50 protein-coding genes, 1 tRNA gene and 1 pseudogene (2 of these 52 only partly in view) are annotated in these 57,387 nt (G+C 71.0%); 22 read left to right on the top strand and 30 right to left on the bottom strand.

Going from position 1 to position 57,387, the window contains the following annotated elements; all coding sequences use genetic code 11:
* Positions 1–808, bottom strand: partial view of a dTMP kinase gene (tmk, locus tag CFW40_RS19670; RefSeq protein WP_088799134.1) — the start only. It extends 2,612 nt beyond the left edge of the window; the window shows 808 of its 3,420 coding nt (coding positions 1–808); the start codon lies at positions 806–808; its stop codon lies off the left edge, out of view.
* Between the two features lie 179 nt (positions 809–987).
* The gene (topA, locus tag CFW40_RS19665; RefSeq protein WP_088799133.1) at positions 988–3,879 is read right to left on the bottom strand and encodes a type I DNA topoisomerase; all 2,892 of its coding nucleotides are present in this window, start codon (positions 3,877–3,879) and stop codon (positions 988–990) included.
* Between the two features lie 505 nt (positions 3,880–4,384).
* Here topA and CFW40_RS19660 point away from each other — a divergent pair.
* Together CFW40_RS19660 and CFW40_RS19655 are read left to right on the top strand one after the other, a co-directional pair.
* Positions 4,385–5,083 (top strand): hypothetical protein, encoded by a 699-nt coding sequence (locus CFW40_RS19660; protein ID WP_088799132.1) that lies wholly within the window; start codon positions 4,385–4,387, stop codon positions 5,081–5,083.
* The gene (locus CFW40_RS19655; protein ID WP_088799131.1) at positions 5,080–5,520 is read left to right on the top strand and encodes a DUF2752 domain-containing protein; all 441 of its coding nucleotides are present in this window, start codon (positions 5,080–5,082) and stop codon (positions 5,518–5,520) included. Before CFW40_RS19660 ends, CFW40_RS19655 begins: the two co-directional genes overlap by 4 nt.
* Before the next feature lie 31 nt (positions 5,521–5,551).
* Here CFW40_RS19655 and CFW40_RS19650 read toward each other — a convergent pair whose 3' ends face one another.
* From CFW40_RS19650 to bldG, 7 genes are all read right to left on the bottom strand, one after another.
* On the bottom strand, positions 5,552–5,956 hold the full coding sequence (locus CFW40_RS19650) for a hypothetical protein (protein WP_088799130.1): 405 nt from the start codon (positions 5,954–5,956) through the stop codon (positions 5,552–5,554).
* 220 nt (positions 5,957–6,176) lie between these two features.
* Positions 6,177–6,374 (bottom strand): hypothetical protein, encoded by a 198-nt coding sequence (locus CFW40_RS19645; protein WP_088799129.1) that lies wholly within the window; start codon positions 6,372–6,374, stop codon positions 6,177–6,179.
* 131 nt (positions 6,375–6,505) lie between these two features.
* The gene (locus CFW40_RS19640; RefSeq protein ID WP_371127281.1) at positions 6,506–8,053 is read right to left on the bottom strand and encodes a methyltransferase; all 1,548 of its coding nucleotides are present in this window, start codon (positions 8,051–8,053) and stop codon (positions 6,506–6,508) included.
* A 124-nt stretch (positions 8,054–8,177) separates the two neighbouring features.
* Positions 8,178–8,762, bottom strand: coding sequence for a small secreted protein (locus CFW40_RS19635; RefSeq protein ID WP_088799127.1), 585 nt, complete (start codon positions 8,760–8,762; stop codon positions 8,178–8,180).
* Between the two features lie 218 nt (positions 8,763–8,980).
* Entirely contained in the window at positions 8,981–11,386 is a 2,406-nt protein-coding gene (locus CFW40_RS19630) for a sodium-translocating pyrophosphatase (RefSeq protein WP_088799126.1), read from the bottom strand.
* Positions 11,387–12,163: 777 nt separating this feature from the next.
* A complete protein-coding gene (locus tag CFW40_RS19625) occupies positions 12,164–12,616 on the bottom strand; it encodes an ATP-binding protein (protein ID WP_088799125.1) in 453 nt (150 codons plus the stop codon).
* 111 nt (positions 12,617–12,727) lie between these two features.
* Complete coding sequence (gene bldG, locus CFW40_RS19620) at positions 12,728–13,069, bottom strand: anti-sigma factor antagonist BldG (protein ID WP_004571875.1); 342 nt, start codon at positions 13,067–13,069, stop codon at positions 12,728–12,730.
* Between the two features lie 162 nt (positions 13,070–13,231).
* Here bldG and CFW40_RS36245 point away from each other — a divergent pair, with 162 nt between their 5' ends.
* Positions 13,232–15,595 (top strand): DEAD/DEAH box helicase, encoded by a 2,364-nt coding sequence (locus CFW40_RS36245; RefSeq protein ID WP_256331379.1) that lies wholly within the window; start codon positions 13,232–13,234, stop codon positions 15,593–15,595.
* A gap of 117 nt (positions 15,596–15,712) precedes the next feature.
* On the opposite strand, the pseudogene CFW40_RS38715 reads toward CFW40_RS36245, so the two are convergent.
* The 7 genes and pseudogenes from CFW40_RS38715 to ssd form a co-directional block, all read right to left on the bottom strand.
* Positions 15,713–15,904 (bottom strand): annotated as a pseudogene (locus CFW40_RS38715) (Rv3654c family TadE-like protein); the annotation flags it as partial.
* Positions 15,905–15,959: 55 nt separating this feature from the next.
* Complete coding sequence (locus tag CFW40_RS19610) at positions 15,960–16,283, bottom strand: TadE family type IV pilus minor pilin (RefSeq protein ID WP_305523237.1); 324 nt, start codon at positions 16,281–16,283, stop codon at positions 15,960–15,962.
* Positions 16,284–16,389: 106 nt separating this feature from the next.
* On the bottom strand, positions 16,390–16,596 hold the full coding sequence (locus CFW40_RS19605; RefSeq protein WP_088799123.1) for a DUF4244 domain-containing protein: 207 nt from the start codon (positions 16,594–16,596) through the stop codon (positions 16,390–16,392).
* Positions 16,597–16,718: 122 nt separating this feature from the next.
* A complete protein-coding gene (locus tag CFW40_RS37165) occupies positions 16,719–17,561 on the bottom strand; it encodes a type II secretion system F family protein (protein ID WP_306427439.1) in 843 nt (280 codons plus the stop codon).
* Between the two features lie 13 nt (positions 17,562–17,574).
* On the bottom strand, positions 17,575–18,495 hold the full coding sequence (locus CFW40_RS19595; RefSeq protein ID WP_256331380.1) for a type II secretion system F family protein: 921 nt from the start codon (positions 18,493–18,495) through the stop codon (positions 17,575–17,577).
* Positions 18,492–19,658, bottom strand: a complete 1,167-nt coding sequence (locus tag CFW40_RS19590) for a TadA family conjugal transfer-associated ATPase (RefSeq protein WP_088799122.1) — start codon at positions 19,656–19,658, stop codon at positions 18,492–18,494. The genes CFW40_RS19595 and CFW40_RS19590 overlap by 4 nt, the downstream gene beginning before the upstream one ends.
* Positions 19,655–20,941, bottom strand: coding sequence for a septum site-determining protein Ssd (ssd, locus tag CFW40_RS19585; protein ID WP_088799121.1), 1,287 nt, complete (start codon positions 20,939–20,941; stop codon positions 19,655–19,657). The genes CFW40_RS19590 and ssd overlap by 4 nt, the downstream gene beginning before the upstream one ends.
* Before the next feature lie 454 nt (positions 20,942–21,395).
* On the opposite strand from ssd, the gene CFW40_RS19580 reads away from it, so the two are divergent.
* Positions 21,396–22,304, top strand: coding sequence for an HAD family phosphatase (locus CFW40_RS19580; protein ID WP_088799120.1), 909 nt, complete (start codon positions 21,396–21,398; stop codon positions 22,302–22,304).
* A 363-nt stretch (positions 22,305–22,667) separates the two neighbouring features.
* Here CFW40_RS19580 and CFW40_RS19575 read toward each other — a convergent pair whose 3' ends face one another.
* Complete coding sequence (locus tag CFW40_RS19575) at positions 22,668–23,570, bottom strand: oxidoreductase (protein WP_088799119.1); 903 nt, start codon at positions 23,568–23,570, stop codon at positions 22,668–22,670.
* A 101-nt stretch (positions 23,571–23,671) separates the two neighbouring features.
* On the opposite strand from CFW40_RS19575, the gene CFW40_RS19570 reads away from it, so the two are divergent.
* From CFW40_RS19570 to CFW40_RS38155, 7 genes are all read left to right on the top strand, one after another.
* Positions 23,672–24,658, top strand: coding sequence for an ATP-binding protein (locus tag CFW40_RS19570; RefSeq protein ID WP_088799118.1), 987 nt, complete (start codon positions 23,672–23,674; stop codon positions 24,656–24,658).
* A gap of 367 nt (positions 24,659–25,025) precedes the next feature.
* The gene (locus CFW40_RS19565; protein ID WP_088799117.1) at positions 25,026–27,362 is read left to right on the top strand and encodes a SulP family inorganic anion transporter; all 2,337 of its coding nucleotides are present in this window, start codon (positions 25,026–25,028) and stop codon (positions 27,360–27,362) included.
* Positions 27,363–27,510: 148 nt separating this feature from the next.
* The gene (gene acs, locus CFW40_RS19560) at positions 27,511–29,478 is read left to right on the top strand and encodes an acetate--CoA ligase (RefSeq protein WP_088799116.1); all 1,968 of its coding nucleotides are present in this window, start codon (positions 27,511–27,513) and stop codon (positions 29,476–29,478) included.
* A gap of 391 nt (positions 29,479–29,869) precedes the next feature.
* Entirely contained in the window at positions 29,870–31,264 is a 1,395-nt protein-coding gene (nhaA, locus tag CFW40_RS19555; RefSeq protein ID WP_088799115.1) for a Na+/H+ antiporter NhaA, read from the top strand.
* Positions 31,265–31,308: 44 nt separating this feature from the next.
* Positions 31,309–31,767, top strand: coding sequence for a phage holin family protein (locus CFW40_RS19550; protein ID WP_088799114.1), 459 nt, complete (start codon positions 31,309–31,311; stop codon positions 31,765–31,767).
* The gene (locus CFW40_RS19545) at positions 31,764–32,702 is read left to right on the top strand and encodes an alpha/beta fold hydrolase (RefSeq protein ID WP_088799113.1); all 939 of its coding nucleotides are present in this window, start codon (positions 31,764–31,766) and stop codon (positions 32,700–32,702) included. Before CFW40_RS19550 ends, CFW40_RS19545 begins: the two co-directional genes overlap by 4 nt.
* Before the next feature lie 324 nt (positions 32,703–33,026).
* On the top strand, positions 33,027–33,224 hold the full coding sequence (locus CFW40_RS38155; RefSeq protein ID WP_088799112.1) for a hypothetical protein: 198 nt from the start codon (positions 33,027–33,029) through the stop codon (positions 33,222–33,224).
* A 314-nt stretch (positions 33,225–33,538) separates the two neighbouring features.
* Here the strand turns inward: CFW40_RS38155 and CFW40_RS19535 are convergent, their stop codons facing one another.
* From CFW40_RS19535 to nth, 3 genes are read right to left on the bottom strand one after another with little or no spacing between them, the layout of a single operon-like run.
* Positions 33,539–34,738 (bottom strand): MarP family serine protease, encoded by a 1,200-nt coding sequence (locus CFW40_RS19535; RefSeq protein WP_088802222.1) that lies wholly within the window; start codon positions 34,736–34,738, stop codon positions 33,539–33,541.
* 13 nt (positions 34,739–34,751) lie between these two features.
* Complete coding sequence (locus CFW40_RS19530; RefSeq protein ID WP_088799111.1) at positions 34,752–35,504, bottom strand: CoA pyrophosphatase; 753 nt, start codon at positions 35,502–35,504, stop codon at positions 34,752–34,754.
* A gap of 51 nt (positions 35,505–35,555) precedes the next feature.
* A complete protein-coding gene (gene nth / locus CFW40_RS19525) occupies positions 35,556–36,770 on the bottom strand; it encodes an endonuclease III (protein ID WP_256331381.1) in 1,215 nt (404 codons plus the stop codon).
* 251 nt (positions 36,771–37,021) lie between these two features.
* Here nth and CFW40_RS19520 point away from each other — a divergent pair, with 251 nt between their 5' ends.
* Positions 37,022–37,696 carry a Crp/Fnr family transcriptional regulator gene (locus CFW40_RS19520; RefSeq protein WP_006604164.1) on the top strand — a complete coding sequence of 225 codons (675 nt, stop codon included), beginning with the start codon at positions 37,022–37,024 and terminating at the stop codon, positions 37,694–37,696.
* 171 nt (positions 37,697–37,867) lie between these two features.
* Positions 37,868–38,689 (top strand): nucleotidyltransferase, encoded by an 822-nt coding sequence (locus tag CFW40_RS19515; protein WP_088799109.1) that lies wholly within the window; start codon positions 37,868–37,870, stop codon positions 38,687–38,689.
* A 115-nt stretch (positions 38,690–38,804) separates the two neighbouring features.
* Here the strand turns inward: CFW40_RS19515 and CFW40_RS19510 are convergent, their stop codons facing one another.
* The 4 genes from CFW40_RS19510 to CFW40_RS19495 form a co-directional block, all read right to left on the bottom strand.
* Positions 38,805–39,641 (bottom strand): MBL fold metallo-hydrolase, encoded by an 837-nt coding sequence (locus tag CFW40_RS19510; protein ID WP_088799108.1) that lies wholly within the window; start codon positions 39,639–39,641, stop codon positions 38,805–38,807.
* Positions 39,638–40,651 (bottom strand): NUDIX hydrolase, encoded by a 1,014-nt coding sequence (locus CFW40_RS19505; protein WP_256331382.1) that lies wholly within the window; start codon positions 40,649–40,651, stop codon positions 39,638–39,640. The genes CFW40_RS19510 and CFW40_RS19505 overlap by 4 nt, the downstream gene beginning before the upstream one ends.
* 171 nt (positions 40,652–40,822) lie before the next feature.
* Positions 40,823–41,287 carry a RidA family protein gene (locus CFW40_RS19500; RefSeq protein ID WP_088799107.1) on the bottom strand — a complete coding sequence of 155 codons (465 nt, stop codon included), beginning with the start codon at positions 41,285–41,287 and terminating at the stop codon, positions 40,823–40,825.
* Positions 41,284–41,442, bottom strand: a complete 159-nt coding sequence (locus CFW40_RS19495; protein WP_003967454.1) for a DUF4177 domain-containing protein — start codon at positions 41,440–41,442, stop codon at positions 41,284–41,286. Before CFW40_RS19495 ends, CFW40_RS19500 begins: the two co-directional genes overlap by 4 nt.
* Positions 41,443–41,652: 210 nt before the next feature.
* Between CFW40_RS19495 and CFW40_RS19490 the strand changes: the two genes are divergently transcribed.
* Both CFW40_RS19490 and CFW40_RS19485 read left to right on the top strand, forming a co-directional pair.
* Complete coding sequence (locus CFW40_RS19490) at positions 41,653–42,708, top strand: ArsA-related P-loop ATPase (protein ID WP_088799106.1); 1,056 nt, start codon at positions 41,653–41,655, stop codon at positions 42,706–42,708.
* Positions 42,705–44,156: an ArsA family ATPase gene (locus CFW40_RS19485; RefSeq protein ID WP_088799105.1), complete on the top strand. Its 1,452-nt coding sequence runs from the start codon at positions 42,705–42,707 to the stop codon at positions 44,154–44,156. Before CFW40_RS19490 ends, CFW40_RS19485 begins: the two co-directional genes overlap by 4 nt.
* A gap of 407 nt (positions 44,157–44,563) precedes the next feature.
* Here the strand turns inward: CFW40_RS19485 and CFW40_RS19480 are convergent, their stop codons facing one another.
* Entirely contained in the window at positions 44,564–44,905 is a 342-nt protein-coding gene (locus CFW40_RS19480; protein WP_088799104.1) for a WhiB family transcriptional regulator, read from the bottom strand.
* A 382-nt stretch (positions 44,906–45,287) separates the two neighbouring features.
* Here CFW40_RS19480 and CFW40_RS19470 point away from each other — a divergent pair, with 382 nt between their 5' ends.
* Entirely contained in the window at positions 45,288–47,495 is a 2,208-nt protein-coding gene (locus CFW40_RS19470) for a transglycosylase domain-containing protein (RefSeq protein WP_088799103.1), read from the top strand.
* Between the two features lie 152 nt (positions 47,496–47,647).
* Here CFW40_RS19470 and CFW40_RS19465 read toward each other — a convergent pair whose 3' ends face one another.
* Positions 47,648–48,112 (bottom strand): GatB/YqeY domain-containing protein, encoded by a 465-nt coding sequence (locus tag CFW40_RS19465; protein WP_088799102.1) that lies wholly within the window; start codon positions 48,110–48,112, stop codon positions 47,648–47,650.
* A 126-nt stretch (positions 48,113–48,238) separates the two neighbouring features.
* Between CFW40_RS19465 and CFW40_RS19460 the strand changes: the two genes are divergently transcribed.
* The 3 genes from CFW40_RS19460 (at position 48,239) to CFW40_RS19450 (ending at position 50,263) form a co-directional block, all read left to right on the top strand.
* Positions 48,239–49,165 carry a metallophosphoesterase gene (locus CFW40_RS19460; protein ID WP_088799101.1) on the top strand — a complete coding sequence of 309 codons (927 nt, stop codon included), beginning with the start codon at positions 48,239–48,241 and terminating at the stop codon, positions 49,163–49,165.
* Positions 49,166–49,451: 286 nt separating this feature from the next.
* Positions 49,452–50,177, top strand: a complete 726-nt coding sequence (locus CFW40_RS19455; protein WP_088799100.1) for an integral membrane regulator — start codon at positions 49,452–49,454, stop codon at positions 50,175–50,177.
* Between the two features lie 12 nt (positions 50,178–50,189).
* Positions 50,190–50,263 (top strand) — tRNA-Pro (locus CFW40_RS19450).
* Positions 50,264–50,435: 172 nt separating this feature from the next.
* Here the strand turns inward: CFW40_RS19450 and CFW40_RS19445 are convergent.
* The 4 genes from CFW40_RS19445 to CFW40_RS19430 all read right to left on the bottom strand — a co-directional run bounded on the left by CFW40_RS19445 (position 50,436) and on the right by CFW40_RS19430 (position 54,308).
* Positions 50,436–51,350 (bottom strand): ParB N-terminal domain-containing protein, encoded by a 915-nt coding sequence (locus CFW40_RS19445; protein WP_176956449.1) that lies wholly within the window; start codon positions 51,348–51,350, stop codon positions 50,436–50,438.
* Between the two features lie 398 nt (positions 51,351–51,748).
* Positions 51,749–53,260, bottom strand: coding sequence for a LacI family DNA-binding transcriptional regulator (locus CFW40_RS19440; protein ID WP_088799098.1), 1,512 nt, complete (start codon positions 53,258–53,260; stop codon positions 51,749–51,751).
* Positions 53,261–53,287: 27 nt separating this feature from the next.
* On the bottom strand, positions 53,288–53,662 hold the full coding sequence (locus CFW40_RS19435) for a helix-turn-helix domain-containing protein (RefSeq protein WP_176956450.1): 375 nt from the start codon (positions 53,660–53,662) through the stop codon (positions 53,288–53,290).
* Between the two features lie 130 nt (positions 53,663–53,792).
* The gene (locus CFW40_RS19430; protein WP_088799097.1) at positions 53,793–54,308 is read right to left on the bottom strand and encodes a helix-turn-helix transcriptional regulator; all 516 of its coding nucleotides are present in this window, start codon (positions 54,306–54,308) and stop codon (positions 53,793–53,795) included.
* Positions 54,309–54,602: 294 nt separating this feature from the next.
* On the opposite strand from CFW40_RS19430, the gene CFW40_RS19425 reads away from it, so the two are divergent.
* The 3 genes from CFW40_RS19425 to mobC form a co-directional block, all read left to right on the top strand.
* Entirely contained in the window at positions 54,603–55,880 is a 1,278-nt protein-coding gene (locus tag CFW40_RS19425) for a DUF3631 domain-containing protein (protein ID WP_088799096.1), read from the top strand.
* 172 nt (positions 55,881–56,052) lie between these two features.
* Entirely contained in the window at positions 56,053–56,958 is a 906-nt protein-coding gene (locus CFW40_RS19420) for a DUF2637 domain-containing protein (protein ID WP_371127282.1), read from the top strand.
* A gap of 327 nt (positions 56,959–57,285) precedes the next feature.
* Positions 57,286–57,387, top strand: the start of a protein-coding gene (mobC, locus tag CFW40_RS19415; protein WP_256331764.1) for a plasmid mobilization relaxosome protein MobC. It continues 300 nt past the right edge of the window; 102 of the gene's 402 nt are visible here — the first part of the coding sequence; its start codon is at positions 57,286–57,288; the stop codon falls past the right edge of the window.

Genomic DNA, 57,387 nt, shown 5'->3' with positions numbered 1-57,387 from the left:
TGAAGTAGAGGATCGATACGGAGGCGGCGAACAGACCGGCGGCCACATACGAGCCGAGCGCGGCCTGGTGAAGGTGGAACCAGTCGATGCCGGTGCCCAGCAGCTTGCTGATGAGCGTGACGACCACCAGGACGGCCGCCGCGATCGGCAGCGAGACGAAGCCGGTGCGCAGCGAGAGGCGGCGCAGGGCGTCCATGTTGTCGGGGAGGGGGCGTACGGCGGAGCCCTCGGGGGGCGGTGCGGGCAGCAGCCCGGGTGCGGCGCTCTCGCGCGCGACGGTCCAGAAGCGTTCGGCGACACCGGTGACGAAGACCGTGACCAGCAGCCAGGCCAGTGCGTCGTCCGGCGTCCAGTCGATCCAGAGGGGTGCGATGACCAGCAGCGCGAGCCGCAGCACATCCGCGCCGATCATGGTCCAGCGCCGGTCCAGCGGCCCGCCGGACGAGGTTCCCCCCGCGCGCGCGGCGGGTGAGGTCATCGCCGACAGCGGGCCCAGCAGGACGGCCCCGAAGAGCAGCATCGCCAGCATCCGGGCCGCGAAGACCACGGTGACCGCAAGGGCTGCTCCCCGATAGCCGCCGCCGAAGACGGGCTCGCCGCCCAACGGGACGTACAACGCCGCCTGCAGGGCGAGGAGTACGAGGACAAGCATGGACAGGGCATCGCCGATGCCCCCGACAAACTGGGCGCTCCACAATCGCTTCAGTGGGGGGAAGCGGAGCAGGGCTCGCACGGCGCGCTCGCGGGAATCCGCCGCTAGGGCGCCTGATGTGGGGGTCACGACCGTTGGCTGCTCGGCACGCGTCATCCCGCCAGCCTAGCGGGACGGGGCACGCCGCCGAGCGCCCACCCGAACAAATGGGCGGGCACAACGGAACGCATCCGTTGTACCCGCCCATGTCCTGCGCTTTTACCGGCGCGGCCGTGCCGGAAGCGGCGCGCCCGCGGCCCTCCGCTTTACCGGCGCGGCCGGAAGTGGCGCGGGCCTCAGTCCTCCGCCGGCGCCGCCGCCGTCTTCTTCGCCGCCGCCGTCTTGGCGGTGGCCTTCTTGGCGGTCGTCTTCTTCGCCGTGGCGGTCTTCGCCGCGGTGGTCTTCTTCGCCGTGGTCTTCTTGGCGGCCGTCTTCTTCGCGGCCGTCTTCTTGGCCGGCGCCTTCTTGGCCGCCTTCTTCGCGGTCTTCTTCGCCGGCCCCTTGGCGCGCTTCTCCGCCAGCAGCTCGTAGCCCCGCTCGGCGGTGACCGTCTCGACGTCGTCGTCCCGCCGCAGCGTCGCGTTGGTCTCGCCATCGGTGACATACGCACCGAAGCGGCCGTCCTTGACCACCACCGGCTTGCCGCTCACCGGGTCCGTGCCCAGCTCCTTCAGCGGCGGCTTGGCGGCGGCCCGCCCGCGCTGCTTGGGCTGTGCGTAGATCGCCAGCGCCTCGTCGGTCGTGATCGTGAAGAGCTGTTCCTCGCTCTCCAGGGAGCGCGAGTCGGTGCCCTTCTTCAGATACGGGCCGTAGCGGCCGTTCTGCGCGGTGATCTCCACGCCCTCGGGGTCCTTGCCGACGACGCGCGGCAGCGACATCAGCTTGAGCGCGTCCGCCAGGGTCACGGTGTCCAGGGACATCGACTTGAAGAGCGAGGCGGTGCGCGGCTTGACCGCGTTCTTGCCGGTCTTCGGGGTGCCCTCGGGCAGGATCTCGGTGACGTACGGGCCGTAGCGGCCGTCCTTGGCGACGATCTGGCGGCCGGACTCCGGGTCCATGCCGAGCTCGAAGTCGCCGCTCGGCTTGGCGAGCAGCTCCTCCGCGTACTCCACGGTCAGCTCGTCGGGCGCCAGGTCGTCGGGGACATCGGCGCGCTGATGTCCCTCGGCGTCCTTCTCCCCGCGCTCGACGTACGGGCCGTAGCGGCCGACCCGCAGCTTGATGTCGTCGCTGACGGGGAAGGACGAGATCTCCCGGGCGTCGATGGCGCCCAGGTCCTCGACCAGCTCCTTCAGACCGCCGAGGTGGTCGCCGTCGCCGTTCCCGGCGTCCGAGGCGGCTCCCGCGGCATCGCCCTCGCCGAAGTAGAAGCGCCGCAGCCACGGCACGGACTGCGCCTCACCACGGGCGATGCGGTCGAGGTCGTCCTCCATCTTGGCGGTGAAGCCGTAGTCGACCAGCCGGCCGAAGTGCTTCTCCAGGAGGTTGACCACCGCGAAGGAGAGGAAGGACGGGACGAGCGCGGTGCCCTTCTTGAAGACATAGCCGCGGTCGAGGATGGTGCCGATGATCGAGGCGTACGTCGAGGGGCGGCCGATCTCGCGCTCTTCCAGCTCCTTGACCAGCGTGGCCTCGGTGTAGCGGGCGGGCGGCTTGGTGGCGTGCCCGTCGGCGGTGATCTCCTGCGCGGCGAGCGCATCGCCCTCGGCGACCTGCGGCAGCCGGCGCTCGCGGTCGTCGAGCTCGGCGTTGGGGTCGTCGGCGCCTTCCACATAGGCCTTGAGGAAGCCGTGGAAGGTGATGGTCTTGCCGGACGCGCTGAACTCGGCGTCCCGGCCGTCGGCGGCCCGGCCACCGATCTTGACGGTGACGGAGTTACCGGTCGCGTCCTTCATCTGGGAAGCGACGGTCCGCTTCCAGATGAGCTCGTAGAGCTTGAACTGGTCGCCGGTCAGACCGGTCTCGGCCGGGGTGCGGAAGCGGTCGCCGGAGGGGCGGATCGCCTCGTGCGCCTCCTGGGCGTTCTTGACCTTGCCGGCGTAGGTGCGCGGCGTGTCCGGCAGGTAGTTCGCGCCGTACAGGTGCGTCACCTGCGCCCGGGCCGCGGCGACCGCGGTGTCCGAGAGCGTGGTGGAGTCCGTACGCATATAGGTGATGAAGCCGTTCTCGTACAGCTTCTGCGCCACCTGCATCGTCGCCTTGGCGCCGAAGCCGAGCTTGCGGCTGGCCTCCTGCTGGAGGGTGGTCGTCCGGAACGGGGCGTACGGCGAGCGGCGGTAGGGCTTGGACTCGACCGAGCGCACCGCGAAGTCGGTGTTCTCCAGGGCGGTGGCGAGCGCGCGGGCGTTCGCCTCGTCCAGATGGAGGACGTCGTTCTTGAGCTGCCCGTTGGGACCGAAGTCACGGCCCTGGGCAATACGGCGGCCGTCGACGGTGCTCAGGCGGGCGGTCAGCACCGACGGGTCACCGGCTCCCCCAGCCTCGGCTTCGCTCGCCCGGGGGGACCCCCATCCGGCCCGGCCGGTGGCGAAGGTGCCGGTGAGGTCCCAGTACTCGGCGGAGCGGAAGGCGATGCGCTCGCGCTCCCGCTCGACGACGAGCCGGGTCGCGACGGACTGCACCCGGCCGGCCGACAGCCGGGGCATGACCTTCTTCCACAGGACCGGCGAGACCTCGTAGCCGTAGAGGCGGTCGAGGATCCGGCGGGTCTCCTGGGCGTCGACCAGCTTCTGGTTCAGGTCGCGCGGATTGGCGACGGCCTCACGGATCGCGTCCTTGGTGATCTCGTGGAAGACCATCCGGTGGACGGGGACCTTGGGCTTCAGGATCTCTTGGAGGTGCCAGGCGATGGCCTCGCCCTCGCGGTCCTCATCTGTGGCGAGGTAGAGCTCGTCGGATTCGGCCAGCAGCTCCTTGAGCTTCTTGACCTGGTCCTTCTTGTCACTGTTGACGACGTAGATCGGCTGGAAGTCGGCGTCGACATTCACGCCGAGGCGGGCCCAGGGCTCGCCCTTGTACTTCGCCGGGACCTCTGCGGCGCCGTTGGGCAGGTCGCGGATGTGTCCGACGCTCGCCTCGACCACGTAGCCAGGGCCGAGGTAGCCCTTGATCGTCTTCGCCTTGGCAGGCGACTCGACGATGACGAGTCGGCGGCCGCCGCCGTCTGTGGTCTCGCTGGTCGGGGACAACTTCGCTCTTCTCTCCGGTCGACGCTGGAATGCCCCCCGGCCGGACGCCGGGGGCGCTATGCGGTGACGCTTGACGCTGCGGAGTGTGACGGTACCTCCCGGCCCCGTGTCAAACGGAAAAACCCCGCAACGCCACTCGAACGGTAACCCGACTACATGCCTTCATGCCGCCCGGACCGCTTCGGGCGCTCACTACGGGCCCGGGGCGCGCCTTGTGGATCACGGTGGCCCCGTACGGCTCCCCGGCGCCCACCTCGGACGTTCCCCGTGCGGCGCGGCTCCGGCACCCTCGGTGATGTCACACAGTGACGAATCCCGGCCGTCCGCCACCCGCCCGCAGGCGCACGCCGCACCGTCCGCAGGACCGACGACTGTCACAGGGCGGCGCCGGTTGTCGTCATTGCCTTGATACAGCACGTAAGCGGGCTGGCAGGATGGAAACGGCACGGCTCGCCGTTCGAGCCGCGTACTGCCGTCATCACGCACCCTCGGGGGGACCTCACCCATGGCGAACCAGTACCCCGGACCGCCGCCGGACCAGCCGCCCGGTCAGGCCGGCCAGTCCGGTCAGTCCGGTCAGTCCGGCCAGAACCCTTACGCCAAGCCGGACGGCCCTCAGCCCGCCGACACCGGTTACGGCAACCCGCAGGGCGGCCGCCCCGGGGAGCCCGGATACGGCTATCCGCAGGCCGGCTCGCCGCCGCAGCCAGCTGCGCAGCCCCAGGCCCAGCCCGGGTACGGCTACCCGAGCGACGTCCCGGCGCCGCCCGCGCCCGGATTCCCGCCCGGCACTCCACCGCAGCCGGCGCCCGGGGGGTTCCCGGGCGGCCCCGGCGGGTTCCAGGCCGGGACCCAGCCCGGCGGGATGGTGCTGTCGCTCGGCGACATCGCGGTGACCGGCGACACGATCATGACGCCGGCCGGGCCGATGCCGCTCAGGGGCGCGGTCTGGACGGCGACCGATATGTCGCGCACGGAGGAGAAGATGCCGACGCACGCGGTCGTGCTCGCCATCGTTTTCTTCTTCTTCTGCCTGCTCGGCCTGCTCTTCCTGCTGATGAAGGAGCGGGTGACCACCGGCTTCGTGCAGGTCACGGTGAACAGCGGAGGCCGGCACCACTCCACGATGATCCCGGTGCAGTCCCGCGAGCAGGTGATGTTCGTCCTCAACCAGGTCAACTACGCCAGGTCGCTGAGCGTGTGAGCCCCGACACGCCGTGGGGTCCTGCCGAGCCCTCGGGACCCAGCGCGAAATCGGTCCGGGCGCGCACCGTCCGCCAGGCGTCGATCGCCCTCGGCGCCGGGGCGGCGGCCGCCGTCTATCTCTGGCACACCGATCCGCACCAGCCGGGGCAGCTGCTGCTCCCCTGCCCGTTCAAATGGGCCACCGGGCTGCTGTGCCCGCTGTGCGGCGGGACACGGATGGCGTACGACCTGATGCACGGCGATGTCGTGCGGGCGTTCCACGACAACGCGCTGCTGCTCACACTGGCCGGCCCGGCCGTGGCGTACGCCGTCGGGCGCTGGCTGGTCGCCGGGATCGGCGGGCGGGTCTACCGGCCACGCTTCCAGGCCCGCGGCAACGCCGTGGTGCTCGGCATTGCCGCGGTGTGGATGATCGCCCGCAACCTTGTCGGTTAGGGGACGCCCGGCGTCAGCGGGCCAACCGGTGTCAGCGGACGGTGACCTGGACCACCGGGGAGACGGTGCTGCCGGCTGCCATACGGAGCTGGTTGACGCCCTTGATGCCGAGCTTGACCCGTACCGAGTACGTGCCGCCGGCGTTCACCGGCGTCTGTGCGGGCAGCGAGACCCACTTCGTGCCCTGCTTCTGCTGGACGGTGACCTTGGTGCCGGCCTTGATGCCCTTGGCGGTGCCGGAGATCCGGAACTCCTGCCAGGCGTTGACGGTGGAGACGCTGGCCTTGGCCGTCAGTGCGGCCGCGGCCGGGGCGGTGGCCACGACCGGCGTGGGCGAGTGGAGGTCCTGCGGCGCGGCGAAGGCCGCGGCCGAGCCGCCGGCGAGCAGGGAAACGGCGATGGTGCCGACGGCGGCGTAGCGGAGTGCACGGTTCATTTTGGTTCCTCACTGAAGGGTCGTGAGCGTGCCGGTCGTTGCTGACCTTCACTGAGGAACATGGCCAACGGCCCGGAAAAGTTCCCGTGTACCACCACACATCGGCCATCCGTCACAGAACTGGCGTGAAGTGACCGTAGCCCCACGCAACGGCAGTTGGCGGGGCGCCATCTCCTGGCGGCGGGACGACGCAGGGACAACAGGCCCCGGCACCCCACGGCTACAACGCGGCCAGCAACCAGCAGCCCGTGGCCAGGAACGCCACCCCGAACAGCAGCGCCGTCACCGCGGCGAACGGCCGGCTGACGCCCTCGGCGACCGGGGCACCGGTGCGTGCGCAGACGCCCGTCCACACCAGCAGTCCGGCGCCGAACAGTGCGAACGCCGCTCCGGCGAACACCTCGGGTCCACTCTCCATGCGGGCAGCCTGGCACTCCAGGACGGCATCCCGGCGAACGCCGGATGAACTGCTCCCGCTCGCCGTGTGCCTCTCCCGCCCCGCTCCCCCGCATCCCCCTTCCTCTCCGATTCCCCCGTCGCTCTCCCCTGTCAGCCGCCCGCGGCCACCGGCTCCAGGAACCCCTGCTCGACCAGCATCCGGATCGAGGCCGGCGTACGGTCCCGCAGCAGAACCGGGTCTTCGCCGACGAGTTGGGCAATGGCGTCCAGAATCCGCCCGGCCGGGAGGGAGCCGTCACACACCCCGGCGAAGCCCGCGCCGACCGTGTCCACCTTCGTCGCCCGCCGCATACCGCGGTTCTGACGCAGCACCACGTGCTCGGGGTCCTCCGCCCCGGGCAGCCCCACCTGCTCCTGCACCACCTCGTCGGCGAGCCGGAAGTGGCCGGCGAGCAGCGCCGCATCGTCCGTGGCCCGCAGGTAGTCCTGGCGGTCGAAGTGGCGTACGACCGACTCCCCCAGCGGCTGTTCCACCGGATGCGGCCATTCCTCGACCGTGATGGACGGGGAATCCGACCCGGACTTGCGCAGCGTGATCCAGCCGAAGCCGATGGCCTTGGTCTTGCGTGCCTCGAACTCGTCGAGCCAGGCGTCGTACCGCGCGGCGTACGCCTCGTCCCCGGCCCGGTGGTCGCCCGCGTCACGCAGCCACAGTTCGGCGTACTGGGTGATGTCCTGCACCTCGCGCTGCACGATCCAGGCGTCGCAGCCGGCCGGCACCCAGGAGCGCAGCCGGTCGTGCCACTCCTCGCCCGCCACATGCTGCCAATTGGCCAGCAGCTGGCAGTACCCGCCGTCGTTGAGATGCGCGGCGGACTGCTGGACGAGCGTCCGGCACAGGTCGTCGCCGCCCATGCCGCCGTCGCGGTAAGTGAGCCGGGCGCCCGGCGAGATCACGAACGGCGGGTTGGAAACGATCAGGTCGTACGTCTCGTCACCCACGGGCTCGAACAGCGAGCCCTCCCGCAGATCCGCCGGCCCCGCCCCGGAGAGCGCCAGGGTCAGCGCGGCGATCCGCAGCGCCCGGGGGTTGAGGTCGGTGCCCGTGACGCGGGTGGCGTGCTGAGCGGCGTGCAGTGCCTGGATGCCGGAGCCCGTGCCGAGATCGAGGGCCTTGGCGACCGGCCTGCGCACCGTGATCCCCGCGAGGGTCGTGGAGGCACCGCCGACACCGAGCACCAGCTCTGAGCGGTCCGCTTCCCCGGCACCCCGGATGCCGCCGGCGCCACCGACCGCACAGCCCAGGTCGGAGACGATCCACCAGTCCTGCCCTTCGGGGCCGCCATAGGGACGCACGTCCACACTGGCGCGCAGCTCGTCGCCGTCCTGCACCAGCCAGCCGTCGGCGAGGCAGTCCGCGACCGGCAGCGCGGCCCGCGCCCGCCGCGGCTCCACCGGCCGCTGCAGCAGGAACAGCCGCACCAGGGTCTCCAACGGGCTGTCGCCGCGCGTCGCCCGCAGGGCGGGGACGGTCTCGCTGCGCGCCAGCGCGGCATAGGCCGGCCCGCCGAGCAGATCCAGCAGCCCGTCGGCGGTGAAGGAGGCGGCCAGCAACGCCTCGCGCAGCCGGGCGGTGCGGGCGGTGCTCTCGGGGTCCTGGACATCGGCGGTGGGGAGGTGCGTACTCACATCCACCATTGTCGGCCCTGCCGCTGACAATCGGCGACGGCCCGGCGCCACACCCTTCTCGGGCGCGTCGCCGGGCCGTACGGAGCCGCTGCGGTGGACGTTCGCCGCAGGCTCCGCGCTGCTCCCAGGACTTCTAGGACTTCTTGGACTGCGTGGGTGCCGGGGAGCCGGACGCGGCCGGGTTCTGGCAGCCCTTCTGGGCGGCCATCGCCGTGCCGACCTCGCCGGACTCCAGGTTCTTGAAGGCCGCCTCGCTCTGCTTGTTCAGCTTGTTGATGCCGCTGGAGAGTTCGCGCAGCCCGTCCGCGAACTTCAGCTTGTCCGAGGTGTCGAGCTTGTTGACCTGCTTCTGGAGGTCCGCATAGCCCTTGGAGAGCGAGTTCAGCTCCTTGACGGCGTTCTGCTGTGCCTGCTTGCCCTGGTCGGTGGGCGGCGGCCCGGCCTTCTCCAGAGACGTGGCCAGCGAGGCGTAGGCCTGGGAAATCTTCTGGAAGGCCGCCGAGTCCGTCTGCTGGACCTTCTTGGAGTCGGTGCTGCCGTTGTCGGCCGTCTGCATGGCGCCGTTGGCGTCCTGGATCTTCTTGAACTGAGCCTGCGCGGGGTCGCAGAAACTCTTCGCCCAGTCATTGAGCTTCTTGTTGCTGTCGTCGCTGCAGCCGGTCAGCGCGAGCACCAGTGCCGCACCGCCGGACAGTGCAGCCACAAGCTTCTTGTTCACCGGATTGGTCCCTTCCATGGCTCTCGGCCCCGGAACATACACGTCCAAACGGCCTTGGCCACCGGTCGGGCATCCCGCCCTGCCCTCATTGCAGCCATTTGCACCAAGGACCGCAGGGCCACCCGAGCACGCGTAAGGCGGGTGGACGGCGTCTGCAAAATACGCCGTCCACCCGCCCAGTTGAGCGGTCAGCGGGCCCTTCCGGAGGTGCCTTCCGGCTAGGACGCCACCGCCGTCTCGGCCGACTTGGCGATGCTTTCCGGGTCTTCGGAGTTGTCTTCGTCACCCACGGCGATTCCGCGCCGCTTGGAGACGTACACCGCACCGACGATGACGGCGATCGCCAGTACGGAGACGACGAGGCGAACGCCGATGCTCTTGTCCTGGCCGTATGAGAACTTCACCACAGCGGGCGCGATCAGCAGCGCCACCAGGTTCATGACCTTCAGCAGCGGGTTGATCGCCGGGCCCGCGGTGTCCTTGAACGGGTCACCCACGGTGTCGCCGATGACCGTCGCGGCATGCGCCTCACTGCCCTTGCCGCCGTGGTGGCCGTCCTCGACGAGCTTCTTGGCGTTGTCCCATGCGCCACCGGAGTTGGCGAGGAAGACCGCCATCAGCGTGCCGGTGCCGATCGCACCCGCCAGGAACGAGCCGAGCGCGCCGACGCCGAGCGAGAAGCCGACCGCGATCGGGGTGAGCACGGCCAGCAGCCCGGGGGTGGCCAGCTCACGCAGCGCGTCCTTGGTGCAGATGTCAACGACCCGCCCGTACTCGGGCTGCTCGGTGTAGTCCATGATGCCGGGGCGCTCGCGGAACTGCCGCCGCACCTCGAAGACCACCGCTCCCGCCGACCGCGACACCGCGTTGATCGCCAGCCCGGAGAACAGGAAGACAACCGAGGCGCCGAGGATCAGCCCGACCAGGTTGTTGGGCTGCGAGATGTCCAGACTGAGCCCCATCCCGCCGGCGGCGTTGCCGATGTCCCGTACAGCGGTGGCGATCGCGTCCCGGTACGAGCCGAAGAGCGCGGCCGCGGCCAGTACGGCGGTCGCGATGGCGATGCCCTTGGTGATGGCCTTGGTGGTGTTGCCGACCGCGTCCAGGTCGGTCAGCACCTGCGCGCCGTCACCGGTGACATCGCCGGACATCTCGGCGATGCCCTGCGCGTTGTCGGAGACCGGTCCGAAGGTGTCCATCGCCACGATCACGCCGACGGTGGTCAGCAGACCGGTGCCGGCCAGCGCCACCGCGAACAGCGCCAGGATGATGGAGGCGCCGCCCAGCAGGTACGCCCCGTAGACGGCCAGGCCGATCAGCACCGCCGAGTAGACCGCCGACTCCAGGCCGATCGAGATACCGGAGAGGATGACGGTGGCCGGGCCGGTCAGTGAGGTCTTTCCGATGTCCCTGACGGGCCGCCGGCTGGTCTCGGTGAAGTAGCCGGTCAACTGCTGGATCAGCGCGGCCAGCACGATGCCGATGGCGACCGCCACCAGCGCCAGCATCCGCGGATCGCCGCTGCGGCCCAGCACCTCGGGGTCGGTGACACCGGTCAGGTCCTGATAGCTGGACGGCAGGTAGGTGAACACCGCGACGGCCACCAGCACCAGCGAGATGCCCGCGGAGATGAAGAAGCCGCGGTTGATCGCCGTCATACCGCTGCGGTCGCTGCGCCGGGGCGCGACGACGAAGATGCCGATCATCGCGGTGAGCACCCCGATGGCCGGGACCAGCAGCGGGAAGGCCAGCCCGGCGTCACCGAAGGCGGCCATCCCCAGGATGAGGGCGGCGACCAGGGTCACCGCGTACGACTCGAAGAGGTCGGCGGCCATACCGGCGCAGTCACCGACGTTGTCGCCCACGTTGTCCGCGATGGTCGCGGCGTTGCGCGGGTCGTCCTCGGGGATGCCCTGCTCGACCTTGCCGACGAGGTCGGCGCCGACGTCCGCGGCCTTGGTGAAGATGCCGCCGCCGACCCTCATGAACATCGCGATCAGCGCGGCGCCGAGACCGAAGCCCTCCAGCACCTTGGGCGCGTCGACCGCGTACACGAGCACCACGCAGGACGCGCCGAGCAGGCCCAGCCCCACGGTGAACATGCCGACGACGCCCCCGGTACGGAATGCGATCTTCATCGCCTTGTGGGAGACCGCCGTAAGATCCTTTTTCTCGGTATCGCCCTCGGCCGGAGTGGCTTCCCGTGCGGCCGCGGCGACGCGCACATTGCTGCGCACGGCGAGCCACATCCCGATATAGCCGGTGGCCGCCGAGAATCCGGCGCCGATCAAGAAGAAGGCGCTGCGTCCGGCGCGCTGCGTCCAATTGTCCGCGGGCAGCAGCATGAGCAGGAAGAACACCACGACGGCAAATACGCCGAGCGTCCGCAACTGCCGTGCCAGGTAGGCATTTGCGCCTTCCTGCACGGCCGCCGCGATCTTCTTCATACTGTCGGTTCCCTCACCGGCCGCGAGCACTTGGCGGACCAGCACCGCCGCGACAGCCAGCGCCGCCAGGGCGACCACGGCGATCACCAGCACGATGCCGCGGTTACCCGCCGTGAGCGACGGTCCGGCCAGAAAAGTGGGGGTGTCAAGCAACTGAGGGGTGTAAGGCCCCGCCATTCGTCCTCCTTGACGTTTGGCACATGGGCGCGCGGAAGCACGCTCAGGCGTCCTGAGCAAGATGTGGACGGATTGTAGGGAGCCGCGGTTGATCAAAACAGTACGCGTCAAAGGGAATTCGCCGATAGCAGCGAAGATCAAAAGGCTGCCGCCACACGGAATTCGCCCGGACGAAGGAAAGGCGCAAATTCACTGACCGCCGCCCGATGATCTCTCTGTCGTATTGATCGTCCATGGGGGGCAAACTGATCGCCGCTGCTCACGGACGCCACCCCGGAACCCGGGACGACGGAGGCCGGCGTGACCCCGGGGAGAATTGATCCGCCCGGCTTCGGCCGAACGGGTGACCCGCGGCGCGCGGGACGCATCCCGGCGCCCGGTGAGGCCACGTCAGATCGAGTCCGGATCGCAACGCACGAGGACGCATCGAGAGGCCGCATCGAGAGGCCGCGGTGAGAGGCCGCTGAGGGGCCACGGGAAGGGGCCGGAGTCCGGAGCGACGGGCTGGAGCGAGGGGCTGCCGGACGAGGGGGCGCGGAGCCCCGCTCAGGCACGCCCGGTCAGCGCACGACCGACCACGGAGGGCCGGCAGAGAAGGCGCGGGCGGCAGGGGGTGCGCGGGGCAGCAGGGGCGCACACCAAGCGACAGGGCGAGCACAGGCAGCAGGCAGCAGGCAGCAGGCAGCAGGCAGCAGGCAGCAGGCAGCAACGATGGGTACCCCCACCGGCTACGGACTGAGTCCGGGGTCAGGGCATTCGCCGGGCTGGGCCCAGTCGCTACGGCACCACCACGGCCGTCGTGGTGGGCCAGGTCATGCGGATCAGCCCGCCGTCCTTGCCGGCGGTCACCTCGACGTCGTCGACGAGCCCGCTGATCACCGCGAGGCCCATTTCGTCCTCGCCCTCGGCGTCGCTCTCCGCGGCGCCCTCGGCCTCGCCGCCGCCACGCGCCCCGGCCGTACCGGAGTCGCCGGAGACGCCGGAGACGCCGTCGCCGACCTCGATCGAGAACTTCTTCTCGTCCTCGATCAGCAGGACGCGCACGGGCTCCGCGATGTCATGGCTCTCGTGCAGCCCCACGGCTCGGCTGCAGGCCTCACCGACGGCTAGCCGCACCTCGTCCAGCACGGCCTCGTCCACCCCGGCGCGCCGTGCCACGGCAGCCGCGACCAGACGCGCGGTGCGGACGTGCTCGGGAAGGGCGCTGAAGCGAAGTTCGACGGTGGCCATGCCATCCCCCTCGTTTTGCGGGCGTGCGACGTAGGGGGCCGGACACCGTGTCCGGAACCCCCCACTGCTTCCTCCCCCCGCGCCCGGTGGCGCGGGGGACCGGCAAAACCGTCAGTCAGTGGCTGCGACGGCTTCGTCGACCGAGGTGTGAATGGGAAACACCTTGGTCAGTCCGGTGATTCGGAAGATTTTGAGAATGCGCTCCTGGTTGCAGACCAGGCGCAGCGAGCCCTCATGGGCACGCACCCGCTTGAGTCCGCCGACCAGCACGCCGAGCCCAGTGGAGTCGAGGAAGTCGACACGTTCCATGTCCACCACGAGGTGGTAGCTTCCGTCGTTCACAAGCTCGACCAGCTGCTCCCGCAGCTTGGGCGCGGTGTATACATCAATCTCGCCACCGACCTCGACGACCGTACGGTCGCCAACGGTCCGGGTCGACAGGGACAGGTCCACGGATCCTCCAGCACCTTGCTATCGAGCGGTCGCCCCCCTGGGGCCTCCCCACCGAAGGTAGGGGCGGATCTGGCAGCCGCGATGGCATTCAATCACTTACCGGCAGGCGTGCACGACGCCCTTTAGGCATTGTCCGTCACTCCGGTGACACACTCGGTGCCGATGGCCTCCAATCCAGTCCCGCCGGATGCGGGCGCGCGCCCTTCCCCAGGCATGATTCTCGAACGTCTCGCCCGGGGCGCGACCCGCGCTGCGCGCATCACTCATACGGAGCACTTGCCCCCGCGCATCGGCAGCCATGCCGACTGGCCGGAACAGATCCGGCCGGAAGTGATCGATGCCATCCGTTCGGCCGGAATCGATCGTCCCTGGGCCCACCAGGCACGGACATCCGAACACGCACTGCGCGGCGAATCGGTCGTCGTCGCCACCGGCACCGCCTCGGGGAAGTCCCTGGCGTATCTGGCGCCGGTCCTCTCCACGCTCCTGGACGGCTCCGAGGCGCCGAACGGAAGGGGCGCCACGGCCCTGTATCTGGCCCCCACGAAGGCACTGGCGGCCGATCAGCGGCGTGCCGTGCGCGAGCTGGCCGCTCCCCTGGGGACGGCCGTGCGGCCCGCGGTCTACGACGGCGACACCCCCGTCGAGGAGCGCGAATGGGTCCGCCAGTACGGCAACTACGTCCTGACCAACCCCGACATGCTGCACCGCGGCATCCTGCCGGCCCACCCCCGCTGGTCCTCCTTCCTGCGCGCGCTGCGCTATGTCGTCATCGATGAATGCCACAGCTACCGCGGCGTCTTCGGCTCGCATGTCGCGCAGGTCATCCGCCGGCTGCGCCGCGTCTGCGCGCGGTACGGCTCCGAGCCGGTCTTCCTGCTCGCCTCCGCCACGGCCGCGAAGCCGGCCGAGGCCGCGACCCGGCTCACGGGCCTCCCCGTGGTGGAAATCACCGAGGACACCTCGCCGCGCGGCGAGTTGGTCTTCGCGCTGTGGGAGCCGCCGCTCACCGAACTCCATGGCGAGCAGGGCGCCCCGGTCCGCCGGACCGCCACGGCCGAGACCGCGGACCTGCTCACCGACCTCGCCGTCCAGGGCGTACGCACCGTCGCCTTCGTCCGCTCCCGGCGCGGCGCCGAGCTGATCGCCCTGATCGCCCAGGAACGGCTCGCGGAGGTGGACCGCTCGCTGCCCGGGCGGGTCGCCGCGTACCGGGGCGGGTATCTGCCCGAGGAGCGCCGTGCCCTGGAACGCGCGCTGCACAGCGGCGATCTCCTCGGTCTGGCCGCCACCACCGCGCTCGAACTGGGCGTGGACGTCTCCGGGCTGGATGCCGTGGTCATCGCCGGCTATCCGGGCACCCGGGCGTCGCTGTGGCAGCAGGCGGGCCGGGCGGGCCGCTCCGGGCAGGGCGCCCTCGCCGTGCTCGTGGCCCGCGACGACCCGCTGGACACCTACCTCGTGCACCACCCCGAGGCGCTGTTCGACCAGCCCGTGGAGTCCACCGTCCTCGACCCCGACAACCCGTACGTGCTCGCCCCGCATCTGTGCGCGGCCGCGTCCGAACTCCCGCTCACCGAAGCCGATTTCGCGCTCTTCGGGCCCGCGGCCGCCGGACTGATGCCGCAGCTGGAGGCCGCGAACCTGCTGCGCCGGCGAGCCAGGGCCTGGCACTGGACGCGCCGCGAGCGGGCCGCCGACCTCACCGACATCCGCGGCCAGGGCGGCTCGCCGGTGCAGGTCGTGGAGGAGGGCACCGGACGGCTGCTGGGCACCGTGGACGCCGCCGCCGCGCACACCGCCGTCCACGACGGCGCGGTCCACCTTCACCAGGGCCGTACCTATGTCGTCCGGCACCTCGACCTGGCCGACAGCGTGGCGCTCGTCGAAGAGGCCCACCCGCCCTATTCCACGACCGCCCGCGACACCACCGCCATCGCCGTCCTCGAGACCGACACCGAGATCCCGTGGGGGGACGGCCGGCTGTGCTTCGGATCCGTGGAGGTCACCAATCAGGTCGTCTCCTTCCTGCGCCGCAAACTGATCACCGGCGAGGTCCTGGGCGAGACCAAGCTCGATCTGCCGCCCCGTACGCTGCGCACCCGTGCGGTGTGGTGGACGGTCACCGAGGACCAGCTCGACGCCGCCCGCGTCAATCCCGAGCAGCTGGGCGGCGCGCTGCACGCCGCGGAACACGCCTCCATCGGCATGCTGCCGCTCTTCGCGACCTGTGACCGCTGGGACATCGGCGGCGTCTCCGTGCCGCTTCACCCGGACACCCTGCTGCCGACCGTTTTCGTCTACGACGGCCATCCCGGCGGCGCCGGATTCGCCGAGCGCGCCTTCCACACGGCCGCCGACTGGCTCACCGCCACCCGTGACGCCATCGCCGCCTGCGAATGCGAGGCCGGCTGCCCTTCCTGCATCCAGTCCCCGAAGTGCGGCAACGGCAACGACCCGCTCCACAAGCGGGGAGCCATCCGATTGCTGGGCGAGCTGTTGCGGGGCGTGCCGGAGCAGGCCTAGGGGGCGGGCGCGGGCAGCGGCTCCGGCTCGGGCCCGCGCCGGGTCGCTGTGCCCCGGCGGGCCGGCCCGGGCCCGCACCCGGGAGGTGAACGGGCTGCGGCCCGCCTCGGCACAGACGTCGGCGACCGACCCGGCCAGCGCACAGCGCACCAGGCGGGTGTGCTGCGCGGCTGCCACCCGGTGGGCCGCGGCGCAGGCCTCGGCGGGCCCCTGCCGGGCGTGATCCGCGGCGGCCAGCGCCGCCAGGTCCGCGGCACCGCCCGCGCGGTGCCGCGCCGTGACCGCCTGGCCCACTCCGATCAGGGCCACGAAGACCGCGCAGAGCGCCGCCACCGCGAAGACCGTCCAGACCGTCGCCGAGCCCTCATCGCCGCACCGTCTCCTCCGCAAGAGCCACCGCCTCCCCGCCGACCTTCACGGTGAGTTGACCCACGCCGGGCAGCTCGGCCTCGACCCGTACCCGCACCAGATCGCCCTCCCGTGCCAGCGCGACCCGCGCGCCCCTCGGAGCCGCGCCCCGCGCCGACGAGAGCACCGCCGCCCGCGGTTCCGACCGCGCAGCGGCCCGTGCCCCGGCCCGCGCGGCATCCACGCACTCGATACGGGCGCAGACCGCCATCAGCCCCCAGATGAGCGCGGCCACCACCGCCACCAGTACGGGCAGGACCACGGCGGTCTCCGCCGTCACAAACCCGGCGTCACGAGGGCCCCGCGGGACGCCCCCGGCCGTGGGACCCGGGCCTCGGTGGCACGAGGCCCTGGGGCACGGGGCCCGGAGGCACGGATACCGGCTGTCAGAACTGGACATTGATCGCCCGCTCCAGCACCGACTGGAGCAGCGCCTTCACCGGCCCGCTCGTCACCACCTTGTAGAGCACCGCCGCCAGGGCGCACGCCGCAAGCGTCCCCACGGCGTACTCCGCCGTGGTCATCCCCCGGTCGTCGGCCCCGAGCGCACGCAGCTCCGCCCACCACCGTCGAAAACTTCCACACCGAAACATTCCATCCCCCTTTGCACGGCCTCTGCATGAATGGCCTTTGATACGTGGCTTCTGATGTGCGACCTCGGAGGTGCGCTCTTCCCGCTCTTCCCGCCGGGTCTCGAACTCGTCTCTCCTGCCGCTCAGTTACGCCCCAGGAGGCCGCCGGCCAGCCCGATCAGCACCGGCACGACTCCGAGTGCCAAAAACGCGGGCAGGAAGCACGCCGACAGGGGCAGAGTGACCAGCACCCCGGCCCGCCGGGCCCGTGCGGTCGCCGCTCGGGCCTGCTCCGCACGGAGTTCGGCGGCGACCCGGGAGGCCGACTCGACGGCCGGCACCCCGGATATCCCGGCGCGCTCCATACAGCGCGCCAGCCCTTCGGCGCCGGGAAGAGCCGCCAGCCGAGGCCATACGACCGCGGGTTCACCGCCCAGGCGCAGTTCCGCCGCCACCTGGCGCAGCCGCTCGGCAACCGGCCCGTCGAGCGACCTGCCCACCGACTCGGCCGACTCCCGCGGCCCGGCTCCCGCCGCGAGGCAGGCGGCCAGCAGGTCGCCGGCCGGTGCCAGCTCCGCCCGTACCTCCGCATCCGCCGACCGGGCCGCGTCCGTGTTCCGTTGCCGCGCCAGCCTGCGATGCGCCCCGTATCCCACGGCGAGTCCCGCCAGGACGCCCGTGACGCCACCGATGAGAATGACCATGAATGCGGCCGCTCCGAGAGGCCCGGCCCACTCCTTCAGCAGGCCGTTTCGCGGGGTGCCGTCCTCCATGCTCGACGTTCGGCTCCGGAGCCGGAGCCGGGCGAACTGCTTGTGCGGGGTGCCGGGCTCGCCGTACCGGCCGGGCCCGGCGCCCCACATCTCCGAGACCCGCTTCCGTACGGCACGCCCACGGCGCGCCTCCCGCACCAGGGCCACGGCGCACAGCACCACCGCCATCACGGCAACCGCCATCCCCACCCTGTGGACAACTTCCGCGCTCACTCCGATCCCCTCCCTACGCGTCTTCCGCAGCAGCGACGATCCGGGCCGTCCAGGCCACTCCGCACCACTCCAGGAGCCCGCCGACCGCCAGGCAGCCCCACCCGGCCGGGGTGTGCAGCAGCACCCGCAGCGGGTCGGCGCCGAGTGCGCTGCCCATCAGGAGCCCGCCCGCCGGCAGCAGTGCGAGCATCAGCGCGGTGGCCCGCGGGCCCGCCAACTGCGCGCGCAGATCGTCGCGTTGATCCCTCTGGGCTCTGAGTCCTGCCGCGATCCGCTCCAGACCCGAGGCCAATCCTGCGCCGCCCTCCACCGCCACCTGCCAGCACGCGGCCATCCCGGCCAGTCCCCCGGCCCCCGGCAACCGGGCCGCCGCCCGTAGCTCCCGGGGCACGTCCCCGCCGTACCGCGCGGCCGCCATCACCGCCGAGCCGGCCGCACCGAGTCCCGGGGCGCCCGCAGCCAGCAGGGCCTGGGCGGGCTGCCGTCCGGCCCGCAGCTCGCCCGCCACCGCCGCACACAGCCCGATCACCGCGGCAGAGCGCCCTCCCCGTGCATGCGCCGCTCCGCGGGCGGTCAGCCAGCGGCGGACAAGGAAGAAGGCGACCACGGATGCGAGCACCGGGAGGACCGATCTGCCCGTCACCGCCGGCACCAGCCCCGCCGGCAGACACCAGATTTCCCGCCCGCAGTCCCCCCAGCGACCGAAGCTCCAGCGCCGCCCCGCTTCCCCCTCGACCAACCGCCCCGCGCACCACTTCCGCACCCCCTCACCCCGCAGCCAGGCCCGCCACCCCACTTCCGGATCCGCCTCTCCGACGCCCCCGAACAGCGCCCGGGCCCGTTGCCGTACGTCGCCCCGACGGCTGCTGACCAGCCGGCCCGCCCCCACCACCCAGAGCACCGCGGCCACCGGCGTCATACCGACCACGCTCATCGGGCTCCGCCCTCGCTCCGCTCACACAGCCGCAGCAACCGCTCCCAGCCCCGCGCCTCCTGGAAGCCGTCGGGGCCCCAGACGGCAGCCGGCACGGTCACCACGAATCCGTCGCGGCCCCGCTCCAGGACATGGAGTTCGGCGATCCGGCGGCGGCCGGTCCGATCGCGCACCAGATGCAGGACGACGGAGAGTGCGGCGGCCAGCTGGCTGTGCAGCGCGGCGCGGTCCAGGCCCGCCGCCGAACCAAGGGCCTCCAGGCGCGCGGGGACGTCGCATGCCGCATTGGCATGGACCGTGCCGCAGCCACCCTCGTGGCCCGTATTGAGCGCCGCCAGCAGGTCCGTGACCTCGGCACCGCGCACCTCCCCCACCACCAGCCGGTCCGGACGCATCCGCAGTGCCTGCCGTACGAGGTCGCGCAGCGTCACCCGCCCGATGCCTTCCTGGTTGGCCGGCCGGCTCTCCAGCCGCACCACATGGGGGTGGTCCGGCCGCAGCTCCGCCGAGTCCTCGGCCAGGACGATCCGCTCGGCCGGGCCGACCAGCCCGAGCAGCGTGCTGAGCAATGTGGTCTTTCCCGATCCCGTACCGCCGCTGATGAGAAAAGACAGCCGGGCCGCCAGCACAGCCGCGAGCAGCCGGTCGCCGCCCGGCGGAACCGTGCCGGCCGCCACCAGTTCCGCAAGGGAGAAGGCCCGCGGCCGCAGCACCCGTAACGACAGACAGGTCCCGCCGACCGCCACCGGGGGCAGCACCGCATGCAGCCGGGTGCCGTCCGGCAGCCGGGCGTCCACCCATGGCCGGGCATCGTCCAGCCGCCGCCCGGCAACCGCCGCCAGTCTCTGGGCGAGCCTGCGCACCTCTGCCGCGTCCCGGAAACGCACGCCGGTACGCTCCAGCCCACTGCCGCGGTCCACCCATACCTCGTCCGGCGCGGTGACCAGGACGTCCGTGACATCGGGCGCGGCCAGCAGGGGTTCCAGCGGCCCGCTGCCCACCATTTCGGACCGCAACGCGGCCACCACGCCCAGCACTTCGGCATCCCCGAGGAGCCGCCCCTGCTCGCGCAGCGCCACCGCCACCCGGGCGGGCGTGGGCTCCGCCCCGGCCTCGGCGAGCCGTCTGCGCACCACCTCCAGCAAGTCCTGGCCCTGGCTCATGACCATTCCCCGTCCCGGCCGGCTGCACGGGACCCCATGGGCTCGGCCACCGGCCACGACACCGCACCGGGCCTCGACCCCGCCCCGGCCACCTGGCCACCGCCCGGCTCCGGCTCCGGCCCCGGACCGCTGCCGGGCCGGACCCCCGGCGGCCCGGCGGCTCCCGCCCCGCCGCCTTCGCTGCCGCTCTCCGTCACGCGCCCCCAGAACCCCGCGCAGAATCGCGCCAGCGGTCCGCGCACCTGCGCCCCCGGTGGCACGCCACGCGCCAGATCCGCCACCAGGCTTGCCTCCCAGGCCACTTCACCGGCGAGTGGCAGCTCCATGAGGCGGGCGATCTCGTCCGGCGGCAGTCCGTGCCCATGGCGTCCGGGAGTCCCGCGCGCCACCACCCGCAGATCGCCGAGGACCTTCTGCACCCCCGACACCACCCGTTGGGCCGCCGCTACCGCGCGCAGTTCCGTAGGGATGAGCAGCAGGGCCATGTCCACCTGCCCGAGGGCTTCCGCGGCCGCCTCGTCGACCCTGCGCGGCAGGTCCACCACCACGACGCCGCCACGCCGCCGGGCCGCGGCCATGACCGCGCGCATGGCCGGGGGCGGGATGGTGACCTCGCCTCCCCGGTCCCAGCTGAGGACCCGCAAGGCATGCAGCCGCGGCAGCGACTCCGCCAGTGCGCCGCAGGCCACCCGGCCGCGCGATTCGGCGAAGGCGGGCCAGCGCAGGCCCTTCTCCTTCTCCCCGCCGAGCAGGACGTCCAGTCCGCCGCCCAGGGGGTCTCCGTCAACGAGCAGGGTGCGCCGCCCCGTCCGGGCCGCGGTGACGGCCAGCGCGCCGGCCAGGGTGCTGGCTCCGGCGCCGCCGCAGCCGCCGATGACTCCGACCGTCAGGGCCGGGGGCCCGACGCCTTCGACCGCGTCGGCGATCCGGTCGGCCAGCCAGCGCTCGCCGTCGGGGAGAGCGAGGACGCGCTCGGCCCCGAGGGCGACGGCTTGGCGCCAGAGATCCGGGTCGTCCGCATCGCCGCCCGTGAGGATGACTCCCGCGCGCCGTGCGCAGCCGAGCATCCGGGGCGCGCAGTCACCGCCGACGATCACCAGGGGCGGCGCTTCCCAGTCCGCTCTGCGGGCCGGGAGGCCATGTGCCACTTCGGGCAGCGCACCGGCCGCGGCACACAGCCGCAGAAGATCGTCGAGGAGCCTTTCGTCCTCGGTGATGATCAATGGTCCGCCCCGCTCTCCGCCGGTCCGGACCGATCCATTCGATGGCGTGGTTTCGGCCACGTTCCGTCCCCCTGTCGCTACGCAACTCGCACATCCGCGAACTCGCGACTTTTACGATGCAGCGATCGGGAAAATCTTGTGGATCTTGAGCCGAAATTGTGGACAACTCCAGGGCTGTGTATATCCCCGTCACCTATTCCAGCGACGAACGGCTACTTCTGGGACTCACGGGACTCTCCCCGGAGCAGCACGCCGACTACGGTGTGTAAGGGAATGCTTGCGTCGAGGGTGCCGACGGCCCACAGGCAAGGGCTGGAGCGGGTCGGCGTCCGGCCGCCGAAAATGCGTCCGGACATGCGACGACCCCCGCCGGGGGGAGAGCGGGGGTCGTCCCCACGGCCGACTCGGGGGGGGAGGAGTCGGACCGGGTTAGCACGGTCGCGAACGATCCGTGACTTCCATGGTGTACCCGAGAGCCTTCTCAGGCAAACCCACGCGCCACACCTTACGCCGAATGGTGGGCGCCTATGCTCGCCCCGTGGAAAACCACTCCGTGCCTCACTCGACTCCCCGTACTGCCGCGTTCTTCGACTTGGACAAGACCGTCATTGCAAAGTCGAGCACGCTGACCTTCAGCAAGTCCTTCTACCAAGGCGGCCTGATCAATCGGCGGGCCGTACTGCGCACTGCGTACGCCCAGTTCGTGTTCCTGGCGGGCGGCGCCGACCACGATCAGATGGAGCGTATGCGGGAATACCTCTCCTCACTGTGCCGCGGCTGGGACGTCGCGCAGGTGCGGGAGATCGTCGCCGAGACGCTGCACGATCTGATCGACCCCATCATTTACGACGAGGCGGCCTCGCTCATCGAGGAACATCACGCCGCCGGACGGGATGTCGTGATCGTCTCCACTTCCGGCGCCGAAGTCGTCGAACCGATCGGTGAACTCCTGGGCGCGGACCGGGTGGTGGCCACCCGTATGGTCGTCGGCGAGGACGGTCGCTTCACCGGTGAGGTGGAGTATTACGCCTACGGCCCGACCAAGGCGGAGGCCGTGAGGGAACTCGCCGCATCCGAGGGCTACGACCTCGAGCGCTGCTACGCGTACAGCGATTCGGCGACCGATGTGCCGATGCTCTCGGCGGTCGGTCATCCGTACGCGGTCAACCCGGACCGGGCACTGCGCCGTGAGGCGATCGCGCGCGGTTGGCCGGTTCTCTCCTTCAATCGCCCGGTCCCGCTCAAGCAGCGACTCCCGACGCTGACGATGCCCTCCCGGCCGGCGCTCGCCGTCATGGCGGCGGTGGGGGCGGCCATGGCCACCGCGACGCTGGTCTGGTACACGAGCCGGCGGAAATCCACAAAGCCACGGCTCGGCCTTATCGGCCGCACCGGTCGCACCGCCCGCAATGCCCGCGTTTGAAGCCAAACGTAAAGATCTGCAGGTGGGGGTTCCGCTTGTCCGGCCCGAGGAGTACAAAGGACTTAACGGCCCGCGAGACCAAGGACATCCGAGAGGAACACCTTTAACGCAGGAAGTGGCCCACGGACCGATGCATGAATGCCGAGCACCCACGCGACGCCGACCCGTCGATTACGGGCCAGCCGCACCAGGTAACCGGACGAAGATTCCGACCTGATGGGCATATATGTGAGCACGCATGGTAACTGGGCGGACATGCCAGCGGCGGTACCACTCATTGGTACCGCCGCAACCCTGTTCAGGGGTGGATGAAGCAATGCTTCCGGAATTGTTGAACACCACCCGAAGCTTTCGCTCCGGTTCTTATGCCGCGCCGCGCTGCAGTGCCTCACAGACTGCGGTGCTCTCCCGTACGCCCAGTTCCACCGCGCGTCCGCAGTGCGCGATCCACGCCGCGACGCCCTCCGGGGTGCCGGAGACATAGCCGTCCAGGGCAGCGACATAGGCGGCGCGTCCCAGTTCGGCGTGCCCGACCTCGGCAGGGCAGATCGACTTCGGGTCCAGCCCGCTGCCGATCAGCACGATCCGCTCCGCGGCCCGCGCGACCAGCCCATTACAGGTGGCGAACGGCCGCAGGGCGAGCAATTCGCCGTGTACCACCGCCGCGGTCACCAGGGCCGGGGCCTCGGTGCCGGTGAGCAGCAGACGCGACAGCCCGTCCAGCCGCCCGGCGACCTCGTCGGCATCCGGCAGCGGCAGCTCGATGAGCGGTTCGTCCACCGGCTCGGCGGCCAAACGGGGCCGCCCCACCGTCTCGTCCGCCGCCCCGACCGGCTCTCGCGCGCCGTCGGCGCCGTCGGAGCTCCGCCCGCCTCCCGATGCCGCCACCAGATGGAGCCGCGCCAGCACCCGCAGCGGCGACTGCCGCCACACACTGAGCAGATGTCCGGCCTCGGCCGTCAGCCGCAGAGCCGCGCCGACCGTCCGCGGTTCTCCCTCGACTCCGAAGTCGGTGCGGCGGCGCACCTCTTCGAGCGCCCAGTCGGCCCCCGAAAGGGCCGCGGAACCGCGCGCTCCGCGCAGCGCCGCCTCGGATGTCACCTCATTGCTGCGGCGTCGCATGATCCGGTGCCCGTATACCCGGTCGACGCCCTTGCGCACGGAGTCCACGGAGTCGGCGACCCCCGGGAGCGAGGCCAGGGTCGCGAGCGGGTCGTCGCTCGCTTTCGGGGGTGCGGGGGACGTCCCCCGGGTGTTTCCAGCCATGGGTACGACCCTACGCACCACCGGGCCCGACCCCTCGAAGGAGTGGTCTTCCTCACGCAGATCTCTCACTCAGAGCGATATCGCACTTACCCTTGGTGAACATGAAGATCGCTTTCGTAGGCAAGGGCGGCAGCGGCAAAACCACCCTGTCCTCCCTGTTCATCCGGCATCTCGCCGCGGCCCGGCTCCCCGTGATCGCCGTGGACGCGGACATCAACCAGCACCTGGGCGCCGCCTTGGGCCTCGACGAGACGGAGGGCGCGGCGCTTCCCGCGATGGGCGCCCACCTCCCGTTGATCAAGGACTACTTGCGCGGCAGCAACCCGCGGATCCCGTCCGCCGAATCAATGATCAAGACCACCCCGCCCGGCGAGGGGTCACGGCTGCTGCGGGTCGGCGAGGACAACCCCGTTTACCAGGCCTGCGCCAGGACGGTGCGGCTCGATGAGTCCGCCGTGCGGCTGATGGCGACGGGGCCGTTCACCGAGTCCGACCTGGGCGTGGCCTGCTATCACTCCAAGGTCGGCGCGGTGGAGCTGTGCCTGAACCACCTCGTGGACGGCCGCGAGGAGTATGTCGTCGTCGATATGACGGCCGGCTCCGACTCCTTCGCGTCCGGGATGTTCACCCGCTTCGACATGACCTTCCTGGTCGCCGAGCCGACCCGTAAGGGCATCGCCGTGTACCGCCAGTACAAGGAGTACGCACGGGACTTCGGCGTCCCCCTGAAGGTGGTGGGCAACAAGGTGCAGGGCCCCGAGGACCTGGCGTTCCTGCGCGACGAGGTGGGCGACGACCTGCTGGTGACCGTCGGCCACTCCGACTGGGTGCGCGCCATGGAGAAGGGCCGCCCGGCCCCCTTCAGCCGCCTGGAGGAGGGCAACCGCCATGCCCTGCAGACGCTGCACCGCACGGCCGACGCCGCTTACGGGTGCCGGGACTGGGAGCGCTACACACGCCAGATGGTGCACTTCCACCTGAAGAACGCGGAGAGCTGGGGCAATGCGAAGACCGGCTTCGACCTCGCGGCCCAGGTCGACCCGTCCTTCGTGCTCTTCGAGGGAACGGCTGCCCCACAGCCCGCCTGACCCGCAGACGGGCGCCGGGACGCAAGGGGCCGTTTCGGACGACTCCTTTCCCGCTCCCGGCGCCGGTGCGCACCTTCCGGGTAATGCGCCGGAATAACTGCGCACCCACTCCCTGCGCGAAGAAGAAGGCAGAGAAAGGGCAAGCCAAAAACCCTCGGATTCACCCGATAGAGGGGAGGATGACGGCATATGCCGGTAAAAGCCTCTCCTTTCCTTTACCTGTCATTACGGTTCATTTACCGATGCTTGAGAGTCGCCGGACCATCGCCCCACAGCGATGACCTCCGGCCGGCTCACGTCCCGCCGCAGTACACCGCCGCCCCACGATCGCGCCCCGCGCGACCGCGTCGCCCCGGAGGAGACGGGAATGCCGCAGATCGAGAAGTCACCGCCGCAGCCGCCGCGCACCTCGCCCCCCACCGAAATCCCTCCCGAGCGTCCTGAGTCTCGCGAGCCCGATCCTCACGCCAAGAAGGCCCGCCGGGCCGCTTTCCGAGGGGACCTCTCCGCCTCGGCCGTCGTCTTCCTGCTCGCCGTCCCGCTGTCGCTGGGCATCGCCCTGGCCACCGGCGCCCCGCTCCAGGCCGGACTGGTCGCCGCGGTTGTGGGCGGCATCGTCGCCGGCCTGCTGGGCGGCGCCCCGCTCCAGGTGAGCGGCGCGGCAACCGGCCTCCTGGTGGTCACCGCCGGCCTGGTCCAGCGCTACGGCTGGCGCGCCACCTGCGCCATCACGGTCCTGGCCGGCCTCGCCCAACTCGCCCTGGGCGCGCTGCGCGTGGCACGGGCGACGCTGGCCGTCAGCCCGGCGATCGTGCACGGCATGCTGGCCGGCATCGGGGTCACCATCGCCCTCGGGCAGCTCCATGTGGTGCTCGGCGGCAGCCCCGACGGGTCGGCGCTCGACAACGCGACCGCGCTGCCCGGCCAGTTGGCGCATCCGCACACCACCGCACTGCTGATCGGCGCCGTCACCGTCGGCATCCTCATCGGCTGGGGACGGCTGCCGGGCCGCGCCGGGCGATGGGCACGTGTACTCCCCGCCCCCTTGGCCGCCGTGCTCGCCGCGACGGCCGTCAGCGCGGGGGCGGCGGTCTCGCGCGTGGAGCTGCCGTCCTGGCAACTGCCCGAGCAGCCCACGCTGCCGGACGCGTCCCTTCCGGCCCTCGCCGCCGCGGTACTGACCGTCACCCTCGTCGCCAGTATGGAGTCGCTGCTGTCGGCGGTGGCCGTGGACCGGCTGGCGGCCGAACGGCCGGGCGCTCCCACGGGGCGGGCGCGGCTCAACCGCGAACTGGCCGGGCAGGGCGTGGCCAATGCCCTCTCCGGGCTGCTGGGCGGGCTGCCGGTGTCCGGAGGCGCGATGCGCGGCTCGGCCAATGTGCGGGCCGGTGCGGCCACCCGCCGCGCCACCGTGCTGCACGGCGTCTGGGTGCTGGTGTGCGCGGGCCTGCTGGCCGGGGCGCTGGAGATGATCCCGCTGGCCGCGCTCGCCGCTCTGGTGATGGTCGTCGGCGTGCGGATGGTGAGCTTCGCGCACATCCGGCACGTCCAGCGGCACCGCGAATTCCCGGTGTACGCCGCCACGCTGGGCGGCGTCGTGCTGCTCGGTGTGCTCCAGGGCGTGGTGACGGGCATCGCGGTCGCGCTCTTCCTGGCGCTGCGGCGCCTGACGCACACCCGTATCACCGTGACGGCGGAGGCCGACGGCTACCGGGTGCGCGTCAGCGGGCAGTTGACTTTTCTGGCGGTGCCACGGCTGACCCGGGCGCTGGGGCAGGTGCCCGCGCACACCGATGTCGTCGTCGAGCTGGGCGGGTCGTTCATGGACCATGCCGCCTACGAGGCGCTGCAGTCCTGGTCCAGCGCCCACCGGGCGCACGGCGGCTGGGTGACCCTCGGCGGCCGTTCGGGCCGGCCGATCGCCGAGCCGGTCAGTGCGCACTCCTGCCGTCCGTGGACCCCGTGGCGCAACCATCACTGCACCCGGCCCGCCGCGGACCCGGCAGCGGCCCCGGAGAGCAGCGGCAGCCAACTGCTGGGCGGGGTCAGCGCGTTCCAGCGCCATACGGCTCCGCTCGTGCGCGAGGAGCTGGCCCGGCTGGCGCGCGAGGGCCAGCGGCCCCGCCAGCTGTTTCTGACCTGTGCGGACTCCCGGCTGGTCACGAGCATGATCACATCGAGCGGACCGGGTGATCTGTTCACCGTCCGCAACGTCGGCAACCTGATGCCGCCGCCCGGCTCGGATGCTTCCTGCGACTCCGTGGGAGCGGCGATCGAGTACGCCGTCGAGGTGCTGCGGGTCGGTTCGATCACGGTGTGCGGCCATTCGGGGTGCGGGGCCATGGGGGCGCTGCTGGGCGCCGCCGCACCGGAAGAAGCCGAGCCGACCTCGCTCACCCGCTGGCTGCGGCACGGCCGGCCGAGCCTGGCCCGTATGGCACGCATCGGACGGCTGGGGCGAGGCGAAGTCTCACTGAGCGGACGGCCGGTGAGCGACGACCACGAGCGACTGGCGCTCGTCAACGTCATGCAGCAGCTCGACCACCTCAGGGAGCACGCCTGCGTGGCCCGCCGGGTGGCCGAGGGCACGCTCACGCTGCACGGCATGTATTTCCATGTCGGCGAGGCCCAGACCTACGTGCTGGACGAGGCGACCGGGCGGTTCAGTCCGGTCCGCGGCGAACCGGCACCGGTAACGGTCTGACCTGCGCGGCGGCCTCACAACACCCTTGAAACAGCGCCGAACCAACAGGTCTACACCAATATTTTTCCACAGACCTTGTCAGGGCCAGGCGCGGGCTGATGAGCTATGACCTGGGGACACATCGGACGCCCTGGGAATGGGAGAAGTTGTGAGCAACGAAAGCCTGGCCAACCTGCTCAAGGAGGAGCGGCGGTTTACGCCGCCCGCCGATCTGGCCGCGAACGCCAACGTCACGGCCGCCGCGTACGAACAGGCCGCGGCGGACCGGCTGGGCTTCTGGGCCGAGCAGGCCGAACGTCTGTCCTGGGAGACCGCTCCCACCCAGACCCTCGACTGGTCCAACGCGCCCTTCGCGAAGTGGTTCGCCGACGGCAAGCTCAACGTCGCGTACAACTGCGTGGACCGTCATGTGGAGAACGGCCTGGGCGACCGGGTCGCCATCCACTTCGAGGGCGAGCCGGGTGACACCCGCGCGATCACCTACGCCGAGCTGCAGCGCGAGGTCTCCAAGGCCGCCAACGCACTGACCGAGCTGGGCGTGCGCAGCGGCGACCGCGTCGCCGTCTACATGCCGATGATCCCGGAAGCGGTCATCGCCATGCTGGCCTGCGCGCGCCTGGGCGCCCCGCACTCCGTCGTCTTCGGCGGCTTCTCCGCGGACGCGCTGGCCACCCGCATCAACGACGCGGACGCCCGGGTGGTGATCACCGCCGACGGCGGCTACCGCCGGGGCAAGCCGTCCGCCCTCAAGCCCGCCGTCGACGAGGCGCTGACCAAGCCCGGCACGGAGAACGTCCGCAGCGTCCTGGTCGTCCGCCGCACCGGCCAGGAGGACGTCGCCTGGCACGAGGGCCGGGACGTGTGGTGGCACGAGATCGTCGAGCGGCAGAACGACCGGCACACGCCCGAGGCCTTCGAGGCCGAGCACCCGCTGTTCATCCTCTACACCTCCGGCACGACGGGTAAGCCCAAGGGCATCCTGCACACCACCGGCGGCTACCTCACCCAGGTCTCGTACACCCACCACGCGGTCTTCGACCTCAAGCCGGAGACCGACGTCTTCTGGTGCACCGCCGACGTCGGCTGGGTGACCGGCCACTCGTACATCACTTACGGCCCGCTCTCCAACGGCGCGACCCAGGTGCTCTACGAAGGCACGCCGGACACCCCGCACCAGGGCCGCTGGTGGGAGATCGTGCAGAAGTACGGCGTGACGATCCTCTACACCGCGCCGACCGCAATCCGCGCCTGCATGAAGTGGGGCGACGACATCCCGGCGAAGTTCGACCTGTCGTCGCTGCGGGTCCTCGGGTCGGTGGGCGAACCGATCAACCCCGAGGCCTGGATGTGGTACCGCAAGCACATCGGGGCCGATGCGACGCCGATCGTCGACACCTGGTGGCAGACCGAGACCGGCGCGATGATGCTCAGCCCGCTGCCGGGCGTCACGGCCACCAAGCCCGGCTCGGCCCAGGTGGCGCTGCCCGGAATCGCCGCGACCGTGGTGGACGACGAGGCCCGCGAGGTTCCCGACGGCGCGGGCGGCTACCTCGTGCTGACCGAGCCCTGGCCGTCCATGCTCCGCACGATCTGGGGCGACGACCAGCGCTATCTCGACACGTACTGGTCGCGCTTCGAGGGCAAGTACTTCGCCGGCGACGGCGCCAAGAAGGACGACGACGGCGACATCTGGCTGCTCGGCCGGGTGGACGACGTGATGCTGGTGTCCGGCCACAACATCTCGACCACCGAGGTCGAGTCGGCGCTGGTCTCGCACCCGAAGGTGGCCGAGGCCGCGGTCGTCGGCGCCGCCGACCCGCAGACCACCCAGGCCATCTGCGCCTTCGTCATCCTGCGCGGCGGCGCCACCGCCGAGGACGAGGGCCTGGTCGAGGAGCTGCGCGCCCATGTCGCCCAGCAGCTCGGCCCGATCGCCAAGCCCCGGCGGATCCTGCCGGTCGCGGAGCTGCCCAAGACCCGCTCCGGCAAGATCATGCGGAGGCTGCTGCGCGATGTGGCCGAGAACCGTGACCTCGGCGATGTCACGACCCTCACCGATTCCTCGGTCATGGACCTGATCCAGGCGAAGCTGCCGAGCGCGCCCTCCGAGGACTGAGCGGGACGGATTGCAGAGGGGCACCCGGCCGACGCGGCCGGGTGCCCCTCCGTCGTCTCCGGCAGTCCGGCTTCTCCGCCACCCCGCTTCCCCGACGATCCGCCGCCTCCGCCGGTCAGCCCGGCTCCCGGCGCGGCGCTCCCGTCGCCTCCACCGGCCCGGCCAGTCCACCCCGCCCGGTCCCTCCGGTCCCCCTCCCGCAGCCCGTCCCGCTCCAGCGGCCCGGGGTCCGAATTGCCCGTAAAGTGAGGCCACCGGATAGCCGCTTGCCCCTCCCCGGTACAGTGGGAACCGCGTCAATGACGCGTCAAGAAACTCAGGGTGCGCCGGGAAGTCTGGTCGGCAACTGCAACAGCCGTACGCAGCTACCGAGAGGCCCGGAGGTCACCGCGTGAGCACCCCCACCCCCCGCCGCACCCCCTTCCTGGGGCGGTTGCCGCTGCCCGAGCGGAACTTCGTCGCGGACGCGCTGCGCGCCGAAACCGTCGGCGGCGTCCTTCTGCTCGCCGCCGCCGTAGCAGCCCTGATCTGGGCAAACACCCTCGGTGGGAGCTATGAAGCGGTCCGCGGCTTCCACCTGGGACCGGCCACGCTGGGCCTGGACCTGTCCGTTCAGCACTGGGCCGCCAACGGGCTGCTCGCGGTCTTCTTCTTCGTCGCCGGCATCGAGCTCAAGCGTGAACTGGTGGCCGGCGAACTGCGCGACCCGAAGGCCGCCGCCCTGCCCGTGATCGCCGCGCTCTGCGGCATGGCGGTGCCGGCGGTGGTCTACTTCGCCGTCAACAGCATCGGCGGCGGCTCACTGCAGGGCTGGGCGGTCCCCACCGCCACCGATATCGCCTTCGCCCTCGCCGTACTCGCCGTCATCGGCACGTCCCTGCCCGCCGCACTGCGCGCCTTCCTGCTCACCCTCGCCGTCGTCGACGACCTCTTCGCCATCCTGATCATCGCGGTCTTCTTCACCTCGACGATCAATTTCCTGGCGCTCGGCCTGGCCGTCGCCGGTCTGGTGCTCTTCTACGTGCTGCTGCGCAAGGGCGTCCGGGGCTGGTACGTCTACGTCCCGCTCGCCCTGGTCATCTGGGGTCTGATGGAGAACAGCGGGGTGCACGCCACCATCGCCGGTGTCGCCATGGGCCTGATGCTGCGCTGCACCCGGCGCGACGGCGAGACACAGTCCCCGGGCGAGCACATCGAACATCTGGTCCGCCCGCTCTCGGCCGGCCTCGCCGTGCCGCTGTTCGCGCTCTTCTCCGCGGGTGTCTCCATATCCGGCGGCGCGGTCCACGACGTCTTCACCCGGCCGGAGACGCTGGGCGTGGTGCTCGGCCTGGTGGTGGGCAAGACGTTCGGCATATTCGGCGGCACCTGGCTCACCGCCCGCTTCACCAAGGCCACACTCAACCCCGACCTCAAGTGGCCGGATGTCTTCGCCCTCGCCTCCCTGGCCGGCATCGGCTTCACCGTCTCGCTGCTCATCGGCGAACTCGCCTTCGCCGGGAACCCGGTACTGACCGACGAGATCAAGGCATCAGTGCTGATCGGCTCGCTGCTGGCGGCCGTCTTCGCCGGCGTCCTCCTCAAGCTCCGTAACACCAAGTACAGGAAACTGTGCGAGGAAGAGGAGCGGGACGAGGACCAGGACGGCATCCCCGACATCTACGAGCGCGACGACCCGGAGTACCACTTGCGGATGGCGGCAATCCACGAAGCCAAGGCCGCGGAACACCGGCGGCTTGCCGAAGTGGCCTCCGGCAGGCATGGCGGAGACGATGGTCCGGCATGATCTGAGAGGCTTTGCATCCGGGTGAAGAAAAGAGGGAGACGGCGATGAGCGCAGCCGACGACAGCACGGACCGCAGCCTCGGACGGCTGGTGGCCACGGCCACGGCCGAGATGTCCGCGCTGGTGCACGACGAGATCGCGCTGGCCAAGGCGGAGTTCCGCCAGGACGCCAAGCGGGCGGGCATCGGCAGTGCCGCGTTCATGGTCGCGGGCGCGCTGGCGCTGTTCGCGCTGCCGGTACTGAGCTTCGCCGCGGCCTACGGCATCCACAACCTCGGACTCGGGCTCGCCTGGTCCTTCCTGATCGTCGGCGGCGCCTTCCTGGTCCTCGCCGGCCTGCTGGCCCTCATTGCGATGGCCAAGATGAAGAAGATCAAGAAGCCGGAGAGGTCCATCAGCTCGGCCAAGGAGACCGCGGCCGTGCTCCAGAAGGCCAAGCCGCACCCGCGCCTGGCCCCGGTGGAACACCCGGCGCTGGAGTCTGTGACACGCTCATCGGTATGACAGCCCCTGACAGCACCGCCTCGGTCGTACGGCTCGGCATCCCCGGCGGGAAAGAGGTGTCGCACCGCGACGTCGCGGCCAACGGCGCCCGCTTCCACATCGCGGAGCTGGGCGAAGGCCCGCTGGTGCTGCTGCTGCACGGCTTTCCGCAGTTCTGGTGGACCTGGCGGCACCAGCTCACCGCCCTGGCCGACGCGGGCTTCCGCGCGGTGGCGATGGACCTGCGGGGCGTCGGCGGCAGCGACCGCACCCCCCGCGGCTACGACCCGGCGAATCTCGCCCTGGACGTCACGGGCGTCATACGGTCCCTGGGCGAGCCGGACGCCGCGCTCGTCGGGCACGACCTGGGCGGCTACCTCGCCTGGACGGCGGCGGTGATGCGGCCCAAGCTGGTGCGCCGGCTGGCCGTGTCCTCGATGCCGCATCCGCGGCGCTGGCGCTCGGCGATGCTCGCCGACGTCCGGCAGAGCGCCCGGAGTTCGCACATCTGGAACTTCCAGCGGCCCTGGCTGCCCGAACGCGCGCTGACGGCGGACGGTGCGGCGCTGGTGGGCCGGATGGTCCGCGACTGGTCCGGGCCCCGGCAGCCGGAGGACGAGGCGATCGCGGTCTACCAGCGGGCGATGAGCATCCCGTCGACGGCGCACTGCTCGATCGAGCCGTACCGCTGGATGGTGCGGTCGATGGCGCGCCCCGACGGACTCCAGTTCAACCGCCGGATGAAGATGCCCGTACGGGTCCCCACCCTGCACCTGCACGGCTCGCTCGACCCCGTGATGCGCACCCGCAGCGCGGCCGGCTCCGGCCAGTACGTCGAGGCGCCGTACCGCTGGCGGCTGTTCGACGGCCTGGGCCACTTCCCGCACGAGGAGGACCCGGTGGCGTTCTCCACGGAGCTGATCAACTGGCTCAAGGACCCGGAACCGGATCGCTGAACGGCCGCGCGCGGGAGCGGACCCGCGGCAACAGGAGCCCCGGGCCCGACCGTTGAGCCCGGGCCCGACCGTTGAGGCCCGTGCCCGCCTGCCGCGCCCGCTGGCCAGGCGTACCGGCCGCGGACGCCTGCCGTGGGCGTCTGTGTGCGCCCCGTCCCGTCACGGGCCCGTACCCCGCTGAGCGGGCGGCGCGAACCGCTCGGCGGGGCTCACCCACCCGAAGCTCGAACGCGCGTATGACGAACAGCCACTTGCCTGGCGCATAGGCCAATTGGCGGCCCCCGAGGCGGTTACGGACCTTGGGCCACGGGCAGAGTCGAGGGTATGGGCTGGACGCACGACTACCGTGACGTGGCACGCAACCGCCGCAGCAGTGCCGCTGTAGTGGGTACTCAGGACAGGGGAACCCCGGACCTCGGGTCCGGCCAATCCCCCGACCCGGCGCACCCCATGGGCATCCCGCGCATCCTGCGCCGCAGAGCGCGTTGGATGAGCGCGCGGCTACGCCATCCCCGTACCTGAACCACGGCGTACCTGAATCCACGGCGTACCTCCATCGGCCGTGCCGCCGGCGGGGCGTGGGAAGCACGTCTTCCCGCGCCTGACGCGCCCCATGGCGCGTGTCCGGCGCCGCAGCCGACCCGCCGGGCACACCCCTACCGACCGCCGGGGCACACCTGACCGGGCGCCGCGCACGCGCGCCGGGCACCCGTGAGGGCCTTACGGACACCGTCTGGATGCGTCCCGGGGAGGCACCCCCAAACGGCGCCTCCCCGAGTGCCGACCGGATGGCGACGCCCCGGCTGTTGGCTAGATGGTGCAGCCCTGGCTGTCGGCTAGATGGCGCAGCCCTGGCTGTCGGCCTGCTGCCGGGCCGTACGTCCCTTGAGGACGTCCTGGCGGACCTCGTCGGCGGTCAGCGCATAGCCGGTGTGCGAGTCGTCCAGCGACTTCGCGAAGACGACGCCGTAGACCTTGCCCTGCGGGGTGAGCAGCGGGCCGCCGGAGTTGCCCTGCCGGACCGTGGCGAAGAGGGAGTAGACGTCGCGGCCGACCGTGCCGCGGTGGTAGATGTCCGGGCCGTTGGCCTGGATGCGGCCGCGGATACGGGCGGCGCGGACGTCGTAGCCGCCGTTCTCCGGGAAGCCGGCGACGATGGCGTTGTTGCCGCTGTTCGCGTCCCCGTTGGCGAACTGCAGCGCCGGTGCCTCCAGGGAGGGCACTTCCAGGACCGCGATATCGCGCCGCCAGTCGTAGATCACGACCTTGGCGTCGTACGTACGGCCCTCGCCGCCCACCTGGACGGTCGGCTCGCGCACCCCGCCGACCACATGGGCGTTGGTCATGACGCGGTGCCGGCCGAAGACGAAGCCGCTGCCTTCGAGGACCTTGCCGCAGCCGGGGGCCGTGCCGACGACCTTGACGATGCTCTGCCTGGCCTGCGCCGCCACCGGGCTGGAGGCCAGCCGGGGGTCGGGCGCCGGCACGTCGTGGATCGGCTCGTTGGAGAACGGCGTGAAGACCTGCGGGAAGCCGTTCTGCGCGAGGACCGAGGAGAAGTCCGCGAACCAGGTGCCGGCCTGCTGGGGCATCACCCGGGACACACCGAGCAGCACCTTGGAGTTGCGGACCTCCTTGCCGAGCGTCGGCAGGGACGTACCGGCCAGCGCCGAGCCGATCAGCCAGGCGACCAGCAGCATCGCCAGGACGTTGACCAGCGCGCCGCCGGTCGCGTCCAGGGCCCTCGCCGGTGACCAGGTGATGTAGCGGCGCAGTTTGTTGCCCCAGTGGGTGGTGAGCGCCTGGCCCACGGATGCGCACACGATCACGATGGCAACCGCCGCGATGGCCGCGAAGCTGCCGGGTGTCGCGTCTCCGGTGATCTCGTTCCAGATCACGGGCAGCAGATAGACCGCGATCAGACCGCCTCCGAGGAAGCCGATCACGGACAGGATGCCGACGACAAAGCCTTGCCGATAGCCGATGATCGCGAACCACACGGCCGCGACCAGCAGCAAGATGTCCAGGACGTTCACGCCGGCCACCGTCTCATGAGCGCCAGTCCAGTGGGACCGCCTTGTCACGGTCCCACGGAATCTCCCAGCCGGCGTAGTGCAGGATCCGGTCGATCACCCCGGCCGTAAAACCCCAGACCAGGGCATTCTCGACAAGGAACGCGGCTCCGGTGTGGCCACTGGGATGGCGGGTTGTCACCCGATGGGCCGGGTCCGTGAGATCCGCCACGGGAACCGTGAAGACCCGGGCGGTCTCCGCCTGGTCGACCGCGCCGACCGGGCTCGGCCGGCGCCACCACCCCAGGACCGGCGTCACCACGAAGCCGCTGACGGGGATGTAGAGCCGCGGCAGCACGCCGAAGACCTGCACACCGGACGGGTCGAGGCCGGTCTCCTCCTGGGCCTCGCGCAGCGCCGCCCGCACGGGGCCGGGGCCGTCGGGGTCGCCGTCCTCCGGGTCGAGGGCGCCACCGGGGAAGGAGGGCTGGCCGGCATGCGAGCGCAGGGTCCCGGCGCGCTCCATGAGAAGCAGCTCGGGGCCGCGGGCGCCGTGGCCGAAGAGGATGAGCACGGCGGACTGCCGGCCTCCGCTCTTGGGCGGCAGGAAGCGGCTGAGCTGGCGCGGCTCGATCGTGGCGGCCGCGCGGGCCACCGGGGCCAGCCACTCGGGCAGGCCGTCGGCGGTGACCGTGGCGTCCCGGCCGGACGCCACCTCGGCCCCCGCGCCTGCCGCCGCCGCGCGGGCGTCCGCCTCCTCGCCGTACCGCTGCTCCCGTGCGCTCCTCATACGCGCCCCCTCAGGCCTGGCGTCGATCGTCGGTCACCTCTGGCGGGCGCCTCATGAGGCGGCCACAGAGGGCGCCATCGGGGGCGCCGGCTTCCCCGGATAGCCGGGCGGCGGCTTCAGCCGCTGCCCCGGCTGGCCGCCGAGCTCGTACTTCAGCAGCTTCTTCGCCTTCTCCGGGTCCGTCTCGCCCTCGCCGTACGCGGGGCACAGGGGGGCGATGGGGCAGGCGCCGCAGGCGGGCTTGCGGGAGTGGCAGACGCGGCGGCCGTGGAAGACCACCCGGTGCGAGAGCATCGTCCACTCGCTCTTGGGGAAGATCTCGGCGACATCCGCCTCGACCTTCTCGGCGTCCTCGGCGGTGGTCCAGCCGAAACGGCGGGCGAGCCGGCCGAAGTGGGTGTCGACGGTGATGCCCGGAACGCCGAAGGCGTTGCCCAGCACCACATTGGCGGTCTTGCGGCCGACCCCGGGGAGAGAGACAAGGTCCTCCAGGCGGCCCGGCACCTCGCCGCCGAAGCGGTCGCGCAGCGCGGCCGACAGACCGAGCAGCGACTTCGTCTTGGCCCGGAAGAAGCCGGTCGGCCGGATCAGCTCCTCCAGCCGCTCCGGGTCCATCGCGGCCATGTCCTCGGGCGTCGGGCAGACCGCGAAGAGGCGGGGGGTGGTCTGGTTGACCCTCAGGTCGGTGGTCTGCGCGGACAGGACCGTGGCGACCAGCAGCTCGAAGGGGTTGGTGAAGTCCAGCTCGGGGTGGGCGTACGGATACAGCTCGGCCAGCTCACGGTTGATCCGGCGGGCCCGCCGCACCATGGCGACACGCGACTCGGGCTTGCGCGCGGGGGCCTTCTTGGCGGGAGCCTTCTTGGCGGGGGCCTTCGGGGCCGTCTTCTCGGCCGCCGTCCTGTTGGCCGCCGTCTTCTTTGCCGCCGTCTTCTTTGCCGCGGTCTTCTTTGCGGCGGTCTTCTTTGCGGCGGTCTTCTTTGCGGCGGTCTTCTTTGCGGTGGCCTTCTTCGTGACGGCCTTCTTCGCCGCGGCCTTCGTGGCCGCCGCCGGCTGCTCTGGTGCTTCGTTCACGGCGGCCTTCTTCCCTGCCGAGGTCCTGCCTACCTGGGTCTTCTTCACGGAGGTCTGCGAGGTGGTGTCCGGCGCCGCCGGTCGCGACGCGCCAGGCTTGAGGGTGTCCGGCGTCCTGCCGGACGTCACCCCGGAGGGCGATTTGTTACTTTCATCGGAATTCGATGTGTGGCCGGACGGCTGTTCGCCCACAGCGGAATCACGCCCTGCTCTCACTCTTCCGGCCCCCCACTCCTCTGCTCTCACCGGCGTATTGGACACTCGGCCAGACTAAGGCCAGCCACTGACATCCGGCTTGATCGCTGTGATTCCTGACCCCAATCGGCCCCCTGCCTTATGGCTCGGGGCGCCGGTCCGGCAAACTTGTGATTGATCGCACTGTTTTGCATTCCGGCATGATGGGGACCACAGTCCCCCGGAGCATGTCGACAAGGAGAGATCTCGTGGACGACGTTCTGCGGCGCGCACCGCTCTTCGCGGCGCTCGATGACGAGCAGGCGGCCGAGCTGCGCGCCTCAATGGGAGAGGTCACGCTCGCCCGCGGCGACGCCCTGTTCCACGAAGGGGACCCCGGCGACCGCCTGTACGTGGTCACCGAGGGCAAGGTGAAGCTGCACCGCACTTCCCCGGACGGCCGGGAGAACATGCTCGCCGTTCTCGGCCCCGGAGAGCTGATCGGGGAGCTTTCGCTCTTCGACCCGGGCCCGCGTACGGCCACGGCCTCCGCCCTCACCGAGGTCAAGCTCCTCGGCCTGGGCCACGGCGACCTTCAGCCCTGGCTGAACGCCCGCCCCGAGGTGGCCACGGCCCTGCTGCGTGCGGTGGCCCGCCGACTGCGCAAGACCAACGACCAGATGTCCGACCTGGTCTTCTCGGACGTGCCGGGCCGGGTGGCCCGCGCCCTGCTCGACCTGTCGCGCCGCTTCGGCGTGCAGTCCGAGGAAGGCATCCATGTCGTCCACGACCTCACGCAGGAGGAGCTGGCCCAGCTGGTCGGTGCCTCCCGCGAGACGGTCAACAAGGCCCTCGCGGACTTCGCGGGCCGCGGCTGGCTGCGTCTGGAGGCGCGCGCCGTGATCCTGCTGGACGTCGAGCGGCTGGCCAAGCGCTCGCGCTGATCCCGCAGACCTCCTGGAAGGGCCCCGCCGGCGGGGCCCTTCGTCATGGGGCCACGGGGACCGCCGCTTCCTTCATCAGGGCCCGCGGAATCACCAGCTCCGCCCGTAGCGCAGTCGCCGGCCCCCGTAAACGGATCGCCGCACCACCGCCCTCCTGGCCATAGTGGCGCCATGACCGAACACGGCGCGGGGCTGGACCGGGACGGCTACTTCCTGCGGGAAGGCTCCCTGGACCGCGTCTCCGCGCCGTTCGCGCCCGTCGTGGCGGAGCTCGGCGCCCGGATCGGCACGTGCTTCGGCCCCGGTCGCCTGCACAGCAGCTACCTCTTCGGCAGCGTCCCGCGCGGCACCGCCGTCCCCGGGGTCTCCGACCTCGACGCGCTGATCGCCCTGGGGGACGAGCCGACCGATGCCGACCGCGCTGCCGTCCGCGCCGTCGAGCATGCGCTGGATGCCGCGTTTCCGCAGATCAACGGCGTGGGAATCCTGCTGTTCGGCGTGCACCGGCTGCGCAGCGCGCGGGAGCGGTACGACCTCGGATGGTTCGTGGCCTGTCTGTGCACCCCGGTCAGCGGTCCGGATCTCGCCGCCGAGCTGCCGCGCTACCGTCCCACTTCGCTCCTCGCCCGGGAAACCAACGGCGACCTCTTCCGCAGCCTGCCCGGTTGGCGTGAGAAGGCTGCGGCGGCCACTACGGAGGCCGAGCGCACCCGGCTGACCCGGGGTGTGGCGCGCCGGCTGGTGCGCACCGGATTCACCCTGGTCATGCCGCACTGGGGCGGCTGGACGAGCGATCTCGCCGAGTCCGCCGAGGTGTTCGGCCGCTACTACCCGGCGCACGCCGAGCAGATGCACGCCGCGGCACGCGCCGCGCGGGCGCCCGCCGCATACCCGGAGCTGCTGGACGACCTGCTCACCGGCCTCGCCCCCTGGTTGGCCGCCGAATATCTGGCCGTCCACGGGGCGAAGACGCCCCCGCCCCGGACGGACTGACGGCGCCTCTCCGCCGGGCCCGGGGGCGGGGCGGGCCCACGCCCTCGCCACCGCCCCGGCCAACGTCCTCGCCCGGAGTTCCCCGGCCGCCCGCCCTCGTCCCCACCCGCCGCCGTCAGCTCTCGATCAGCCCGTGTTCGCCCAGGTAGTCCAGCTGTGCCCGCACGGACAGCTCGGCGGCCGGCCACAGCGAGCGGTCGACATCGGCATAGACGTGCGCGACGACCTCGGCGGGTGAGCGGTGTCCGGCCTCGACCGCGGTCTCCACCTGGGCGAGCCGGTGCGCGCGGTGCGCCAGATAGAACTCCACCGCCCCCTGTGCATCGTTCAGCACCGGCCCGTGCCCCGGGAGGACCGTCGCCACCCCGTCGTCGACCGTCAGGGAGCGCAGCCGGCGCAGCGAGTCCAGGTAGTCGCCCAGCCGCCCGTCGGGGTGTGCGACCACGGTGGTGCCGCGCCCCAGGATCGTGTCGCCGGTGAGTACCGCGTGGTCGGCCGGGAGGTGGAAGGAGAGCGAGTCCGCGGTGTGGCCCGGGGTGGGCACCACGCGCAGTTCCAGGCCTCCGGTGGTGATGACATCGCCCGCGTCGAGCCCCTCGTCGCCCAGGCGCAGCGCCGGGTCCAGCGCCCGTACGGCCGAACGGGTCAGTTCGGCGAAGCGGGCGGCCCCGTCGGAGTGGTCGGGGTGACCGTGGGTCAGCAGGGTCAGTGCGATGCGCTTGCCGGCCCGCTCGGCGGTCTCGATGACGGCCCGCAGGTGGCTCTCGTCGAGCGGCCCGGGGTCGATGACGACGGCGAGATCGGAGTCCGGCTCGGCCACGATCCAGGTGTTGGTGCCGTCCAGCGTCATCGGCGACGGGTTCGGGGCCAGTACGCACCGGGCCCGCGCGGTCGCCTGCCCGGCGATCACTCCGCCGCGGGGCTGACCGGGGAGGGCGGATGCTTCGGTCATGCGGGGGTCCCTCCCGAGGGGCTGGGGCTGGGGCTGTCCGAGGGGCCGGGGCCGTCCGAAAGGCCGTCGTCGTCCTCGGGGGCACGGGTGTCGGCAGGGGCACCGGATTCAGCGCCGGCACCGGCATCGGTAGCGGTGCCGGCACCGGTCTGGGCGATGTGCTTGGTGAACTCGTCGTGCCCCGGCCAGCTCAACTCGATCTCCCCGCCCACGAGGCGGGCCCGCGCCAGCACCGGCGTCAGGTTCTGGGCCTCCGCCGCGGCCAGCACCTCCGCCGAGGCGGCGTACGGCTGGAGCGAGCGCAGCGTCGCGATGGTCGGCGGCATCATCAGCAGCTCACCGCGGTCGTATCCGGCCGCCGCCTCCTGCGGCCGGATCCATACCGTACGGTCCGCCTCCGTGGAGGCGTTCCAGGTGCGCTGGCCCTCGGGGAGCGCCGCGACGAAGAACCAGGTGTCGTAGCGCCGCGGCTCGAACTCGGGGGTGATCCAGCGGGCCCAGGCACCGAGCAGATCGGAGCGCAGGACCAGGCCGCGGCGGCCCAGGAAGTCGGCGAAGGACAGCTCATGGGCGACGAGGGCGGCGCGGTCGGCCTCCCAGTCCTCGCCGGTGGTGTCCGCGATGACCGTGTCGGCCGAGGCGCCCGCGAGCAGCACGCCCGCCTCCTCGAACGTCTCGCGGACCGCCGCGCAGACGATGGCCTGCGCGGTCGCCGGGTCGACGCCCATACGGACCGCCCACTGGGCGCGCGACGGGCCGGCCCAGGCCACCGGTCGCTCGTCGCGCGGATCGACGGAGCCGCCCGGATAGGCGTACGCGCCGCCGGCGAAGGCCATGGAGGTGCGTCTGCGCAGCATGTGGACGGTGGGCCCGCCGGAGACGGAGTCCCGCAGCAGCAGGACGGTGGCGGCCCGCCGGGGCTCGGCAGGGGTCAGCTCGCCGTTCGCGAGTGCCCGGATGCGGTCCGGCCACTCCGGTGGGTACCACTGGCCGTTGGTCGTGGACGACATGGCCGGATGCTATGCGCTCGCGCGCGGATGTTCGAGGGCGTCTTCCGCGCCGGAGGGCCCCTGCTGACGAGGGGCCCTCCGGCACACGGCACACACTTCGGGCGCAGATCCCGTACGGGTCTTGGCCCGGCGCCCTTACGGCGGTGTCTTCCCGGTGCCGTTACAGGGTGTCTACTCGGCGATCTCGACCTGGATCTCGACCTCGACGGGGGCGTCCAGCGGCAGCACCGCCACACCCACCGCGGACCGGGCGTGCACGCCCTTGTCGCCGAGGATCTCGCCCAGCAGCTCGCTGGCGCCGTTGAGGACACCCGGCTGGCCGGTGAAGTCCGGCGCGGAGGCCACAAAACCGACGACCTTCACGACCCGCTGGATCTTGTCGAGGTCGCCGATGACCGACTTCACGGCGGCCAGCGCGTTGAGTGCGCAGGTCGCGGCGAGTTCCTTGGCCTGCTCGGCGCTGACCTCGGCACCGACCTTGCCGGTGACCGGCAGCGCGCCGTCCACCATCGGCAGCTGGCCGGAGGTGTACACATAGGCGCCGGAGCGTACGGCGGGCTGGTAGGTGGCCAGCGGCGGCACGACCTGCGGCAGCTTGAGCCCGAGCGCCGCGATCTTGTCCTCCGCCGCGCTCACGCCTTCTCCCGCTTCAGGTAGGCCACCAACTGCTCGGGGTTGTTCGGGCCGGGCACGACCTGGACGAGCTCCCAGCCGTCCTCGCCCCAGGTGTCCAGAATCTGCTTCGTCGCGTGCACCAGCAGCGGCACGGTCGCGTATTCCCACTTGGTCATGGACCGAGCGTAATGCCTGTCCACGAGCGCGGTGGACGCCGTCCGCCGCGGGCCGCCCGCACCCCTCCCGTACGGCGTTCCGGCCGCGCGGCCGCCCGACCCCTACGGAGCATCCCGGACCCTTCCCGGAGAAGCCGCGGGAAGATTCTCCGGGGCTTCCCAGGTGTATCCCGTGCGTAGCCGGGACGCGGACTGGTTAGGCTCCTTTGCGTGAGCAGGCTCCATGTCGTCAGCGGCAAGGGCGGTACCGGCAAGACCACGGTCGCCGCTGCCCTCGCCCTCGCCCTGGCCACCGAGGGACGACGAACCCTCCTGGTCGAGGTCGAGGGCCGGCAGGGCATTGCCCAGTTGTTCGAAACGGAAGCGCTTCCTTACGAGGAACGCAAGATCGCGGTGGGTCCCGCATCGGACGGTGCGTCGCCGTGGGGCGCCCCCCGGGCGGAGTCCGCGGGAGAGTCCTCCCGCGGCGGCGGAAGACGGTCGGGCGGCGAGGTCCATGCCCTGGCCATCGACGCCGAACGCGCCCTTCTGGACTACCTCCAGATGTTCTACAAGCTCGGCAGCGCGGGCCGGGCGCTGAAGAAACTCGGCGCGATCGACTTCGCCACGACCATCGCGCCGGGCCTGCGGGACGTCCTGCTGACCGGCAAGGCGTGTGAAGCGGTGCGCCGCAAGGACAAGAGCGGAAAGTTCGTCTACGACGCGGTCGTGATGGACGCCCCGCCGACCGGCCGGATCACCCGCTTCCTGAACGTCAACGACGAGGTCGCCGGCCTCGCGAAGATCGGCCCGATCCACAATCAGGCACAGGCCGTGATGCGGGTCCTCAAATCGCCCGAGACCGCGGTGCATCTGGTGACGCTGCTGGAGGAGATGCCGGTCCAGGAGACCGCGGACGGCGTCGCCGAGCTGCGTGCCGCCGGCATCCCGGTGGGCGGCGTCGTCATCAACATGACCCGCCCGGCACTGCTGGACAACGGCGCCCTCGACAGCGCCGCCCGCGGGGCGCGTACGGGCGTCGCCAAGGCGCTCTCCGAGGCCGGTCTGGGCGGCGCCCGCCGCGGCGGCCTGGCGGACCGGCTGATCGACCCCCTGCTGGAGCAGGCGCGCGAACACGCCGAGCGGGTCGAGCTGGAGCGCGCCGAACACGCCGAACTGACCGCGCTCGGCCTGCCCACCTACGAGTTGGAGCTGCTCCCCGAGGGAGTGGACCTCGCCGGGCTCTACCACCTGGCGAGAGACCTGCGGAAACAGGGGCCCATATGACCTCGGACACCACGACGCTGGACGCCTCGGCCCCGCGGCTCGAGGTCGATGCCCTGATCGACGACCCGCACACCCGCATCGTGGTGTGCTGCGGCTCGGGCGGCGTCGGCAAGACCACGACCGCCGCGGCCCTGGGCGTACGCGCCGCCGAGCGCGGCCGCCGGGTCGTCGTGCTGACCATCGACCCGGCCAGACGGCTGGCCCAGTCCATGGGCATCTCCGAGCTCGACAACGTCCCGCGCCAGGTCAAGGACGTCGACGAGAGCGCGGGCGGCGAACTGCACGCCATGATGCTGGACATGAAGCGCACCTTCGACGAGATCGTCGAGGGCCATGCGGATGCCGACCGGGCCCGCGCCATCCTGGAGAACCCCTTCTACCAGTCCCTGTCGGCCGGCTTCGCGGGCACACAGGAGTACATGGCCATGGAGAAGCTCGGCCAGCTCCGCGCGAACGACGAGTGGGACCTGATCATCGTCGACACCCCGCCGAGCCGTTCCGCACTGGACTTCCTCGACGCTCCCAAGCGCCTCGGCTCCTTCCTGGACGGCAAGTTCATCCGGGTGCTGATGGCGCCGGCGAAGGTCGGCGGCCGGGCCGGCATGAAGTTCCTCAACGTCGGCATGTCGATGATGACCGGCACCCTCAGCAAGCTCATGGGCGGTCAACTGCTGCGCGATGTACAAACCTTCGTGGCAGCCATGGACACCATGTTCGGCGGCTTCCGCACCCGCGCGGACGCCACCTACCGCCTGCTGCAGGCGCCCGGCACGGCGTTCCTCGTGGTGGCCGCGCCGGAGCGGGACGCGCTGCGCGAGGCGGCGTACTTCGTCGAGCGGCTGGCCGCCGAGCGGATGCCGCTGGCCGGCCTCGTGCTGAACCGGGTGCACGGCAGCGGCGCCGCCCAACTGAGCGCCGAGCGCGCCCTGGCCGCCGCGGAGACCCTGACCGACCGCATGGCGGAGGACACCCACGCGGACACGGCTTCGGAAACGTCGGACACGGCCGCGGAAACGGCCGCGGAGACCGCCACGGACGCCGGCGCCGCCACGGTCGCAGCGGCCGGCCCCGACCACGGCTCCGCCATGGATGCCGACCCGGCTCCCGGCCGCGCAGAAAATAATCTTGAAACCACCGGCATTGTGGATCTCGACGGCGGGAAGGCTGGATCACGTACCGCCGGCAGCCTCTCCCCCGCTGTCGCGGCGGATCATGTAGCACCCACGTCGGTCTCGGCGGCCCAACTGGCCGCCGGGCTGCTACGGCTGCACGCGGAACGTATGCAGGTCCTCGCGCGCGAACGTCGCACTCGGGACCGCTTCACCGCGCTGCATCCCGAGGTTCCGGTGGCCGAGGTCGCCGCGCTGCCCGGCGATGTCCACGACCTCGCGGGGCTGCGGGCCATCGGCGACCGCCTCGCGCTGAACCCCGCGGACACCGACGGCTGAGCCGTACGCACGGCCGGCTCAGCCACCGAACGCGCAGCGCCCGTCGCCACTCACGAAGAGCCTTTCCACCGAAGCGCCGCTCACCTCATGCCACGTCTCTCACCGGCGCGCACAACAGGTAGGCACACACGCACCGACACGTCCGCACGCCGGCGCATGTCACACACAGCCAAGTGTCACACCGCACCACCTGCGCACGCCCCGGGCGTCCCACATCTGGCAGCCCAACTGCCGGACGCACCAACTCCCGTGCACGCAGCGCCCGGAGCACTCAACTCCCGGGCGCCGTAACAACACTGATGGCACGCCATCACACGTCACTCAGAACGCGCCACCAGCCAAAGCTTCTCGGCCAAATCTCCCGGCCGCAGTCCGCGGGCCACGGGCCACAGCCCGCAGGTGCCCGCCTACCCGACCGCGGCGAACTCGTCGAAGATCTCGTCCTCGCAGTCCAACGGCAGGATGCCCGTGCTGCGCTCGTACTCCGTGCGCGCTGTCTCCAACAGCCGACGCCATGACGTCACGGTCGGGCGGCGACGCAGCAGCGCCCTCCGCTCGCGCTCGGTCATCCCGCCCCACACGCCGAACTCCACCCGGTTGTCCAGGGCGTCGGCCAGACATTCCGTGCGTACCGGACACCCGGTGCACACTGCCTTGGCGCGGTTCTGCGCTGCCCCTTGTACGAACAGTTCATCCGGATCGGTAGTGCGGCAGGCTGCCTGTGCACTCCAGTCGGTTACCCAGCTCATGCTGGCGCCGTCCTCTCCCGAATCGAGGCTCCCCCACGGCGGCAATCGGCATATTCACCGTTGCCAGTTGAGGACGTTACGGAAGGCAGGCAGGGCGCAACACCCCCTTCGGGCCCAATCTTGAATGGCCCGAACGGACTATGCGTACGCGGCAGATCACCCAACGGAGTGACCGAACGGCATACGTCACGTTGTGCACAAGACGGGACAGTTCACCGTCCTGACACGGGGTTTCTCTCGACATACACGGGCACGTGGGGGCGCGACCCGCGGGAGGAGGGGGTTGACGAACCGATGCGTAACCGTTCAGCTGTGGTAGCTGAGAACAGGCTAAACGAACAGGTGCGCCCCTGTCCGGCGATTGAGAACGTAGGGTGCCCTCATGCCTAAGAAGCGCGATGGCGGGGGTCTGCCCAAGACTCAGCAGGCCGCCAAGTTCCTCGGTGTCAGCGTCCTGGCCGGAGCAGTGCTCGCCGGCCTTGCGCTCCCGGCGGCCGGGGCGCTGGGCCTGACCGCCAAGGGATCGGTCGAGGGCTTCGACGACATCCCGGCGAACCTCAAGACGCCGCCGCTCAGCCAGCGGACCCGGATTCTGGACGCCAAGGGCGGCGAGATCGCCAAGGTCTACTCCCGTGACCGTACGGTCGTCGACCTCAAGGACATGTCGCCGTACATCCAGAAGGCGATAGTCGCGATCGAGGACGCGCGCTTCTACCAGCACGGTGCCGTCGACGTGAAGGGCATCCTGCGGGCGCTCAACAAGAACGCCCAGTCCGGTGCCGTCTCCCAGGGCGCCTCGACGCTGACCCAGCAGTATGTGAAGAACGTCTTCATCGAGGAAGCGGGCGACAACCCGGACAAGGTCGCGCAGGCCACCCAGCAGACCCTCGGCCGCAAGGTCAAGGAGCTCAAGTACGCGATCCAGGTCGAGAAAGAGCTCGGCAAGCGCAAGATCCTGCAGAACTACCTCAACATCACGTTCTTCGGGCAGCAGGCCTACGGCATCGAGGCGGCCGCCCAGCGCTACTTCAGCAAGCACGCCAAGGACCTGAACCTCGGGGAGTCGGCGCTGCTGGCGGGCATCGTCCAGTCGCCCAGCCGCTATGACCCGGTCAATGACCCGCAGGAGGCCACCCGGCGGCGCAACACCGTGCTGCAGCGGATGGCCGATATGAAGGACGTCACCCAGGCGGAGGCCGACGCGGCCGCCAAGAAGCCGATCAAGCTGGCGGTCAGCCGCCCCAAGAACGGCTGCATCACCGCCACCCATGGCGCCGGCTTCTTCTGCGACTACATCCGCACGGTGTTCCTCCGCGACAAGTCGTTCGGCAAGAGCCGGAAGATCCGTCTGCAGCGCTGGAACGAGGGCGGTATGACCATCCGCACCACCCTTGACCCGCAAACCCAGAAGTCGGTGCAGGCGTCGCTCAAGGACCACGTCTACGAGGACGACCCGGTCGCCTCGGCCGCCACCATCGTCGAACCGGGCACCGGCAAGATCCTCGGCATGGGCCAGTCGCGCCCGTACGGATTCGGTGAGAACGAGACCGTGATCAACCTCTCGGTCAACCACGACATGGGCGGCGGCGCCGGTTACCTGCCCGGGTCGACCTTCAAGCCGGTGGTCGCGGCGGCCGCGCTGGAGCAGGGGACGAATCCGGAGCAGGAGTACCCGTCGCCGTACCGGATGCCCTACCCCAGCCCCGTCCAGACCTGTGACGGCGAATGGCGGGGCAGCGGCTCCGAGAACGTCGAGAACGAGAACAAGGAAGAGGTCGGCCCGTACTCCATGAAGGAGGCGACCGCGAAGTCGGTCAACACCTACTTCGTGCAGCTGATCAGCGACATCGGCGTCTGTCCCGTGGTCAACATGGCACAGAAGATGGGCATCGAGCGGGCGGACGGCAAGGCGCTGCAGCAGGTCCCGTCGATGACACTCGGCACCCAGGAGATGTCGCCGCTCACGATGGCGGCCGGATATGCCGCCTTCGCCGGCGGCGGCCGGTACTGCTCGCCGGTGGCCATCGAGTCGATCACCGACGCGCGCGGCCGGGCGCTGAAGGTCCCGCAGAGCAGCTGCCGCACCGCCATGTCCAAGAAGACCGCGGACACGATCAACACGCTGCTCAAGGGCGTGGTCGAGGACGGCACCGGCAAGGAGGCCGGACTCAAGGGCCGCGACAGCGCCGGCAAGACCGGCACCACCGACAGCCGCTACGCCGCCTGGTTCGTCGGCTACACCCCCAACGCGGCCGGCGCGGTCTGGGTCGGCGACCCGCAGCACAAGCGCAAGATGTACGACATCACCATCGGCGGCGTGCCCCACGACAAGGTCTACGGCGCCGACACCCCCGGCCCCATCTGGCGCGATGCCATGTCCGGCGCGCTGGCCGGACGGCCCGCGCCCACCCTGCCCACCGTCGCGATCGACGATCCGACGAAGGACAAGAGCCAGGGCGACGAGGGCGACAAGGGCCGCGGCAAGCACAAGCCCGGCCGGGGCGGCCACGGCGGGAACAACAAGCCGGGCGGCGGCTGGCACATCCCCGGCTTCCCCGACGTCCTGGGCGGCGGCAACGGCGGCTGGTGAACTGCCGCTGGCGAACGGCCGATTGGGCCCTACGGCGGCCACGGATGCCGGCCCGTACGGCGAAGGACGCCGGCCCGTACAACGAAAGAAGGAGGGGCGCCCCACACCATGGGGGCGCCCCTCATCTTCCCTGAAAAGCTCCGTCCGGCCGCTCAGCCGGCGAGCAGCTTCTTCACCACCGCGGCCACCCGGCCGCCCTCGGCGCGGCCCGCCACCTGCGGGTTGACGATCTTCATCACGGCACCCATCGCGCGCGGCCCCTCGGCACCGGCGCCCTTGGCCTCGGCCACGGCCGCCGCGACCAGCTGCTCCAGCTCGTCGTCGGTCAGCTGCTTGGGCAGATAGTCGGCGAGCACCTCACCCTCGGCGCGCTCCCGCTCGGCCGAATCGCCCCGGCCGCCCTTCTCGAAGGCGTCCGCGGCCTCCCGGCGCTTCTTCGCCTCCCGCGCGATGATCTTCTCGACCTCGTCGTCGGACAGCTCGCGTGCCTCGGTGCCCGCGACCTCCTCCTTCTGGATCGCGGTCAGCGTGAGGCGGAGGGTGGAGGAACGCAGTTCGTCGCGCGCCTTGATCGCGGTGGTGAGGTCGTCCTGCAGCTTGGACTTGAGCGTGGTCATGACGTTGAGTATGCCCCCACCCGCCGACAACCACGGCGCCTTTTCTCCCCGGCACCGCCACGGCGCACCCCGCCGGGCGGCTCCCGCCCGCTGCATCCACCCCCCGCACTCTGCGACGATGGGTGCATGCGCGCGCGATACGGAGTACCCCTGACCCTGACCGCAGTCGGCGCGGCCGGCCTGGCCTACGCCGCGGGCTTCGAAGTCCGCTCCTTCCGCCTCCGGCGCGTCACCGTGCCCGTACTGCCCCGCGGCATGCGGCCGTTGCGCGTCCTGCAGGTCTCCGACATCCACATGGTCAGCGGACAGCGCAAGAAGCAGCGCTGGCTGCAGTCGCTCGCCGGGCTGCGCCCCGACTTCGTCATCAACACGGGCGACAACCTCTCCGACACCGAGGGCGTCCCCGAAGCGCTGGACGCGCTCGGCCCGCTGATGGAATTCCCCGGCGCCTACGTCTTCGGCTCCAACGACTACTACGGCCCCAAGCTGCGCAACCCCGCCCGCTACCTGCTCGAGCGGGCGCAGGGCCGGCACGGCCTCAACGGCAATGCACCCGCCGTGGGCGCCGTCCACAACCCGTGGGAAGAGCTGCGCGACGCCTTCGACGCGGCCGGCTGGGTCGGCCTGTCCAATTCCCGCGGCCGCCTCAAGCTGGAGGGCATCGAGATCGCCCTGACCGGCCTGGACGACCCGCACATCAAGCGTGACCGCTACGCCGAGGTCGCCGGCGGCCCGGAATCCGGTGCCGATCTCTCGCTGGCCGTCGTACACGCCCCCTACCTGCGCTCCCTGGACGCCTTCACCGCCGACGGCTATCCGCTGATCCTGGCCGGCCACACCCACGGCGGCCAGCTCTGCATCCCCTTCTACGGCGCCCTGGTCACCAACTGCGACATCGACACCGACCGCGTGAAGGGCCTGTCCACCCACACCGCCGGCGGCCACACCTCCTACCTCCACGTCTCCGCCGGCTGCGGCACCAACCGCTACACCCCGGTCCGCTTCGCCTGCCCCCCGGAGGCGACCCTGCTGACCCTTACGGCGCGGGGCTGACTCCAACGGGGCGGGGCGAGGCGGGCGGGAGGGCGGCCGTCTTACCGGGCGGCCGCCTTGCCCAGCCTCTGCCTTGGCCCAGCCTCCGTCTTGCGGGCGGCCGTGTTGCCCGCTCTCCGTCTTGGCCCAGCCTGCGTCTTGCCAGGGCGGCCGTCCTGCCGAGTCTCCGTCTTGCCGGGCGGCCGTCCTGCCGAGCATCCCTCTCACCCGGCGGTCATCCCGCCGGATGGGCGTTTTGCCCGACGGGGTCTCCCGCACCCGTTGATCATCCCTCTACGGTGGAGGGATGTCCGACCCCACCCGGACCTCGCAGTCCACGCGCCACGCCACCGGCCCGGCCGGCGCCGCCGCCCGCACCCCGGCAGCAGCCGTCGCCCCTACGAGCCGCCACCCCCTGGCAGCCGCCTTCCGTCTCCTCGTCACCGCGGCCGCCCTGACCGGACTCGTCCTGGCGGCACTCGGCACCACCGACCCGGCCCAGCTCCTCACCCACTTCACCGTCCAGGCCAACATCGCCGCGGCACTGGTCTCCGCCTGCTCCGCGCACCGCGCCTGGACCGGCCGCCACCCCGTAAGCCCTCGCATCGCCGGCGCGCTCGTCCCCTTCCTCTGCCTCCCCGCCCTCCTCCACTACGTCTTCCCGGCCGCCGGCACCACGGCCTTCACCTTGCCGGTCACCACCACCGGCGTGACCCAAGCCCTCTCCTCTCAGCTCCTCTACACCCTCACCCCCCTCGCCGCCCTCGCCGACTGGCTCCTGCTCACCACCCCCCGCGGCTTCCGCCTCTCCTACGCCTGGCAGTGGCCGGCCTACCCCCTGCTCTACCTCGCCTTCACCCTTGCCTTCCCCACCGCCGCGGGCGCGCCCTCCCCCACCGTCACCGCTGCCCTCACCCTCGGCCTGGCCATCTGCGCCCTCCCTTTGATCACCATCGGGATCGACCAGGTCAGGCCCGCTCCCCGGCTCCACGACAACCGGATTTCACCTACGGGGATCAGTCCGCTAAAGTAGAGCTCGTTGCTTCGGGGTGTAGCGCAGCTTGGCAGCGCGCTTCGTTCGGGACGAAGAGGTCGTGGGTTCAAATCCCGCCACCCCGACTGAAGGAACAACAGGTCAGGGGCCTGATCCGAGAAATCGGATCAGGCCCCTGACTCGTTTTTCGGGCCTCTTGGGAGCCATTTGGGAGCCGACTTCGGAATCGGGCTCCCGGATGGCTCCCCTCCTGTCCCCTCGGAGACTGGGTGCCGGCCCCAAGAGGTGTGCGCCCCGTCACACCAGGGTGGTCAGGCTTTGGGCGAGGGAGCGGGCTTCGGGGGTGAGGCCGTCGAGGATGTCTCGCCCGTAGGGGGTGTCGAGTCGGGCGGCAAGATCTTGGACGGTGGCCCACGTCTCGGCGATCAACTGGAGGGCTTGTCGCGCTCGGTGGATGGCGTCCTGTCGTTGGGCGAGGAACTCCTCGGCCCGCTGGTGCGCCTGACGCCAGGTGATGTCTCCTTGCTCAACGAGCTGAGCGAGGGACGGAGCGGTGTCGCCGTCGGCGAGACGGATGGCGTCGGCGTCGCGCACATGGTGCTGGAGTCGTCCCTCCTCTTGGCGTTCGTCGAGGGTGCTGATGGCGTCGTCGATGGCGAGGAGGCCCTCAGTGACCTGTTCGGCGAGTTCGGGGGCGTACTCGCGGAGGCGGTCGTACTTCTCTTGGAGGGCGGCGGTCCGGGCCTTGTCTTCGAGAGCAGTGCGGTATGCGGTGTCGAGGCCGGTCTCACCGGTGCGGACCTGTTCGGCGAGGCGCCGGGAGTGTTTGAGGACGACGTTGGCGGCGGACAGGCGACTGCGGCTGAGTCCGTGGAGCTTGGCCTGCTCGCGCAGAGAGTGTCCCGAAAGGGAACAGGCCATGATGGTGATCATGGCCTGCTGGCCCTTGCCTATGTGCCGGCGGCGCAGATTGCCGCTGAGGACCTCAGCCAGGGGGTCGTTGCCGGTGTGGGTGGTGAAGCGGGGATCGACGCCGGCGAGCTTGCAGGCGGCGAGGCGGTTGCGGCCATCGAGAACGGCTCCGTCGGCGTCGAGGACGATCGGGTGGTGCTGGCCTTCGGCTTTGATGGATTCGGCGAGGTCGAGCAGTTCGTCCTGGCTCAGCATCGGAAAGATGTCTGCGGCGGGGTGGATCTTCAGGGTGTGCTCCATGTCGGATAGCGGATGGGAGTTCAGAGGGCGGGGCGAGCGCGAGAGAGATGGTTCGCGTCCGGGCCGAGGCGGTGATCGGGGCATGAGTGGTTGTTCGGGTAGCTGGGTGCGGCAGGGAAAGCGCCGGTGCGTACTTCGCTGAGGTGGCCGTGTCGAGTCCTGGCAGCGAGCGGCCGGGGTGAGAAGTACGGAGGAGTTGTCCGGCTGAGCGGGACTCGGCGGAAATCATGGCCGCCCCTTGGTGATGCGGCGGGCGACGGAGGTCCGCTCCACTAGGGAACGCTCTGTTCCGTTTCGGGACAGCCTTCTTGTCCCCGACGGCACAGAACCAGGCGTCGCCTTTGTGGCAGATGAGATCGGCGGTGCCCCCGCAACGACGCTGCGGGGGCACCGTGGGACTACTGGACCGCGCGTGCGCGCAGGAGATCATTGAGCACGCGCACCGGCGACGTGGGACTCATCACGAGCCGGGCGTCGAGTGCTGCTTCCCACTGCTCGGTCAGACCGGCCATGAGGCGTCGGCGCATGCCGGGCGTGACGTGGGCGTAGCGCGCGGAGACCGAACCGTCGATGTGGCCCATGCGTTCGTCCATGAGGACCTTCTCGGTGCCGAGGTCCTCCATCATCGTGCGGTGGGTGTGACGCAGGCCGTGGGGTGTGAGGCCCTTGGCGATCGGGAGCCAGCAGGCGTCAGCCCGAGCAGCGGCGCCGCGACCGCGTGCGGGGATGCCGGGCCACGGCTCGCCGAGGATCGGTACCGGGCGGGCCTCCTGGGGCGCCTTCTTCGGGTACCAGCCGGAGACCGCCGGGGTGAACAGCCACGTCGCAAAACCGTTCCGGCGCCAGTGGGCGGCGTGCTCGGACGTGGTACCGCCCCGTACGAATCCGAGGTCGGCGATCGCCTGCTCGACGCGGACGCGGGTGTCCTCCCGTACGCGGTCGGGGTGGTTGAGGACGTTGGACACCGTCCCCGTGGACACCCCTGCGAGGCGCGCGACGTCGGCGAGCTTCGCGCCCTGATGCCCGCTGGTGCGGGCGGCCCCCTGGCCTCGGAAGACGTACGTCCTGCGGTGGCAGGGGCAGGGCGTCGGCTTCGTCCGGGCGATGTGGTTGAAGACCAGGGAGGACAGCCAGTCCATCGAGTCGATGGTGCGGTAGCTGTCGTCCTTGGGCGGGCAGCGCACCAGCTCGCCGGTGTCCAGTTCGTACAGCTGCCACTCGACCCTGAAGGCGATGGGCCGGACGAACTCCGTTTCCAGGCCGACTATTTCGCCCCAGCGTTTGCCGGTGTAGCCCTTGAGGACCGTGGCGACGAACTCGTCGTCGCGGCCGGACAGCAGGGCTGCCCGTTCGGCGGTCAGCAGGATGCCGAGCGCGTCGGTGACGACCTTCTCCGGACCGCGATCCCGCGAGCGGCCGGCGCGCTTGCCGCGCCCGCGCCGCCTGGCCGCCGGGTTGGACGTGATCAGGCCCTCGTCGATCGCGCCCTCGAAGATCAGGTGGAGCGTCGAGCGCCAGGTCTTGACGCTGGAGGCCGCGTACACGGCCCTCTCCCTTTTCTCCCACAGGTCGACGTCCGTGCGCAGGATGCCCGCGAGCGCCTTGTCCTCGAACTCGGGGAGCAGGTGCTCCTCGATGTGGCGCTTGTAGTTCTGCATCGTCGAGGCGGCCAGGTCCTGGGCGGCGTACCAACGGCTCGCGTACTCACCGAAGGTCTCCTGGCCGAGCGCCGGGTCGCGCCAGTCACCGCGCCGGTACTTGTTCTCGGCCTCGCTCGCGGCGCGCTGGGCCTCGCCCTTGGTCGCGAACTTGAGCGGCTTGCCGTCCTCGCCGACGACCGTGAGGTGCTTGCCGGGCGCGATCTTGTACCGGCCTCGCCAGTAGTTCCCGCGCTTCTCGCCGAAACCCATGTATCCCTCCCCTCCTTCGTCGTCGTGCTAGGCGGCGGTCCCGAACTGGCTCTGGCGGGCTCGGCGTGGTGGCCGAGCGCGCAGGCGAGCCGTGGAAACGACGGGCGACGGAGAAGGCTGAGGAGCAGAGGGCTTGGAGACAGCAGCAGCTACCGCCCCTTGCTGCGGGAGGGCAGGGCGGGCCTCGTGCATGCGGATGATCTCCGCGAGGTGCTCGCCGGTGAAGCGGTAGGCGCGGCCGACGCGGGTGAACGGGATGAGTCGTCGACGGGCGCGGTCCTTGACCCACCAGGCTGAGCAGCCGAGGAAGGCGGCGACTTCCTCCGGGACATAGAGGCGCGGCAGGTCGGCCTCGGCGTGCGGAGCCGGTGCCGAGGCAGGGGGTATTGCGGGTCGGCGCAAGGAGTGAGTCCTCTTCAGGTCGTGGCGGGCGTGGGTGCGGCAACACCGGCCCGCCGGTCGATCGCTAGGGATGAGGGTGAGATGCCCGTACTGGGGGTTTGCGGGTCCAGGACGGGAATGAAGGCGGAGGCTATGCCTCGCCGGCGGAGGCGGCGTCGCCGCCCTCGCCTGGCGGCGGCCCATACATCTTCAGCAGGTTCTTATTGGCCTCCTCCGCGATGGCGTTGGAGACCATGACGTCGGCTTCCTCGCGGATGTCGGGGTGCTCGACGAGGTAGGCGTCGAGGGCGTCGCGCGCCTCTGTGAAGGCCGCGTTGGCACGCTGCGTCCCACGGAACGCGTCCACAACATCGTCGATGAGCTCCATTGCACGGGCCTTTGCGGCCAGCTGCGGGGGGCCGACGAGGTTGCGCAGGTCGAGGCCGAAGACCTCGGCGAATCCGATGGCCTCGTTGAGGTTGATGCGGCGCTTGCCGTTCTCGATCCGCCAGACCGCGGACGGGTTCATCTCGAATCCGGCCTCGTTCAGGCGGTCGGACAGGGCGTTGGTGCTCCAGCCACGCGCCTCGCGCTCCACCTTGATGCGCACGGCGACGTTCGCCTCTCCGCTGAGCAGCACGCCCTCTGCGGCGTCTTCGTCCGCCACGGCCACCTCCTTCCGTTCGTAGCAGATCACTGCAATTTGCAGCGACCCCTAAACAGTAGCATGGCTACTGCGAAATGCAAAACACTTCTGCGAATCGCAATTCGTGTGGCATACTGGTGGCCCCCACCCCACCAGCCCGAGGAGCCCCGCACGACCGCACATCGCATGAAAGAAGCCCCCGGCGATGCCGGGGGCTCAAGCGCAAACCTCTCAACCGCCATCCCTAGCGATCGACCCGCGGAGTCCGGGATTGCCGTCCCATATGGCCCGCGAGCAGAGGAGCTGATACCCAGTATGACCGATGCCCAGCCGAATACGCCATCCCTTCCCGACGACGCCGCCATGTCGCGGCCTCCGGCCCACATACCCGGCCAACTGGCCATCCCCGCCACACCTCCCGCAGCAGGGGACCGCGACGACGCGCCCTCGGTGGCGCCGCTGCCCGAAGGAGCGCAAGTCTTGGCCGACCTGCGGGCGCAGATCGCGCGGTATGTGGTGATGCCGAGTGAGGAGGCGCTCACGGCGGTGACGTTGTGGGTCGCGGCGACGCACCTGCAGCGGGCGTGGCAGCACGCGCCGCGCCTCGCGATCGTCGCGCCGGAGAAGCGGTGCGGCAAGTCGCGGCTGCTGGACGTGATCACCGAGACGGTGCACAACCCCCTGATCACGGTCAACGCCAGTCCGGCGGCGATCTTCCGGTCGGTCGACGACGATGACCCGATCACGCTCCTGGTCGACGAGGCCGACACCCTCTTCGGCACCACCAAGGCAGCGGAGAAGAACGAGGAGGTGCGCGGCCTGATCAACGCAGGCCACCAGCGCAACCGCCCGACGCTGCGGGTGGTCGGGCCAGAGCACAAGCCGACGAAGTTCTCCACCTTCGCCATGGCGGCGCTTGCCGGGATCGGCGACCTGCCGGACACGGTCATGGACCGGTCGGTGGTCATCCGCATGCGCCGCCGAGTGGGGAAGGAGAAGGTGGCGCACTTCCGCACCGTCCGCGACACTCCGGCCCTGCACGCGATACGCGACCGTCTCGCCGCGTGGCTGAAGCCGCTGTTCCGGCAGGCGATGGACATGGAGCCGGCCATGCCGGTGGAGGACCGTGCAGCGGACACCTGGGAGCCTCTGGTGACCATCGCCGACCTCGCCGGCGGCGAGTGGCCTGCGCTGGCCCGCACCGCCTGCCGCATCATGACCGACTACGAGGCCGGGCAGGACGAACAGGGCGGTCTGCGCACGCGCCTGCTGGTCGGTATCCGCCGGGCCTTCGCCGCCGAGAACGACCCGCCAGCAATACGCACGCAGCGCCTGCTGGAGCACCTCAACGCGGACAAGGAAGCACCGTGGGCGGACTACAGCGCCAACGGCCTGACCCCGCGCGGCCTGCAGATCCTGCTGAAGCCCTACGGCCTCCACTCGTCCAATCGCCGCTTCCCCGACGGCACCCAGGCCAGGGGCTTCACCCGCAACCAGTTCCTCGACACCTGGGCGCGCTACTGCCCCGAGCCGACGCCTTCGGCTGGGCCCGCCCATCAGGCCGCCGAGCCGCTCCCCGGCACCGGAGCCTGACCCGCCACGACTCGTACCACCCGTCCCGCAACGAGTCAACTCGACATCACCACGCCACTCGTACCTGCTCTGACCAGGCATGCAACGAGTGGTACGAGTCACCGCAACGGAGCGGCAGCCACTCCTACCCGCGCCCATGGCCGCCGTCCGCCCCAACCTGGAGTACCTCCGCTTGACCTCCCACAGCACCACCACGCCCGCCATACCGGGCACCACCGCGATCCGCGCCGGCATCGCGCTGCTCGCCGCGTTCGCCTTTGCCCTCTCTTACGACGCCCTGCGGCAGATGGCCGTCGCCGTCCACATCCGCGGACTGCTCACCTACGCCTTCCCGCTCGTGATCGACGGGTTCATCGCCATCGGCGTCGGCGCCCTGCTCAAGCTCCGCACTGCCCCGACACGCTCCCGCGTGTACGTGTGGGCCCTCGTTGGACTGGCCACCGTGACGAGCATCTGGGCCAACGCCCTACACGCCGTCCGCCTCAACCAGCAGGCCCGCCACGGCGAAAGCCTGCGACTCGACGACCTCACCGTCGGAGCCCTGTCCGCCATCGCTCCGCTCGCCCTGGCCGGCGCCGTCCACCTCTACATCGTCATCCGCCGCCAACCCTCGCCCCGTCCCCACGAGCCCGGCATCACCAAGAGCCACAACCTCGTCGGGCACAGCCACAACGGCACCGACAGCGACAAGCCCGCCGTCCCCGCGGGCACCGCTCCCGATGCACCGGAGCCAACCGCTGCCGACGTGGCTCACGGCCCGGGCGACGTGGCTCGGAGTTCTGCCTACGTGGCTTCGGACACCCCAGACGTGGCCGAGGCCCCTCAGCCCTCGACTGCATCGCAGAACCACGAGGCCGGCGAGATCTCCCCCGAACGGCTCGCCATCGCGCGTACTGCACCACTGGGGCGCCAAGGCCGAGCCTCGCGCCGCCACATCGAGAACACGTTCCGCAGCCAGGACCTGACCATCGGCAGGAAGGAGGCGGACAGGCTGAAGGAGATCCTTCAGGCCGAACTCGACGAAGCCGCCTACCAGCGGCAGGCGGAACGCGACGCAGCCCCCGTCGCCGCTGCCTGACCCCGCGATCACGCCGATCGCCCCACCCTTCCCGCTCACCCCGTGTCCCCGTGCCGACAGCGCGGGGACACGGGCACCGCTACAGCGGGGCACCCGACACCAGCACCCACGGAGAACCGATCCATGCACGACCAGCACCACGAACCCCTCATCCCTCAGCCTGAGATGACCACCGCCCCCGTCTCACGCGCAGCAAGTTGTCGGGTAAGGAGTCCTTACCCGGCCTCCGCCCCGGAGGAGGCGAAGGCATCCGGCGCCGAGGAGGCACCGGAGTCGGCCGGCCCAGGGGAGCCGACCGCAGGAGGGGCCATCGAGCAGTCGTCGAACGTGCCGCCCAAGCCCGCGCCGCGTCGTCGACTGCGTGACAAGCAGCTGCGCGAGCACCGCATCTCTCCCCGCTACAACGACGACGAACTCGCCCTCGTGAAG

Source organism: Streptomyces sp. 2114.4 (assembly GCF_900187385.1).
Classification (GTDB): domain Bacteria; phylum Actinomycetota; class Actinomycetes; order Streptomycetales; family Streptomycetaceae; genus Streptomyces; species Streptomyces mooreae.
This window is presented reverse-complemented; position numbering and strand designations above follow the sequence as displayed.

Coding starts and splice junctions, on each gene's coding strand:
- CFW40_RS19660 (WP_088799132.1), top strand. CDS start 4,385: ATGGCGAACCAGTACCCCGGACCGCCGCCGGACCAGCCGCCCGGTCAG.
- CFW40_RS19650 (WP_088799130.1), bottom strand. CDS start 5,956: ATGAACCGTGCACTCCGCTACGCCGCCGTCGGCACCATCGCCGTTTCC.
- CFW40_RS19645 (WP_088799129.1), bottom strand. CDS start 6,374: ATGGAGAGTGGACCCGAGGTGTTCGCCGGAGCGGCGTTCGCACTGTTC.
- CFW40_RS19640 (WP_371127281.1), bottom strand. CDS start 8,053: ATGGTGGATGTGAGTACGCACCTCCCCACCGCCGATGTCCAGGACCCC.
- CFW40_RS19630 (WP_088799126.1), bottom strand. CDS start 11,386: ATGGCGGGGCCTTACACCCCTCAGTTGCTTGACACCCCCACTTTTCTG.
- CFW40_RS19625 (WP_088799125.1), bottom strand. CDS start 12,616: ATGGCCACCGTCGAACTTCGCTTCAGCGCCCTTCCCGAGCACGTCCGC.
- CFW40_RS36245 (WP_256331379.1), top strand. CDS start 13,232: ATGGCCTCCAATCCAGTCCCGCCGGATGCGGGCGCGCGCCCTTCCCCA.
- CFW40_RS19605 (WP_088799123.1), bottom strand. CDS start 16,596: ATGTTTCGGTGTGGAAGTTTTCGACGGTGGTGGGCGGAGCTGCGTGCG.
- CFW40_RS19595 (WP_256331380.1), bottom strand. CDS start 18,495: ATGAGCGTGGTCGGTATGACGCCGGTGGCCGCGGTGCTCTGGGTGGTG.
- CFW40_RS19590 (WP_088799122.1), bottom strand. CDS start 19,658: ATGAGCCAGGGCCAGGACTTGCTGGAGGTGGTGCGCAGACGGCTCGCC.
- CFW40_RS19580 (WP_088799120.1), top strand. CDS start 21,396: ATGGTGGGCGCCTATGCTCGCCCCGTGGAAAACCACTCCGTGCCTCAC.
- CFW40_RS19575 (WP_088799119.1), bottom strand. CDS start 23,570: ATGGCTGGAAACACCCGGGGGACGTCCCCCGCACCCCCGAAAGCGAGC.
- CFW40_RS19570 (WP_088799118.1), top strand. CDS start 23,672: ATGAAGATCGCTTTCGTAGGCAAGGGCGGCAGCGGCAAAACCACCCTG.
- CFW40_RS19565 (WP_088799117.1), top strand. CDS start 25,026: ATGCCGCAGATCGAGAAGTCACCGCCGCAGCCGCCGCGCACCTCGCCC.
- CFW40_RS19550 (WP_088799114.1), top strand. CDS start 31,309: ATGAGCGCAGCCGACGACAGCACGGACCGCAGCCTCGGACGGCTGGTG.
- CFW40_RS19545 (WP_088799113.1), top strand. CDS start 31,764: ATGACAGCCCCTGACAGCACCGCCTCGGTCGTACGGCTCGGCATCCCC.
- CFW40_RS38155 (WP_088799112.1), top strand. CDS start 33,027: ATGGGCTGGACGCACGACTACCGTGACGTGGCACGCAACCGCCGCAGC.
- CFW40_RS19530 (WP_088799111.1), bottom strand. CDS start 35,504: ATGAGGAGCGCACGGGAGCAGCGGTACGGCGAGGAGGCGGACGCCCGC.
- CFW40_RS19515 (WP_088799109.1), top strand. CDS start 37,868: ATGACCGAACACGGCGCGGGGCTGGACCGGGACGGCTACTTCCTGCGG.
- CFW40_RS19510 (WP_088799108.1), bottom strand. CDS start 39,641: ATGACCGAAGCATCCGCCCTCCCCGGTCAGCCCCGCGGCGGAGTGATC.
- CFW40_RS19505 (WP_256331382.1), bottom strand. CDS start 40,651: ATGTCGTCCACGACCAACGGCCAGTGGTACCCACCGGAGTGGCCGGAC.
- CFW40_RS19495 (WP_003967454.1), bottom strand. CDS start 41,442: ATGACCAAGTGGGAATACGCGACCGTGCCGCTGCTGGTGCACGCGACG.
- CFW40_RS19485 (WP_088799105.1), top strand. CDS start 42,705: ATGACCTCGGACACCACGACGCTGGACGCCTCGGCCCCGCGGCTCGAG.
- CFW40_RS19480 (WP_088799104.1), bottom strand. CDS start 44,905: ATGAGCTGGGTAACCGACTGGAGTGCACAGGCAGCCTGCCGCACTACC.
- CFW40_RS19470 (WP_088799103.1), top strand. CDS start 45,288: ATGCCTAAGAAGCGCGATGGCGGGGGTCTGCCCAAGACTCAGCAGGCC.
- CFW40_RS19465 (WP_088799102.1), bottom strand. CDS start 48,112: ATGACCACGCTCAAGTCCAAGCTGCAGGACGACCTCACCACCGCGATC.
- CFW40_RS19460 (WP_088799101.1), top strand. CDS start 48,239: ATGCGCGCGCGATACGGAGTACCCCTGACCCTGACCGCAGTCGGCGCG.
- CFW40_RS19455 (WP_088799100.1), top strand. CDS start 49,452: ATGTCCGACCCCACCCGGACCTCGCAGTCCACGCGCCACGCCACCGGC.
- CFW40_RS19445 (WP_176956449.1), bottom strand. CDS start 51,350: ATGGAGCACACCCTGAAGATCCACCCCGCCGCAGACATCTTTCCGATG.
- CFW40_RS19440 (WP_088799098.1), bottom strand. CDS start 53,260: ATGGGTTTCGGCGAGAAGCGCGGGAACTACTGGCGAGGCCGGTACAAG.
- CFW40_RS19425 (WP_088799096.1), top strand. CDS start 54,603: ATGACCGATGCCCAGCCGAATACGCCATCCCTTCCCGACGACGCCGCC.